General features: G+C 66.8%; 51 protein-coding genes and 1 tRNA gene (1 of these 52 cut by a window edge). 27 read left to right on the top strand and 25 right to left on the bottom strand.

Translation table 11 applies throughout. The features are described from left to right. Positions 1–314: 314 nt before the first annotated feature. The 3 genes from soxX (at position 315) to soxB (ending at position 3,748) form a co-directional block, all read left to right on the top strand. Positions 315–695: a sulfur oxidation c-type cytochrome SoxX gene (soxX, locus tag LV475_RS09420; protein ID WP_136867108.1), complete on the top strand. Its 381-nt coding sequence runs from the start codon at positions 315–317 to the stop codon at positions 693–695. Between the two features lie 58 nt (positions 696–753). Continuing rightward, positions 754–1,614, top strand: coding sequence for a sulfur oxidation c-type cytochrome SoxA (gene soxA / locus LV475_RS09425; protein WP_250106190.1), 861 nt, complete (start codon positions 754–756; stop codon positions 1,612–1,614). Between the two features lie 328 nt (positions 1,615–1,942). Then, a complete protein-coding gene (soxB, locus tag LV475_RS09430; protein WP_250106191.1) occupies positions 1,943–3,748 on the top strand; it encodes a thiosulfohydrolase SoxB in 1,806 nt (601 codons plus the stop codon). Between the two features lie 72 nt (positions 3,749–3,820). On the opposite strand, the gene LV475_RS09435 is transcribed toward soxB, so the two are convergent. Then, positions 3,821–4,387, bottom strand: a complete 567-nt coding sequence (locus tag LV475_RS09435; protein WP_136867111.1) for an asparaginase domain-containing protein — start codon at positions 4,385–4,387, stop codon at positions 3,821–3,823. 247 nt (positions 4,388–4,634) lie between these two features. On the opposite strand from LV475_RS09435, the gene LV475_RS09440 reads away from it, so the two are divergent. Genes LV475_RS09440 through moaB form a run of 4 tightly spaced genes read left to right on the top strand, consistent with a single transcriptional unit; the run spans position 4,635 to position 7,161 of the window. After that, positions 4,635–4,973, top strand: a complete 339-nt coding sequence (locus tag LV475_RS09440; RefSeq protein WP_136867112.1) for a DUF3579 domain-containing protein — start codon at positions 4,635–4,637, stop codon at positions 4,971–4,973. After that, the gene (gene rimO, locus LV475_RS09445) at positions 4,970–6,379 is read left to right on the top strand and encodes a 30S ribosomal protein S12 methylthiotransferase RimO (protein WP_136867113.1); all 1,410 of its coding nucleotides are present in this window, start codon (positions 4,970–4,972) and stop codon (positions 6,377–6,379) included. The genes LV475_RS09440 and rimO overlap by 4 nt, the downstream gene beginning before the upstream one ends. Further along, positions 6,358–6,606, top strand: coding sequence for a DUF3565 domain-containing protein (locus LV475_RS09450; protein WP_430886873.1), 249 nt, complete (start codon positions 6,358–6,360; stop codon positions 6,604–6,606). Before rimO ends, LV475_RS09450 begins: the two co-directional genes overlap by 22 nt. 33 nt (positions 6,607–6,639) lie before the next feature. After that, positions 6,640–7,161, top strand: a complete 522-nt coding sequence (moaB, locus tag LV475_RS09455; protein WP_136867114.1) for a molybdenum cofactor biosynthesis protein B — start codon at positions 6,640–6,642, stop codon at positions 7,159–7,161. On the opposite strand, the gene LV475_RS09460 is transcribed toward moaB, so the two are convergent. The 9 genes from LV475_RS09460 to glyA all read right to left on the bottom strand — a co-directional run bounded on the left by LV475_RS09460 (position 7,158) and on the right by glyA (position 14,553). Continuing rightward, the gene (locus tag LV475_RS09460; protein WP_136867115.1) at positions 7,158–7,694 is read right to left on the bottom strand and encodes a phosphatidylglycerophosphatase A family protein; all 537 of its coding nucleotides are present in this window, start codon (positions 7,692–7,694) and stop codon (positions 7,158–7,160) included. The two genes, moaB and LV475_RS09460, sit on opposite strands and share 4 nt — an antisense overlap. Next, entirely contained in the window at positions 7,691–8,656 is a 966-nt protein-coding gene (gene thiL, locus LV475_RS09465) for a thiamine-phosphate kinase (protein ID WP_136867116.1), read from the bottom strand. Before thiL ends, LV475_RS09460 begins: the two co-directional genes overlap by 4 nt. 44 nt (positions 8,657–8,700) lie before the next feature. Continuing rightward, positions 8,701–9,234, bottom strand: a complete 534-nt coding sequence (gene nusB, locus LV475_RS09470; protein WP_136867117.1) for a transcription antitermination factor NusB — start codon at positions 9,232–9,234, stop codon at positions 8,701–8,703. Positions 9,235–9,240: 6 nt separating this feature from the next. Further along, the gene (ribH, locus tag LV475_RS09475) at positions 9,241–9,723 is read right to left on the bottom strand and encodes a 6,7-dimethyl-8-ribityllumazine synthase (RefSeq protein ID WP_136867118.1); all 483 of its coding nucleotides are present in this window, start codon (positions 9,721–9,723) and stop codon (positions 9,241–9,243) included. Positions 9,724–9,747: 24 nt separating this feature from the next. Beyond that, positions 9,748–10,860 (bottom strand): 3,4-dihydroxy-2-butanone-4-phosphate synthase, encoded by a 1,113-nt coding sequence (ribB, locus tag LV475_RS09480; RefSeq protein ID WP_136867119.1) that lies wholly within the window; start codon positions 10,858–10,860, stop codon positions 9,748–9,750. Between the two features lie 94 nt (positions 10,861–10,954). Next, complete coding sequence (locus LV475_RS09485; RefSeq protein WP_136867120.1) at positions 10,955–11,593, bottom strand: riboflavin synthase; 639 nt, start codon at positions 11,591–11,593, stop codon at positions 10,955–10,957. A 39-nt stretch (positions 11,594–11,632) separates the two neighbouring features. Further along, the gene (gene ribD, locus LV475_RS09490; RefSeq protein WP_284047302.1) at positions 11,633–12,778 is read right to left on the bottom strand and encodes a bifunctional diaminohydroxyphosphoribosylaminopyrimidine deaminase/5-amino-6-(5-phosphoribosylamino)uracil reductase RibD; all 1,146 of its coding nucleotides are present in this window, start codon (positions 12,776–12,778) and stop codon (positions 11,633–11,635) included. After that, complete coding sequence (gene nrdR, locus LV475_RS09495) at positions 12,768–13,268, bottom strand: transcriptional regulator NrdR (protein WP_136867121.1); 501 nt, start codon at positions 13,266–13,268, stop codon at positions 12,768–12,770. The genes ribD and nrdR overlap by 11 nt, the downstream gene beginning before the upstream one ends. 22 nt (positions 13,269–13,290) lie before the next feature. Further along, positions 13,291–14,553 carry a serine hydroxymethyltransferase gene (glyA, locus tag LV475_RS09500; RefSeq protein ID WP_250106193.1) on the bottom strand — a complete coding sequence of 421 codons (1,263 nt, stop codon included), beginning with the start codon at positions 14,551–14,553 and terminating at the stop codon, positions 13,291–13,293. 297 nt (positions 14,554–14,850) lie between these two features. Between glyA and LV475_RS09505 the strand changes: the two genes are divergently transcribed. After that, entirely contained in the window at positions 14,851–15,339 is a 489-nt protein-coding gene (locus LV475_RS09505) for a Crp/Fnr family transcriptional regulator (RefSeq protein WP_125199575.1), read from the top strand. A gap of 295 nt (positions 15,340–15,634) precedes the next feature. On the opposite strand, the gene LV475_RS09510 is transcribed toward LV475_RS09505, so the two are convergent. From LV475_RS09510 to LV475_RS09550, 9 genes are all read right to left on the bottom strand, one after another. Then, on the bottom strand, positions 15,635–18,106 hold the full coding sequence (locus LV475_RS09510; protein ID WP_250106194.1) for a heavy metal translocating P-type ATPase: 2,472 nt from the start codon (positions 18,104–18,106) through the stop codon (positions 15,635–15,637). A 30-nt stretch (positions 18,107–18,136) separates the two neighbouring features. Next, entirely contained in the window at positions 18,137–18,937 is an 801-nt protein-coding gene (locus tag LV475_RS09515; RefSeq protein WP_136867933.1) for a FixH family protein, read from the bottom strand. Positions 18,938–19,008: 71 nt separating this feature from the next. Beyond that, complete coding sequence (ccoG, locus tag LV475_RS09520; RefSeq protein ID WP_136867932.1) at positions 19,009–20,433, bottom strand: cytochrome c oxidase accessory protein CcoG; 1,425 nt, start codon at positions 20,431–20,433, stop codon at positions 19,009–19,011. Positions 20,434–20,684: 251 nt separating this feature from the next. After that, on the bottom strand, positions 20,685–21,605 hold the full coding sequence (gene ccoP / locus LV475_RS09525; protein WP_125199571.1) for a cytochrome-c oxidase, cbb3-type subunit III: 921 nt from the start codon (positions 21,603–21,605) through the stop codon (positions 20,685–20,687). Then, the gene (locus tag LV475_RS09530) at positions 21,586–21,816 is read right to left on the bottom strand and encodes a cbb3-type cytochrome oxidase subunit 3 (RefSeq protein WP_240031476.1); all 231 of its coding nucleotides are present in this window, start codon (positions 21,814–21,816) and stop codon (positions 21,586–21,588) included. Before LV475_RS09530 ends, ccoP begins: the two co-directional genes overlap by 20 nt. A gap of 31 nt (positions 21,817–21,847) precedes the next feature. Further along, a complete protein-coding gene (ccoO, locus tag LV475_RS09535; RefSeq protein ID WP_250106195.1) occupies positions 21,848–22,582 on the bottom strand; it encodes a cytochrome-c oxidase, cbb3-type subunit II in 735 nt (244 codons plus the stop codon). 18 nt (positions 22,583–22,600) lie between these two features. Next, positions 22,601–24,058: a cytochrome-c oxidase, cbb3-type subunit I gene (gene ccoN, locus LV475_RS09540; RefSeq protein ID WP_136867928.1), complete on the bottom strand. Its 1,458-nt coding sequence runs from the start codon at positions 24,056–24,058 to the stop codon at positions 22,601–22,603. A gap of 249 nt (positions 24,059–24,307) precedes the next feature. Then, complete coding sequence (bioC, locus tag LV475_RS09545; protein ID WP_250106196.1) at positions 24,308–25,156, bottom strand: malonyl-ACP O-methyltransferase BioC; 849 nt, start codon at positions 25,154–25,156, stop codon at positions 24,308–24,310. A gap of 117 nt (positions 25,157–25,273) precedes the next feature. Further along, a complete protein-coding gene (locus LV475_RS09550) occupies positions 25,274–25,954 on the bottom strand; it encodes an alpha/beta hydrolase family protein (protein WP_250106197.1) in 681 nt (226 codons plus the stop codon). 86 nt (positions 25,955–26,040) lie between these two features. On the opposite strand from LV475_RS09550, the gene plsY reads away from it, so the two are divergent. Further along, positions 26,041–26,691 (top strand): glycerol-3-phosphate 1-O-acyltransferase PlsY, encoded by a 651-nt coding sequence (plsY, locus tag LV475_RS09555; protein WP_250106198.1) that lies wholly within the window; start codon positions 26,041–26,043, stop codon positions 26,689–26,691. A gap of 1 nt (position 26,692) precedes the next feature. Here the strand turns inward: plsY and tsaD are convergent, their stop codons facing one another. After that, the gene (tsaD, locus tag LV475_RS09560; protein ID WP_250106199.1) at positions 26,693–27,727 is read right to left on the bottom strand and encodes a tRNA (adenosine(37)-N6)-threonylcarbamoyltransferase complex transferase subunit TsaD; all 1,035 of its coding nucleotides are present in this window, start codon (positions 27,725–27,727) and stop codon (positions 26,693–26,695) included. Between the two features lie 192 nt (positions 27,728–27,919). Between tsaD and rpsU the strand changes: the two genes are divergently transcribed. From rpsU to hemE, 4 genes are all read left to right on the top strand, one after another. After that, a complete protein-coding gene (rpsU, locus tag LV475_RS09565) occupies positions 27,920–28,135 on the top strand; it encodes a 30S ribosomal protein S21 (protein WP_058575314.1) in 216 nt (71 codons plus the stop codon). A gap of 25 nt (positions 28,136–28,160) precedes the next feature. After that, the gene (locus LV475_RS09570) at positions 28,161–28,610 is read left to right on the top strand and encodes a GatB/YqeY domain-containing protein (RefSeq protein ID WP_136867608.1); all 450 of its coding nucleotides are present in this window, start codon (positions 28,161–28,163) and stop codon (positions 28,608–28,610) included. An 89-nt stretch (positions 28,611–28,699) separates the two neighbouring features. Then, complete coding sequence (locus tag LV475_RS09575) at positions 28,700–30,109, top strand: FAD-dependent oxidoreductase (protein ID WP_250106200.1); 1,410 nt, start codon at positions 28,700–28,702, stop codon at positions 30,107–30,109. Positions 30,110–30,114: 5 nt separating this feature from the next. Further along, positions 30,115–31,179 (top strand): uroporphyrinogen decarboxylase, encoded by a 1,065-nt coding sequence (hemE, locus tag LV475_RS09580; protein WP_250106201.1) that lies wholly within the window; start codon positions 30,115–30,117, stop codon positions 31,177–31,179. 96 nt (positions 31,180–31,275) lie between these two features. Here the strand turns inward: hemE and LV475_RS09585 are convergent, their stop codons facing one another. Together LV475_RS09585 and LV475_RS09590 are read right to left on the bottom strand one after the other, a co-directional pair. Then, a complete protein-coding gene (locus LV475_RS09585) occupies positions 31,276–31,878 on the bottom strand; it encodes a hypothetical protein (protein ID WP_250106202.1) in 603 nt (200 codons plus the stop codon). 83 nt (positions 31,879–31,961) lie between these two features. Further along, entirely contained in the window at positions 31,962–34,268 is a 2,307-nt protein-coding gene (locus tag LV475_RS09590; protein WP_250106203.1) for a penicillin-binding protein 1A, read from the bottom strand. Between the two features lie 218 nt (positions 34,269–34,486). On the opposite strand from LV475_RS09590, the gene pilM reads away from it, so the two are divergent. The 14 genes from pilM to LV475_RS09660 all read left to right on the top strand — a co-directional run bounded on the left by pilM (position 34,487) and on the right by LV475_RS09660 (position 54,548). Beyond that, complete coding sequence (gene pilM / locus LV475_RS09595) at positions 34,487–35,581, top strand: type IV pilus assembly protein PilM (protein WP_250106204.1); 1,095 nt, start codon at positions 34,487–34,489, stop codon at positions 35,579–35,581. Beyond that, positions 35,581–36,168, top strand: a complete 588-nt coding sequence (locus LV475_RS09600; RefSeq protein WP_136867603.1) for a PilN domain-containing protein — start codon at positions 35,581–35,583, stop codon at positions 36,166–36,168. Before pilM ends, LV475_RS09600 begins: the two co-directional genes overlap by 1 nt. A 3-nt stretch (positions 36,169–36,171) precedes the next feature. Beyond that, complete coding sequence (locus LV475_RS09605) at positions 36,172–36,792, top strand: type IV pilus inner membrane component PilO (RefSeq protein WP_156227805.1); 621 nt, start codon at positions 36,172–36,174, stop codon at positions 36,790–36,792. Between the two features lie 2 nt (positions 36,793–36,794). Beyond that, complete coding sequence (locus LV475_RS09610; RefSeq protein WP_197039189.1) at positions 36,795–37,352, top strand: pilus assembly protein PilP; 558 nt, start codon at positions 36,795–36,797, stop codon at positions 37,350–37,352. Positions 37,353–37,355: 3 nt separating this feature from the next. Then, positions 37,356–39,569: a type IV pilus secretin PilQ gene (locus LV475_RS09615; protein ID WP_250106205.1), complete on the top strand. Its 2,214-nt coding sequence runs from the start codon at positions 37,356–37,358 to the stop codon at positions 39,567–39,569. 76 nt (positions 39,570–39,645) lie between these two features. Beyond that, positions 39,646–40,185, top strand: a complete 540-nt coding sequence (gene aroK, locus LV475_RS09620) for a shikimate kinase AroK (protein WP_250106206.1) — start codon at positions 39,646–39,648, stop codon at positions 40,183–40,185. Positions 40,186–40,291: 106 nt separating this feature from the next. Continuing rightward, the gene (gene aroB, locus LV475_RS09625; protein WP_156227799.1) at positions 40,292–41,410 is read left to right on the top strand and encodes a 3-dehydroquinate synthase; all 1,119 of its coding nucleotides are present in this window, start codon (positions 40,292–40,294) and stop codon (positions 41,408–41,410) included. A 40-nt stretch (positions 41,411–41,450) separates the two neighbouring features. Continuing rightward, on the top strand, positions 41,451–42,923 hold the full coding sequence (locus LV475_RS09630; protein WP_250106207.1) for an SPOR domain-containing protein: 1,473 nt from the start codon (positions 41,451–41,453) through the stop codon (positions 42,921–42,923). A gap of 303 nt (positions 42,924–43,226) precedes the next feature. Next, a complete protein-coding gene (gene gltB / locus LV475_RS09635) occupies positions 43,227–47,690 on the top strand; it encodes a glutamate synthase large subunit (protein WP_250106208.1) in 4,464 nt (1,487 codons plus the stop codon). 147 nt (positions 47,691–47,837) lie between these two features. Beyond that, positions 47,838–49,457, top strand: coding sequence for a DNA primase (dnaG, locus tag LV475_RS09640; protein WP_250106209.1), 1,620 nt, complete (start codon positions 47,838–47,840; stop codon positions 49,455–49,457). A gap of 249 nt (positions 49,458–49,706) precedes the next feature. Then, a complete protein-coding gene (gene rpoD, locus LV475_RS09645) occupies positions 49,707–51,518 on the top strand; it encodes an RNA polymerase sigma factor RpoD (protein ID WP_250106210.1) in 1,812 nt (603 codons plus the stop codon). Between the two features lie 56 nt (positions 51,519–51,574). After that, positions 51,575–51,651 (top strand) — tRNA-Ile (locus tag LV475_RS09650). Positions 51,652–52,039: 388 nt separating this feature from the next. After that, positions 52,040–53,404, top strand: a complete 1,365-nt coding sequence (locus tag LV475_RS09655; RefSeq protein WP_250106211.1) for a GntP family permease — start codon at positions 52,040–52,042, stop codon at positions 53,402–53,404. A gap of 10 nt (positions 53,405–53,414) precedes the next feature. Next, on the top strand, positions 53,415–54,548 hold the full coding sequence (locus LV475_RS09660; RefSeq protein ID WP_282097234.1) for a glycerate kinase family protein: 1,134 nt from the start codon (positions 53,415–53,417) through the stop codon (positions 54,546–54,548). 108 nt (positions 54,549–54,656) lie between these two features. Here LV475_RS09660 and LV475_RS09665 read toward each other — a convergent pair whose 3' ends face one another. The 3 genes in view from LV475_RS09665 to LV475_RS09675 are tightly spaced (at most 1 nt apart) and all read right to left on the bottom strand, a layout consistent with a single transcriptional unit that may run on beyond the window. Continuing rightward, positions 54,657–55,700 (bottom strand): zinc-binding alcohol dehydrogenase family protein, encoded by a 1,044-nt coding sequence (locus LV475_RS09665; RefSeq protein WP_136867591.1) that lies wholly within the window; start codon positions 55,698–55,700, stop codon positions 54,657–54,659. Further along, complete coding sequence (locus LV475_RS09670; protein ID WP_136867590.1) at positions 55,697–56,377, bottom strand: class I SAM-dependent methyltransferase; 681 nt, start codon at positions 56,375–56,377, stop codon at positions 55,697–55,699. The genes LV475_RS09665 and LV475_RS09670 overlap by 4 nt, the downstream gene beginning before the upstream one ends. 1 nt (position 56,378) lies before the next feature. Then, positions 56,379–56,893, bottom strand: partial view of a calcium/sodium antiporter gene (locus tag LV475_RS09675; protein WP_136867589.1) — the 3' portion only. It continues 457 nt past the right edge of the window; only the last 515 of its 972 coding nucleotides appear in the window; the start codon falls outside the window, past its right edge; the stop codon is at positions 56,379–56,381.

Consider the following 56,893-nt stretch of genomic DNA (forward strand, 5'->3'; position numbering starts at 1 on the left):
TGGGAAAACCCAGCCTCGGACTTGACCATGGCGCGCCTCGAACGCTCAAGATCGCCCGACTAGTCAGCCAACACCCCCACTCGTCAAAAACCACCAGGATGTGGTAAAAACAATCGGGCGAACCGCTTCATGGCGGGCGCGGCGACCCGATGGAATTTCAACAAACGCTAATAATCACTCCATCATGTCGCCATAAATTATTTTTTATTGTCTCGACTGTTCAGGCCACTAAAGTGGTACACGTCGATTCGATGAATGAGACAACTCACCAAGGCATCTCGGCGCTGACACAGCGACCGCAGAGGAGGATAACAATGAAGAAGTTCACATCCGTGATCACCACGGCAGGCGCCGCCGCGCTGCTTGCGACCGGCATGGGTTTCTCTGGCGCCGCAATGGCGGAAGACGCCGGCCTGTCCGAGTCTGCCAAGAAGGGCAAGGAAATCGCCTTCGGCCGTGGCGCGGGCAACTGCCTGGCGTGCCACCAGATGAAGGGCGGCAACCTGGCCGGCAACATTGGCCCGGCCCTGATTGCCATGGAAGCTCGCTATCCGGAGCGTGAGGATCTCGTGGCAGTGCTCAAGGACCCGCGCGACAAGTTCGGCGACCAGACCATCATGCCGCCGTTCGGGGCCAACAAGATCCTGAGTGACGAGGAAATCAACAACATCGTTGACTACCTCTACACCCTGTAAGCACAGGCCCTCAGGACCGAGAACAAGACAAGACCCGAATCACGAGGAGATATCCATAATGAAACGCCTGTTTTCCAGCATGATCGCCGCCAGCGTTCTCGCTACCGGCGGCGCGATGGCCGAGCCGGCCAACCCGTCCGATCCGGAAGAGTTCCGCCAGATGATGGTCGAGTTCTACCAGGAGCGTTACCCGGACGTACCGTTCGAGGAGTACAACAACGGCGTCTACGCCATCGACGAAGATGCCCGCTCGCAGTGGGAAGGCATGATGGTGTTCCCGGAGACCGACCAGTACGTTGCGGCCGGTGAAGAGCTCTGGAACGAGTACCGCCTGCCGAACGGCAAGCCGCTGTCCTCCTGCCTGGGCGAGGCCAAGGGCCTGCGCGCCAAGTACCCGTACTTCAACGAGAAGGACGGCGAAGTGCACAGCCTGGGTCTGGACATCATCAACTGCCAGAAGAACGCCGGCGAAGAGGCTGAGAAGGTCTGGGATCCGAAGAACAACTACAAGAAGCTGGCCAACGTGCTCGCCTACCTCGCTAGCGAGTCGAACGGCATGACCAACAACGTGCAGATCGACAGCGAAGGCGCCAAGGCTGCCTACAACCGCGGCAAGGAAGCATGGTTCCGCCGCACCGGTCGCCTGGACAACTCCTGCGCCGACTGCCACCAGTACCACGGCGGCAAGTACGTCCGCGCCGAGCACCTGCACATGAACCTGGGTAACACCACCCACTTCCCGCTGTTCCGTTACAGCAAGGGCAGCATGTTCACCCTGCACAAGCGGATCTACGGCTGCTTCCGCGACACCGGCACGGTGCCGTTCGCGCAGTACTCCCCGTACTACCGCGACCTCGAGTTCTTCATGTCCTACAACGACAACGAGCTGGAGCTCAACGGTCCGGGCATCCGCAAGTAATCCATCGGATTACTCGGAACCAGAAAAGCAGGCTTCGGCCTGCTTTTTTTATGTCTGCCGTTCGGAAAACCTCGGACCAGGCCGGACGGGACCGGGCCGGCAGGCGTTGTCATGCCGGCGCTGGTCATGGTCCGGCATAAGTATTTTTTCTATCGTCGCCGTGGTCAGTATGGTTAAATGGCCCGGTTCAGTTTCCTGGCACTGCCCCCGAAGTGCCCACCGGGCTTGGGCCGGGTCAGGGAACCGCTAAAGATCCCAAGGATCCCGTCCCCTGCTCCATGCCGGGCCGGGAGCTGACCCAAACTGAAAACGTAAAGGGGAGTTTTCAATGAGTCTTTCTCGTCGCGAATTTCTGCAGATGCTCGCCGTGGCCTCGGCCGCCGGCATCAACCTCGAGACCGCCCAGGCCGGCACCGGCACCCAGCGCGTCGCCAGCTCGGTAAAGGCGAACAACGCCTCGAGCAACATGTACGAAGTGCCGCGCTTCGGCAACGTGTCGTTCCTGCACATGACCGACATGCACGCCCAGCTCAAGCCGGTCTACTTCCGCGAGCCGTCGATCAACCTCGGCGTCGGCTCCATGGAAGGCAACGCCCCCCACCTGGTCGGCGAGGCGTTCCTCAAGCACTTCGGCCTCGAGCCGAACACCCCGGCCGCCCACGCCTTCACCTGCCTGGACTTCAGCGAAGCCGCCAAGAAGTACGGCAAGGTCGGTGGCTTTGCGCACCTGCTCACCCTGATCAAGCACATGCGCGAGCAGCGCCCGGGCGCCTTCCTGCTGGACGGCGGTGACAACTGGCAGGGCAACGCCCTGGCCCTGTGGACCAACGCCCAGAGCCAGATCGACGCGATGAAGATCGCCCGTCCGGACTTCTTCACCTCGCACTGGGAAGCGACCTACACCGCCGACCGCATGGTCGAGGGTATCGCCGACCTCGAGGGCGCGACCGACTGCAACTTCGTCGCCCAGAACATCCGCGACTCCGACTTCATGGAGCGCGTCTTCAAGCCGTACGTCATCCGCGAGCAGAACGGCGTCAAGGTAGCGGTCGTCGGCCAGGCCTTCCCGTACACCCCGATCGCCAACCCGCGCTGGATGACCGAGGGCTGGACCTTCGGCATCCGTGACGACGAGATGCAGGACGTGGTCAACCAGGCCCGCGGCGAAGGCGCCGAAGTGGTCGTGGTCCTGTCGCACAACGGCATGGACGTCGACCTCAAGATGGCCAGCCGCGTTACTGGCATCGACGCCATCATGGGCGGTCACACCCACGACGCGGTCCCGACCCCGACCGTGGTCAAGAACCGCAACGGCCAGACCCTGGTCACCAACGCCGGCTCCAACGCCAAGTACCTGGGCGTGCTGGACTTCGACGTGCGCAACGGCAAGGTCCAGGACTACAAGTACCACCTGCTGCCGGTCTTCTCCGACTTCATCGAGCCGGACAAGGAGATGCAGGAGTACATCGACAAGCTGTACAGCCAGGAGATCACCTTCGAAGGCAAGACCTTCAACGTGGGCGAGCGCACCTCCGACGTACTGGCGACCAACGACGCCCTGCTCTACCGTCGCGGCAACTTCACCGGCACCTGGGATCAGCTGATCTGCGAGGCGCTGATCGACGTCAACGACGCGCAGATCTCGTTCTCGCCGGGCGTTCGCTGGGGCACCTCCCTGATCCCGGGCGAGCCGATCACCTACGACGACATGATGACCGAGGTCGCGCTGACCTACCCGAACGTCACGGTCAACGAGTTCACCGGCGAGCAGATCAAGGGCATCCTCGAGGACGTCTGCGACAACATCTTCAACACCGACCCCTACTACCAGCAGGGTGGCGACATGGTTCGCGTCGGTGGCCTGAAGTACGCCTGTGCGCCGAATGCCGAGAAGGGCAAGCGCATCATGGACATGGAGCTCAACGGCGAGCCGCTCGACCCGAACAAGTCCTACAAGGTCGCGGGCTGGGCCTCGGTCGCCGAGCCGGGCAACATCCCGGGCGACACCGGCGAGATGATCTGGGACCAGGTCGAGACCTGGCTGCGTGACCAGAAGCACATCAAGCCGGTCAAGCTCAACGAGCCGGTCCTCAAGGGTGTCGAAGGCAACCCGGGAATCACCGACAAGTGCTGATGCCAGCATCCCCCTCGGGGGATGCCCGAAACACGAAGGCCCCGCCAATTGGCGGGGCCTTTTTCGTGGTGACTAGCCGCCGGCCGGCGCGATAGGCCGAAAGCGGGCCGCGGCCCGATCCTTCTCCAATTCGCCAAGCCGACGCACCAACCCACTCATCGCCAGATACACGCCGGGAGCGGGCGCCCCCTGCACGAAGCCGAGCGCCAGCCCGAGGTTCAAGGCCGGCTCGACCGGATCGATCTCGTAGGGTCGCATGGCGCCGGTCAGGACCACGCAGTGCCCCGGAAAGGCCCGGGCGAGCACCTCCCCCGTGCGCGCCATGGTGTCGGTGCCATGCACGACCACGATCGGCGCATCGGGTCGACGCGCTACCGCCTCGCACAACGAGGCCACGATGGTCTCGCGATCGACGTCCGTCATCTCCAGGCTGTCCTTGCATACCGGCTGGAGCCAGTCGATGTCCAGGTTCCTTTCGGCCGAGCGCAGAATCTCCCGCGCGGCCTGCGCGCCCGGCTCGACGACCAGCGAGCCGTCCCGGGGGCGATAGCGCTTGTTGAAGGTGCCCCCGGTGTCCACCAGGATGACCGGTTGCTGTTCAGCCAGGCCGACCACCTGATCGGCTGTGCCTGTTCCCATGGCTCTCCCTCGACTGGTTTTGACTGACCGGATGCGTTTGCCGGCCAAGTGAAGTAAAATGGCCGATTGATTCTAAAGGAAGCGTCGAGCGCCCCGGTATTCCCCGCCTCGAAATCGCCGCCACGGCGATGGCCCCGGGGTGAGCCCCTCGAGGGCCACAGGGTAGCGCGATGGCGGCCAATCGGCCGCTCGACGTCTTCGACACGCCCCATCCACATTCGGTGCAGGCCGAGTAAGCCACGACTTCATGGACAACCAGCCGAAACGCTACATCGTCGAGTCAGTGACCAAGGCCGGCGCCCGATTCCGCCCGAGTGACTGGATCGATCGCATCTCGAGCTGGGATGCGACGTTCGCCCAGCACCGCCTGGTCTACTCGCAACGGCTGCACCCGGTGATGCTCAACGGGCAGAAGGTCCTCGCCATCGAACCGGGGCTGAAGACCGCCAACCGACAGATGTTCGACTCGGTGATGCAGTTCATCGAGCGCAACAACCTCAAGATGCACGTCCAGTACCCGGACGGCCATCTCGAGGAGTACACCGGCGACAACGCCCCCACGTCCCCGGACGCCGCGACCTCATGACCCACAATCCGCCGCGTGTCGGCTTCGTCAGCCTCGGCTGCCCCAAGGCCCTGGTGGACTCCGAGCGCATCCTCACCCAGCTGCGCGCCGAGGGCTACGCCCTGTCCGACAGCTACGAGGGCGCGGAGCTGGTGATCATCAACACCTGCGGGTTCATCGACTCGGCGGTGCAGGAATCGCTCGATACCATCGGCGAGGCACTCGACGAGAACGGCCGGGTGATCGTTACCGGTTGCCTGGGCGGGCGCGACGAGGGTGAGCTGGTCCGCGAGACGCACCCCAACGTGCTGGCCGTGACCGGACCGCAGGCCTACCAGGAGGTGATGGACGCAGTCCACCAGCACCTGCCGCCGCGGTTCGACCCGTTCGTCGACGTGATGCCCGAGCCGGGCAGCCAGGCCCGAGGCAAGACCTCGGCACCCGTCAGTGACGAGGCGCTCGATACCGACACGGTGTCGCTCGAGGACGCGGTCGGCGTCAAGCTCACCCCGCGACACTACGCCTACCTCAAGATTTCCGAGGGCTGCAATCACCGCTGCAGCTTCTGCATCATCCCGAGCCTGCGCGGCGATCTCGTCAGCCGGCCGATCGGCGAGGTGATGACCGAGGCGGAGAACCTGGTCAACGCCGGCGTGCGCGAACTGCTGGTCGTCTCCCAGGACACCAGCGCCTACGGCATCGACACCCGCTACAAGCTGGATTTCTGGGGCGGGCGCCCGCTCAAGACCCGCTTCCGCGAACTCGCCGCCGCGCTGGGCTCGCTCGATGCCTGGGTCCGCCTGCACTACGTCTACCCCTACCCGCATGTCGACGACGCCGTCGAACTGATGGCCGAAGGGCTGGTGCTGCCATACCTGGACATCCCGTTCCAGCACGCCAACCACCGCATCCTCAAGCTGATGAAGCGGCCGGCCTCGAGCGAGAACGTCCTCAAACGGATCGCGAAATGGCGCGAGATCTGCCCGGAAATCACCATCCGCTCGACCTTCATCGTCGGCTTCCCCGGCGAGACCGAGGAGGAGTTCCAGGAACTGCTCGACTTCCTCGACGAGGCACAGCTCGATCGCGTCGGCGCCTTCGCCTATTCACCCGTTGACGGGGCGACCGCCAACGAGTTGCCCGACCCGGTCCCCGAAGCGGTCAAGCAGGAACGACTGGCGCGCTTCATGGAAAAGCAGGCGGCCATCAGCGCGGCCAAGCTGGCACGGAAGGTCGGCCAGCGCATGCCGGTGCTGGTGGATGCCGTGGACGAATCGGGCGCGGTGGCCCGCAGCATGGCCGACGCGCCGGAGATCGATGGCGTGGTCTACCTGCCGGAGGTCACCGACGTCGCGCCGGGCGACTTCGTCGAGGTAGAGATCGTCGAGGCCGACGAACACGACCTGTGGGGCGTCCCCGTTCCCTGATGATCTCGGTCGAGGCACCGCCACGAGCCATCCGCTCGTTCCACCGCGATGCCGAAGGTCACTGGTTCGCGCGGCTCGAGTGCGGTCATAACCAGCACACCCGCCACGACCCGCCGTGGATCAATCGCCCGTGGGTGGAACAGAGCCTCGGGCGCATCGCGATGATCGGCACGCCGCTGGCGTGTCGTAAGTGCGCCGACGGCGCCGGACCCGACCCCAGCCCCTAACCGACCGCGTGACGTCCCGGAGGGAAACCGACCATGAGTGAAGACCGCGACTTCAAGCCGCTCAACATCGCCGTGCTGACCGTCTCCGACAGCCGCAGCCTGGCCGAGGACCATTCCGGCGACCTGCTGGTCGAGCGCCTCGAGGGCGTGGGGCACCACCTCTACGAGCGCGACCTGCTCCCCGACGACATCTACCAGATCCGCGCCGCGGTCTCCCGGTGGATCGCCGCGTCCGACTGCGACGTGGTGATCACCACCGGGGGCACCGGGCTGACCGGCCGCGACGGCACCCCCGAGGCGGTCTCGGTCCTCTTCGACAAGACCATCGACGGCTTCGGCGAGATGTTCCGGGCACTGTCCTTCCAGACCATCGGCAGCTCGACCCTGCAGTCGCGCGCGACCGCCGGCGTGGCCAACCGCACCTACCTGTTCGTCCTGCCCGGCTCGACCGGTGCCTGCAAGGATGCCTGGGACAACCTGATCGAATCGCAGCTCGATTACCGCAAGCGCCCCTGCAACCTGGTCGAGCTGATGCCGCGCCTGACCGAGCGCTAGCCCGCGAGCACCGCCGCGATACCCCACTGGCTGATCCAGACGGCCACCAGCGCATAGACGCCCGCCAGCAGGTCGTCGAGCATGATGCCCAGCCCGCCGTGCACCCGCCGATCCAGCCAGCCGATCGGCCACGGCTTGATCACGTCGAAGACCCGGAACCAGGCGAAGATCAGCAGCAGCTGCCACCAGGTCTCCGGCAACACCACGAACACCAACAAGACCCCGACGATCTCGTCGAAGACGATGCCGCCGTGGTCGTGAACGCCCAGGCGCCGGCTGGCCTCGCCGCAGAGATAGACCCCGACGAGAAACAGCACGGCCGTGGCCGCCAGCAGCAGCGCGATCACGGCCGCGTCGCCCAACGGGGCCGCCAGCGTCATCAACAGCCAACCGAGCAGGACACCGGGCAGGGTGCCGACGGTGCCCGGTGCGCGTGGCGCGAGGCCCGTGCCGCCGCCGAAGGCGAGCCACATCACCGGGCTCGCCCCCAACTCTCCCGCGCTGACGCGTCGCGAGGTCTTGCCCGCGCTCATGCGCCTTCCTCCCTGAAGTGGTTGTAACCGCGTCGTCCCGGCAGCGGGCGCCCGGCCCGTTCGCGGACCGTGCCCACCGGACCGGCCTCGTCGAGACGACCGATCACCGTCAGATCCCAGGCCGGTTCCAGTGCCAACCCGGGCGGCAGGGCGAGCAGCAACTCGTAGTCATCGCCACCGCCCAGCACGCGATCGATATCCGCGGGTCGGGCGTCGAGCCAGCGTCTGGCCGCCGGCGAGAGTGGAACGGCATCGAGATCGATCTCGGCCGACAGTCCGCTGGCATCGAGCAGGTGCCCGAGGTCCTGGAGCAGGCCATCGGAGATATCCAGACCGGCCGCCTGCCCGCACAGCGCCTGCCCGGCGGCCAGTCGCGGCTCCGGGCGGTCGAGGCGATCGAGGAGGTAGGCACGGTCGGCGTCATTCAGCCCGCTGGGCACCTGGTCCGGTTGCAGGGCCACGACCAGGCCCAGCGCGGCATCGCCGACGGTGCCGGTGACCGCCAGCCGGTCGCCGGCGCGCGCACCGTCACGCCGGATCGCCGTGCCGCGGGCAATCGAACCGAAGGCGGTGATCGACAGGGTCAGCTGCGGGGCCCGCACGGTGTCGCCGCCGACCAGATCGCAGCCCCAACGATCCGCGGCCGCACGCAGGCCGGTAGAGAAGCTTTCCAGCCAGGCGCTGTCGGTCTCGGGCAGGCCCAGCGACAGGGTGAAGCCCAGCGGGGTCGCGCCCATTGCGGCGAGATCGGAGAGATTCACCGCCAGGGCCTTGTGCGCGATGGCATCGGCGGCGGTGGCGTCGGGGAAATGCCGGCCGGCGACCAGCATGTCGGTGGCCACCACCAGTTGCTCGCCCGGCGGCGGCGTGAGGATGGCGGCATCGTCACCGACGGCCAGCGACACCGCGCGGTGCGTGGCGGGCCAGTCGAAGTACCGATGGATCAGGTCGAATTCCTGCATGTCGACCAGCGTCCTCCCGGACGACCCAGCTAATCCGGAGACCGTCAGTCCCGGCGGCGGGGTTCGGTGGGGCGGGCGCGATCGGCCAGGCGGTCGAGCACGCCGTTGACGTAACGATGCCCGTCGGTCGCACCGAAGCGCTTGGCCAGCTCGACGGCCTCGTTGATCACGATCGCGCGCGGGGTCTCGAGCATGTGCATCAACTCGAAGGCCCCCAGGCGCAGGATCGCGTGCTCGATCGGATCGAGCTCGTTCACCGGGCGGTCCAGGTGCGGCTCGATCGCCGAGTCGAGCTCCGCGGCGTGCTGCTCGACGCCGCGCAGGATCCGCCGGAACAGCTCGAGATCGATACGCAGCATGAAGGCATCCTCCATGAACTGCGCCTCGAGCTGATCGACCGGGATCGGGTTCATCAGCTGCTGATAGAGCCCCTGGGCGGCCCGTTCGCGCGCCCAGCGCCGCTGCTTGCGCGCCGGAGAGGACTTCGCGCCGCGGGCCGAGGGAGCCCCCTCGCCGCCGCGGGCATCCTCTGATCGATCGCCACCGGTGGGCTCGTCCTGGGGAAACTGCTTGATCATGGGTGCTTAGGCAATCTGGTCGATCTGATCGAGGAGGTTGACCATCTCGATGGCGGTGGCGGCGGCTTCCGCGCCCTTGTTGCCGGCCTTGCTGCCGGCGCGTTCCATCGCCTGGTCGACCGTGTCGGTGGTCAGTACGCCGAAGATCACCGGCATGTCGAAGTCGGTGGCCACCCCGGCGATGCCCTTGGCCGCCTCGCCCGCGACGTAGTCGAAGTGCGGCGTCGCGCCACGGATGACGGCACCCAGGCAGATGATCGCGTCGAACTTCTCGCTCGCGGCGACCCGCTGGGCCACCAGAGGCAGCTCGAAGGAGCCCGGCGCCATCACCACCGTGATCTGGGCCGGATCGATGCCGTGCCGACGCAGGGTGTCGATCGCCCCGTCGCGCAACCGGTCGACGACCTGCGCGTTCCAGCGCGTCGCCACGATGGCGTACCGTCCTGCGCGGGCCGTCAACCCGCCTTCGATCACCTGAACGTCATTCATGCTTGTTTGTCCCGTGAGCGGCGGTCATTCCGCCTCGTCGTGAATGTAGTCAACCACTTCCAGGCCGAAGCCGGCCAGGGCATGGAAGCGCTTGGGCGCGCTCATCACGCGCATCTGGCGGACGCCGAGATCCTTTAGGATCTGGGCACCCACCCCGTAATTTCGCAGTTCTTCGACCTCGCCACCGACCGGTTCGGCGGCCGGCTTTTCCCAGCCCTTTAGCTGGCGCAGCATCTCGTCCTCGTTGGGGGTCGAGCGCAGCACCACGGCCACGCCCGTCTTCATCTCACCCAGCCGGGCGAGCACGTCGGAGAACGGCCAGCCGCAGTCGCGCCCCTCGGGCTCGAACAGGTCACAGACCGCGTGGTGGACGTGTACACGCACCGGCGTGGGCGTCTCGGCGTCCGGCGTGCCGCGCACCGCGGCGAACTGCAGCTGCCCGCTGGTGAAATCCTTGTAGGCGTGCAGGGTAAAACGGCCGTGACGCGTGTCGATCTCGGTGGCGAACTGGTGCTCGACCGAGCGCTCGTGGCGCATCCGGTAACGGATCAGGTCCTCGATCGAACCGATCTTGATGTCGTGCTCGGCGGCGAAGCGCTCCAGGTCCGGGCGGCGCGCCATGGTGCCGTCCTCGTTGAGGATCTCGACGATCACCGCCGACGGCTCACGCGCCTCGGCCAGCCGCGCGAGGTCGACACCGGCTTCGGTGTGGCCGGCCCGTGCCAGTACGCCCCCGGGGCGGGCCATCAGCGGGAAGACGTGCCCCGGCTGGACCAGGTCGGACGGCTTGGCCTCGGGGGCCACCGCCGCGCGAATGGTGGTGGCGCGGTCGGCGGCCGAGATGCCGGTGGTCACGCCGCGCGCGGCCTCGATCGAGACGGTGAACGCCGTCTGGAAGGCCTCGCGGGTGCGGCTGACCATCAACGGCAGTTCCAATTGCTCGCAACGCGCCTGGCTGAGCGTCAGGCAGATCAGGCCGCGGCCGTAGCGCGCCATGAAGTTGATGTCCTCGGGGCGCACCTGCTCGGCGAGCATGACCAGATCGCCCTCGTTCTCGCGATCCTCGTCGTCGACAATGATGACCATGCGCCCGGCACGCAGGTCGTCGAGGATCTCGTCAATGGAACTAAAGCTCATAGGGTCTCTCAGCGCCGTCGAAGGCAATCGGGGATTGTATCATCGCGCGCCCCACTGTAGACCATCGCCCGGCCATGCTCGGGCGCGCCGGCCGTCAGGACAGGTCCTGGTAGGGGCTCTGGCCACCGCCGCCCACGCCGTCACCGGCCTGCAACAGGCGCTCGAGGTAACGGGCCATCAGGTCGACCTCCAGGTTGACCTGCCGCCCGGGGCGGTACTCGCCCATGATGGTCACCTCGAGCGTGTGCGGGATGATGGTCAGCCGGCAGCGCGTGCCGCTGACCTCGTTGACCGTCAGGCTGATCCCGTCGATGGCAACCGAGCCCTTCTTGGCGACGTAACGCGCCAGCTCCGGTGGCACCCGTAGCCAGAACTCGGTGGCCCGTGCCTCGGAGCGGCGGGCATCGATGATCGCCAGCCCGTCGACGTGCCCGCTGACCAGGTGCCCACCCAGCGGCGTGGCCAGGGTGAGCGCGGGCTCCAGGTTGACGCGCGAGCCGGGCGCCAGTTGCCCGATCGTGGTCAGGCGCAGGGTCTCGGCCGAGCAGTCGACCGAGAAGCGGTCGCCCTCGAGATCGGTCACCGTCAGGCAGACGCCGTTGACCGCGATGCTGTCGCCGATGGCGGTATTCGCCAGATCCAGCCCCGGGGCCTCGATGGTCAGGCGCGCGTCACCACCCGTGGGGGTCTGCTCGACCAGGGTGCCGACGGTCTGGATGATGCCGGTGAACATGCGTGTTTCTCCGCGGAATAAGGGCAATCGCCCGGCTGTTTAGCGGGCCGGCCGCAGGGTCAGGCGCAGGTCCTCGCCCAGCCGGGTCTCGTCGACCAGCGTCCAGCGAGTGGCGTCGGCCAGTGCGCTCGGCTCGGGCAGCGCCAGCGCCGGGCGGGCCTGGTGACCGAGTAGCATCGGCGCCTGGTAGACGACCAGCTCGTCGCATAGCCCGGCGGCGACGAACGCCCCGGCCAGCTTGGCGCCTGCCTCGACCAGCACCTCGTTGATTTCCCGCCGCGCCAGGTCGGCCAGGATGAAATCCAGGTCGAGGCCCAGCCCGGGGGCGGTCGGCGCCTCGATCAGGGTCGCCTCGCGCTTGAGCAGGGCATCATGATGCACCCCCTCGTTGGCGTCCCGGGTGTAGATCCACACCGCCCCCGGCGAGTCGAAGATCGCGGCGAACGGCGGCAGGCGCAGGCCGGAGTCGAGCACCACGCGCGCCGGCTGGCGCACCTCGCCCTCGATGCCGAGCTCGTCTGCCGACAGGCGCACGTTCAGCCGCGCGCTGTCGGTCAACACGGTATCGATGCCGCTCAGGACCGCGCACTGGCGCGCGCGCAGGAACTGCACGTCACGACGCGCGGCCTCACCGGTAATCCACTGGCTCTCGCCGCTGGCCAGCGCACTGCGCCCGTCGAGCGACTGGGCCACCTTGACCGTCACCCAGGGCCGGCCGCGCTCCATGCGCGAGACGAAGCCCGGGTTGAGCGCGCGGGCGGCCGCCGGGGCGATTGCCTCGCTCACCTCGACGCCGGCCTCACGCAGGATCGCGTGCCCGCGCCCTGCCACCTGCGGATTGGGGTCGTTCATGGCGGTGACCACGCGGGCCACCCCGGCCTCGACCAGTTGCGGCGCGCAGGCCGGGGTGCGGCCGACGTGGCTGCAGGGCTCGAGCGTCACGTAGGCCGTGGCCCCGCGCGCCCGTTCGCCGGCGGCCCGCAGGGCATGCACCTCGGCATGCGGACCGCCGGCGCGGGCGTGAAACCCCTCGCCGACGATCTCGCCGTCACGCACCAGCACGCAACCCACCCGCGGGTTGGGCGAGGTGGTGTAGCGCCCGCGCTCGGCCAGCCGGAGGGCATACGCCATCCAGTGCCGGTCTTCGCGAGGCGTGGGCCGGTCGGCGGGGGACTCAGTTGGCATCGCCGATCAGGGGCAGTTGGTGATCCGGGTCGCTGATCACGTCGTTGGCCAGCGATTCGATCGCGTCACGGAAGGCCTCGACGCTGTCGAAGCTCAAGTACACCGAGGCGAAGCGGATGTAGGCAACATGGTCGAGCCGGCGCAATTGCGCCATGACCATGTCGCCGATCTCGCGGGCGGCAATCTCGCGCTCGCCGCGACTCCTGAGCTGACGTTCGATCTGCTCGATCGCCTCCTCGATCCGGCGGGTGGGCACCGGTCGCTTCTCCAGCGCGCGCATCATGCCGTCACGCAGCTTGCGATCGTCGAAGTTCTGCCGCGCGCCGTTGGACTTGACCACCCGCGGCATCTGCCGGTCGGCCCGCTCGTAGGTGGTGAAGCGCTGCCCGCAGGCGGCACACTCGCGCCGGCGACGGATGCCCTCGCCGGCGTCGATCGCCCGCGAGTCGATCACGCGGGTGTCGTCGTTGCCGCAGATCGCGCAGCGCATGCCCTGCCCCAGTCAGGCCCGATCAGGCCTGGTTGGCTTCGTAGACCGGCAGGCGACGGCAGAGCGCGGTGACCTTCTCGCGCACCGCCTCGATCACCGACTCGTTCTCGAGGTCGTCGATGATGTCGCACATCCAGCCAGCCAGGTCGCGGGACTCGCCGACGCCGAAGCCGCGCGTGGTGATCGCCGCGGTGCCCACCCGGATGCCCGAGGTGACAAACGGCGACTGCGGGTCGTTGGGCACGGCGTTCTTGTTGACCGTGATGTGGGCCCGACCCAGCGCCTCGTCGACCGCCTTGCCGGTCAGGCCGCGCTTGACGAAGCTGACCAGGAACAGGTGGTTGTCGGTGCCGCCGGAGACCACGTCGATGCCGCGATCGACGAACACCTGCGCCATGGTCCGCGCGTTGTCGATTACCTGCTGCTGATAGGTCTTGAAGTCCGGCTCCAGGGCCTCCTTGAAGGCCACCGCCTTCCCGGCGATCGCGTGCATCAGCGGGCCGCCCTGGGTGCCCGGGAAGATGCGTGACTGGAATTTCTTCTCCAGATCCGGGTCGGCCTTCGCCACGATGATGCCGCCGCGCGGACCGCGCAGGGTCTTGTGGGTGGTCGAGGTGACCACGTGGGCGTGCGGCACCGGGTTCGGGTAGAGGCCGGCGGCGACCAGGCCCGAGACGTGGGCCATGTCGACCATCAGGTAGGCACCCACCGCATCGGCGATCTCGCGGAAGCGGGCCCAGTCCAGCACGCGCGAGTAGGCGGAGAAGCCGGCGATGATCATCTTCGGCTTGTGCTCCTTGGCCAGGCGCTCGACCTCGTCGTAGTCGACGTAGCCCTCGGCATCGATGCCGTACTGCACGGCGTGGTAGATGCGCCCGGAGAAGTTGGGCTTGGCGCCGTGGGTCAGGTGACCGCCGGCATCCAGGCTCATGCCCAGCACGGTATCGCCCGGCTCGACCAGTGCCTGGAAGACCGCGGCGTTGGCCTGCGAACCCGAATGCGGCTGGACGTTGGCGTAATCGGCGCCGAAGAGCTGCTTCGCCCGCTCGATCGCCAGTTGCTCGGCCACGTCGACGTACTCGCAGCCACCGTAGTAGCGCTTGCCCGGGTAGCCTTCGGCGTACTTGTTGGTCAGCACGGAGCCCTGGGCCTCCATGACGCGCGGGCTGGCGTAGTTCTCCGAGGCGATCAGCTCGACGTGATCTTCCTGGCGACGCACCTCGGCGTTGATCGCATCGGCAAGTTCCGGGTCGTAGCCCGCGATGGTCATGGACTTGGCAAACATGGAGTCGGCTCCTGGCAAAGGTGAAAATCAAATCCGGGGCGGCCTCGACGCCTCGAGGCCGCGAAACACAAGCGGCCGCCCCGAGGCGTACGCGGGCGACCGAACAATGCCGCGAATTCTAGCATGTTGCGCTCGGTCGCCTGCCCGGCGCATGGGAGCGATATGCAACAACGGCATGAATCCGCGTCATGACGGATCGTTACCGAGTGCGAGCATGCAAAGCATCGACAAAACCCCGCCCGCTCGCGACAATGAAAGCCATTAACGATTTGAAACCGGCATGGGAGCCTTCACGCGATGATGACCGACAACGACCGCGACGCCCTGGTCGACTTTCTCGCCCGCCACGTCGACACGCAGATCCTCACCCACGCCGAGGTCAGTGCGTTTCTCGACTTCTGCGACTTCGAGATCATCGAGCGCGGCCGGATCATCGCCGACATCGGCGAGGTGGGCGAGTCGCTCTACTTCCTGCTCGACGGCACGGCCGAGCTGATCGTCGGCCCGACCACCAACGAGGTGCCGGTCGGCCAGATCCACGCCGGCGAAATGCTCGGCGAGATGAGCTTCTTCGATCGCCAGCCGCGCAACGTGCGCATGCGGGCGCGCTCCTCAGTGCGATTGCTGCGCCTGCCGCGCGAGAAGTACAACCGCCTGCGCCTGGAACACCCCGTGTTCACCGTGCTGCTGCTCGAGTACGCGATCGTCAGCCTCGATCACCTCTATCGGCGCACCAGCACCGACGTTGCTCAGCTCAACCAATACATCCACAGCATGGGTGGCTAGGGAACTCAGCACGATTCGATGACGTCTCTGCGGGACCTCCAAGGGCCCAGATGCAAGGCGCAGTCCGCCGTGAAGGGCCGTCGCCCTTTACAAGGGCGGCAACGCCGCAGATGGGCCCTTGGAGGCCCGCCCGAATGGGGCTCGCGGGTTTGCCCGCACTCGGCGTTGCCGTCCCTCGACGGGCAACGAGCCCGTCTTCGGTCCGGCGCCTTGATTGCGGGCAAACCCGCGAGCCAGAGATGCCATCGAATCGTGCAGAGTTTCCCTAAGTCCCCACTCGGGTGGCTACTCCGCCCTAGCCTCGTCGCAGGCGCAGGGCGTTGCCGATCACGGCAATCGAACTGACCGACATGCCGATCGCCGCCAGCCAGGGCTGCACGAAGCCGAGCGCGGCAATCGGGATCGCGATGGCGTTGTACCAGACCGACCAGGTCAGGTTCTGGTGGATCACGCCCATGGTCCGCCGGGCATAACCCACCGCGAAGGCCGTCTCGGCCACCCGGTCGTTGAGCAGCACCATGTCGGCGCTGTGCTTGGCGACCGCGGTCCCGCCACCCATCGCCATCGAGACATCCGCGCAGGCGAGCACCGGCGCGTCGTTGACGCCGTCACCCACCATCAGCACCCGCCCCCCGTCGGCCTGTAGCGCGGCGACGCGTTCCATCTTGTCCTCGGGCAGGAGGCCGCCCTCGGCGTGGTCCACGCCCAGGTGCCGGCCGATCATCGCGGCCCGGTCGGGCTGGTCGCCGGACAGCAGCCACACCGAGACCCCCTGCCCCTTGAGCCGCTCCACCACCTCGGCGGCGTCGTCGCGCAAGCGATCGCTGAGCACGGCGCGGGCGATCGGCGTGGAGCCCCGCGCCACCCAGACCACCAGCTCGTCGACCGCCGCCTCGCGTTCGGGAAGGGCGATCCCCAGCTCATCCATCAGGCGGGCGTTGCCGACGGCAACGCGCTCACCATCGACGTACCCGCTCACGCCTCGCCCGCTGGCGCTCTCGACCTCCGTGACCGTCGGCGCCGCCCCGTGCGCGTGCTCGTTGCCCCAGGCGGCGAGCGCCCGACCGACCGGGTGGTCGGCGTACTGCTCGAGGGCCGCGACCATGTCCGCCAGGCGCGCGGAGTCCACATCGGCGAGGGGTTCCATGTCACGCACCATCAGCTCGCCGGTGGTCAGGGTGCCGGTCTTGTCGAACACCACGTGGGTGACCCGCGCCAGGCCTTCCAGGGCCCGCCCCCGGGTGACCAGCAAGCCCGAACGGGTCAGGCGCCCCACCGCCACGGCGATCGCCGCGGGCGTGGCCAGCGACAGCGAACAGGGGCAGGTGATCGCCAGGATCGCCACGGCGATCCAGAACGCGCGCGACGGGTCGATCACCAGCCAGGCGGCCGTCACCAGCGCGGTGGTGACCAGCAGGCCGATGACGAACTTGCGCGCGAAGCGGTCGGCCGTCTCGGCGATCCGCGGTTTTTGCGACTGGGCCCGGTCGATCAGTCGGACGATCGAGGACACCATCGTGTCCTGGCCGACCTTGTCGACCTCGACCACCAGCGGGCTTTCGGTGTTGACAGTACCCGCCGAGACGCGATCGCCGGCGCGCTTGAACTCCGGCAGGCTCTCGCCGGTCAGCATCGAGGCGTTGACGCCGCTCTCACCCTCGATCACCACCCCGTCGGCGGGCACCGGCCCGCCGGGCCGGACGAGGATGCGATCACCGGGGACCAGGTCGAATGCCGGGATCACCGCCACCGAGCCGTCGGACTCGAAGCGATTGGCGACCTGCGGCACCAGCTTGTTCAGTGATTCGGCCAGCTCGCCGGCCTTGTGGCGCGCACCCTGCTCCAGGAATCGCCCGGCGAGCAGCAGGAAGATGAACATGGTGACCGAGTCGAAATAGACCTCGCCGCTGTGCGTGAGCACCGCGTAGACGCTGCCGCCGTAGGCCAGCAGGATGCTGATCGACACGGGCAGATCCATGCTCACCCGTCGCTGCTTCAAGTCCCGCCAGGCTGGCCGGAAGAAGGCCTGCCCCGAATAGAGCACGATCGGGGTCGACAGCACCAGGCTGACCCACCAGAAGAAGTACCGGAGCTGGTCGGACAGATCCAGGAAGTCGCCGAAATACAGCGACAGCGAGATCATCATCACCTGCAGGTAGACCAGCCCGGCGACCGCCAGGCGACGCATCATGTCGTGGCGTTCGCGCCGGTAGACCCGGTCCTGGCGCTCCGGGTCGTAGGGATAGGCCCGGTAGCCGATCGCGGCGATGGCCCGCAGGATCTCGGAGAGCTGCACCCGGGTGTTGTCCCAGACCACCTGGGCGCGGTGGGTGGTGAAGTTCACCGAGAAGGATTCCACCCCGGGCAGCTGGCGCACGTGGCGCTCGGAGAGCCAGATGCAGGCCGCGCAGACGATGCCCTCGAGGATCAGCGATGCCTCGCGCCGTTCGCCGTCGCGGTTGGCGACGAACGATTTCTGCATCTCGGGGCGGTCGTAGATCGCCAGCTCCTCGAGCACGCGCTCGAGATCGTCGTCCGGGCGCGGCGAGGCCTCGGTGCGGTGGCGGTAGTAGTCCTCCATGTCGGCCTCGACGATCGCCTGGGCAACCGCCTGACAACCGGGGCAGCACATGTCGCGCTGCTCGCCGAGCACCAGCACGCGGTAGTCCGCGCCGGCGGGCACGGGGAGCCCGCAATGGAAGCAGGCCGCGTCGCCGCCCGGCGCCGCGGCCTCGGGGCGCGCCTCGGTCCTCGCTTCAGCCGTCATCGCTTGATCGCGTCAACCACTCGGCGACGATCAACGGGCAGCGACGTCGGTCGTGCCGCGCAGTTGGTGGCGGTCCTCGCCGCGGCGAATCTCGACGATCACCTCCCAGCGTCCGGGACGGGTCGGCGTCGCCGTGGCCTCGTATACGCCCGGCTCAACCTCGCTCATGCCCTTGACGAAATCCAGGTCCTGGCTCGACGGGCGCAGGAAATGGGTCTCGACCGACGCCCCCGTCACCGGCTCGCCATTGCGGTCGAGTACCTGGATACGAAACGGGGTGGCCTCGTCGACCACCGGCTCGCCCACCCAGCCACGGCGGATCTGCCAGCCCCGTTCGGACTGCTCTTCGCGGGCCGCGTCATAGGCCTCGAAGGCGCGCACCTTTTCCTGGTAGTCGTGGGCGACCGTGCCGGGGAAGTAAGAAGTGGCGACCGGACCACCCTGGGGCTCGGGCAGGATCTGACGCGCCACGTTCTCGCTCAGCCCGGTCGTGGCGATGGTGAGGAAGATCGAATCGAGCAGGATCAGCACGGCAAAGAAGGCAATGATCGTCGCCGGCCCACGATGGAATGCCATCTTTTGCGACTCGGCGTGCTTGGGCGGCGAGATGAAGCCGAGGATGAAGGCGGTCATCACCAGGATCGCGACCACCATCGCCACCACGTCCAGACCCGGCCAGTTGATGATGGCGTAGGGGGCGTAGGCAGCCAGGGCCAGCGCCCCCAGGATGAAGGCGATCTGCCGACCGGCCGTAGGGAAGCGCCAACGCAGCAGGAAGAACAGGATCGGGATGAGGGTCAGGCCGAGCGCGGCAGGAAGCAATACAGCCATGTCAGAAATCCGGTTGGGTAATGGCCCCGACCAACGGCCGCTGTCGGAACGGGGCGCGTGAAGGCGGACAATCAGCGGAACACGAAACTCGCGTCGTGCTCGAGAGGTTCGATACGTCCGTTTTCCTCGGTCAGGACGAATTGTATCTCGCGCCGCTCGACCTGCGCATCCCGAGGCGCACGCACATGCACCAGGTACTTGCGTGACCCGTCGGCGGGCACCTCGAGCGAGTCGAAATCGCCCACAACGCTCAACGTCGCCTCGGGCAGCCCGTCGATGGCCAGGTCGAACTCGAGCGGCTCCTGCAGCTTATTGTTGATCTTGACGTTGTAGTTGTTCTGGATGTCACCGCTGGCCAGGGTGGTGAACAGCGGCTGGCGCACCTGCTGGACCGAGAAATCGGCCGGCGCACGGGCAAAGATGCCGTACAGCAGCAGCACGGTGGCCGCGACGGTCGCGACACCATAACCGATCGTCCGGAACTTCAGCAGGTTCGGCTTCTCGCCGGTTTCCAGTTCCTGCTCGGAGGCGTACCGGATCAGGCCGGTGGGCCAGCCACGCTTGGTCATGATCTGGTCGCAGGCATCGATGCACAAGCCGCAGGAAATGCACTCGAGTTGCAGCCCGTCACGGATGTCGATGCCCGTCGGGCAGACCTGCACGCAGAGTTTGCAGTCGATGCAATCGCCCACGCCCTGGGCGTGGCGTTCCTCGAGTGTCATCAGCCCCTGCTTGAGCGGCTGGCGACCGGCCTCGCCCTCACCGCGCGCGGCATCGTAGGAGACCAGCAGGGTTTCCTTGTCGAACATCACGCTTTGAAAGCGCGCATAAGGGCACATGTAGATGCAGACCTGCTCGCGGGCGAAGCCGGCGGCGATCAGCGTCGTTGCCGTGAGGATGCCCGTGGTGATGTAGGCCGCGCTCACCGCGTCCAGGGTGAAGAAGCTCACGAACAGCTGCGGGGCGTCCGCCCAGTACGCGGTGAAGGTAAACCCGGTCCAGAAGGCGATCAGGGTCCAGATCGCGACGGTCAGCCCTTTCTTCGCGATCTTCTCGCCGTTCCAGGGCTGCTTTTCCAGGCGCATGCGCTTGTTGCGATCGCCCTGCACCAGCGCCTCGACCTTCATGAACACGTCCGTCCACAGGGTCTGGAAGCAGAAGTAGCCGCAGAAGGCCCGGCCCACCAGCCCGGTCACGAAGAACAACAGCCAGGCCGCCAGGATCAGGAACCCGGCCAGCAGGAACATGTCCTGCGGGTGGATGACCAGGTCGAAGAGATAGTAGCGACGCGAAGGAATGTCGAACATCACGGCCTGATCCGGCCCGACGCCGCGCTCCCAGCGCACCCACGGCAACAGGAAGAACACGCCGTAGGCCACCAGCAACACGATGTCCTTGAAGCGGCGGAACCGCCCGTGAATCGCCTTGGGATGAATCGGCTCGCGCGCCTGGTAGAGCGGTTCGGCCGGGTAGCTCGGATCGTCGTGATGGGCCATCTATCAGTCTCCGAATTGGTGCATCGGGAATATCTTATATCCCATAGGGTTTTTCTCTAAACCCAAGATGGTTACCCGGGATTGGCGACGATCCCCGTTGCTCGTTTGCACCGTTTTTTTCCGCCAACGAAAACAGTCAACGGCCGCCGCCAGCGCCAACGCCGACACAAAAAAACACCGACCAGACGGCCGGTGTTCTTCCTTGGCGTGAGCGGCGCGCGACGGCGCCGCTGGCGATCCATGTCTGCCGATCAGTTGCCGCCCATCTGACGAACGTAGATGGCGAGCATGCGCGCCTGGGTCTCGGTGAGGCGATCACCGAAGGCCGGCATTTCACGCTGGATGCCATTGTTGACCACGTGCTTGATCTCGTCGACCTTGCAGGCCACGTCATCGCCGCAGCCCGGCACGTCGGCCACGCCCCAGATGGCATCCGCGAGGTTGGGCGCGCCCATGGCCTCGTTGCCCTTGCCCTCGGCGCCGTGACAACCGGCACAGCTGGCGAACGCCTGCTTGCCGCGGCTGGCCGCCTCGCCACTGATCTCGGCTTCACCCGAGAGGCTCAGGACGTAGGTAGCCAGGTCGTCGATCTTGTCCTCGGCGACGTTCTGGGCCGGCATCATCCCCTGAATACCGTTGTTGATCTTGTTGACGATGGTCTCGTAGGAGTTGCCGTAGAGCCAGGCGTTGTCGGCGAGGTTCGGGAACAGGCCGATCTTGCCCTGGCCACCGGCACCGTGACATGCCGCGCAGTAATCACCGAAGGTGTAGTTGCCCATCGACATGGCGAACTGCAGGGTGTCCGGATCCTGCTCGATTTCCTCGAAGCTCATGTCCTTGACCTTGCCGACCCACTCTTCCTGGGCGAGTGCCGAGGGGCTGGACTGCATGTCGCGGGTGAACAGGGCACGGGTGTTCCAGTGCTCGCTGACGGTCTTCTCTTCGCCGTCTTCCCCTTCCACGGTGTACTCGACCGTGTTGATGCCCTTGGTGTAGCTGTCGCCGTAGGGCCACGCCGGGTAGAGGATCCAGTAAACCACCGAGAAGACGATGGTGACGTAGAACGCCCACAGCCACCAGCGCGGCAGGGGGTTGTTGTACTCGCGCAGATCGCCGTCCCAGACGTGCCCGGTGGTCTCGACCTGCCCCTGCTTATTTTCCGTTTGACTCATCTTTCTTCACCTGTTGTTTCTTTTCATGCGTCGGGTCGAGCTCGTCGTCGTCCATGAAGGGGATGTCCTTGTACGACTCGAGACGCTGCTTGCGCTTCTTGCCCGTGTAGACGTACAGGATGATGCCGACGAACGTGCTGAAGAACAGAATCAGCGCCAACGGCTTGCTGTTCTCCATGTCGCCCAACCACGCAAAAATATCGCCAATCAAGAGATCACCTCGACGGTGGCGGTTTCAAGTATCAACGGAACTGGTTGAAGTGGCCGTCTTCGTACTTGGAGAAGTCGACCATCGTGCCCAGCATCTGCAGGTAGGCCACGAGGGCGTCCATTTCGGTGATGCGGTTCGGATCGCCGTCCCAGTTCTGCGCACCGGCCTGGCTTTCCAGGACCTCGGTCGCGTTGCCGACGTGGAGCTTGTCGGCCATGTCGGCGCCGAACTGCTCGACGTTGGCGTCGTACTCTTCCTGGCTCTGCGAGTACGGCACGCCGACGCGCTTGAGCGCCACCATGCGGTCCTCGATCTGGCTGTAGTCCAGCTCGTTCTCCAGGAGCCACGGGTAACCCGGCATGATCGACTCCGGCACCAGCGACTGCGGGTCGACCAGGTGCTGCGTCTGCCACTCGTTGGAGTACTTGCCGCCCACGCGGGCCAGGTCCGGACCGGTGCGCTTGGAGCCCCACTGGAATGGGTGGTCGTACTGGGACTCGGCCGCCAGCGAGTAGTGGCCGTAACGCAGCTGCTCGTCACGGAACGGACGGATCATCTGCGAGTGACAGGTGTAGCACCCTTCCTTGACGTAGATGTCCCGACCTCGCAGCTCGAGCGGGGTGTAGGGACGGACACCGTCCACTTCCTCGACCGTTTCCTCGATGTGGAACAGCGGGACGATCTCGACCAGCCCCCCGATGCTGATGACCGCCAGGGTGAGGACGATCAGCAGGCCGGAGTTGATTTCAATGCTTTCGTGTTTCATTCACCTAACCTCAATCCTTTAGCGTGCGGCGGCAGCAACGGCGTCGCGGCCTTCATCGGATGCCGGCTGACGGGCACCCGAGATCGTCATGTAGATGTTGTAAGACATCAGCAGCATGCCCGAGAGGAAGAAGGCACCACCAATGGCACGCACCACGTACGGGATGTGCAGGAACGAGACGGTCTCGATGAAGGTGTAGGCGAGGTTGCCGTACTGGTCGAAGGCACGCAGCATCAGGCCCTGACCGATACCGGCGACCCACAGGGCGACGATGTAGAGCACGACGCCGATGGTGGCCAGCCAGAAGTGGACGAACACCAGCTTGGTCGAGTACAGCGTGGTACCCCAGAGACGCGGGATCAGGTGGTAGAACGAGCCGATGGTGATCATCGCGACCCAGCCCAGCGCGCCGGAGTGCACGTGGCCGACGGTCCAGTCGGTGTAGTGCGACAGGGCGTTAACCGACTTCAGCGACATCATCGGACCCTCGAAGGTCGACATACCGTAGAAGGCCAGCGCGGTGATCAGGAACAGCATGATCGGATCGGTACGCAGCTTCTCCCAGGCACCCGACAGGGTCATGATGCCGTTGATCATGCCGCCCCAGGAGGGCAGGAGCAGCAGGATGGAGAAGGTTGCCGCGAGGGTGGAGACCCAGTCCGGCAGCGCGGTCCAGTGCAGGTGGTGCGCGCCCACCCACATGTAGAGGAACGACAGCGCCCAGAAGTGCACGATCGACAGGCGGTAGGAGTAGATCGGGCGACCGGCCTGCTTGGGCACGAAGTAGTACATCATGCCGAGGAAGGCGGCAGTCAGGAAGAAGCCGACCGCATTGTGGCCGTACCACCACTGGGTCATCGCATCCTGCACGCCGGCGAACAGCGCGTAGGACTCGAGGCTGTTCCAGGCGACCGGCACCTGCAGGTTGTTGAAGATGTGCAACAGCGCGGTAGCCAGGATGAACGCCATGAAGAACCAGTTCGCCACGTAAATGTGCGGCTGGCTGCGCTTGACCAGGGTCATCGCGTAGACGGCGAAGTAGATCACCCAGACGACGGTGATCAGCAGGTCGATCGGCCAGACGAACTCGGCGTACTCACGACCCTGGGTGTAACCGGCCATGTAGGTGATGACACCCAGCACCAGGGCCAGCTGCCAACCCCAGAAGGTCAGTTCGGGCAGCAGCTTGCCACCCCAGAGGCGCGCCTGGCAGGTGCGCTGCACGATGTAGTAGGACGTTGCGAACAACGCACTGCCACCAAAACCGAAGATCACCAGGGTCGTGTGCACGGGGCGCAGACGACCGAAGGTGATCTCGGCGATGTTGAAGTTCAAAAACGGCCATGCCAGCTCACTGGCAATATACACACCGGCAAGCATCCCCAACACGCCCCAAATCATGGCCATGATGGCGAACTTCTTGACGATGCCGTAGTTGTACTGCTCGGTCGCTACCGAAGCTGTTGTGGTGGACATCGTGACCCCTCCAGACTTTTAGGTTCATCCCGGCCGCGTCGGCCAGACCCTTTTTCGCGGTCGGCAATCATAATCGAATCCCCTGCCGACAAAAACCTATGAATTTACTAATTTACTCGCGTGACACACGCCGCCACGACGGGCTTTCAACCAGTTAGCGGGCATTTCGCCCATGCATAAGCAAACCTGATTGATCCGCGCGCAAGTTTTATCTGTTGCGCGGCCGCCACAATGCCTCACCGCCCCGGCTCAGTCGGCCGCCACGACCCCATGGGAGGGCGCGGCCATCGGCGACACCCCCGTGCCCCAGGCCAGCCCGTAGACGATTTCATAGGTCAGGGGGATGCGCCCATCGACCGCCTGGCCGGCCAGCGCGTCACGGAACCGGCGCCAGACCCTCGGCCCGGTCATGCCCGCCGACCGCCCCGCCTGCGCATTGCCGACCCCAACCCCCCGGAGATCGGCCAGCAGCGCATCGACCGTCGGATAGGTGACCGTCAGGGTCTCGCGATCCATCACCGGGTCGGCAAGCATCGCCGAGACCAACGCATCCCCCAGATCGTGCATGTCGAGAAACTGGTGAACGTGGGGCGAGGGGTCGACCTCGGCCCAGGCGCGCCGTATTTCCTGCAGGCTGTCCGGTCCCAGCGTGGTGAACGCAAACGGGGCGCCCGAGGCGCATACCCGGGCGACCTCGCCGAAGAAGGCATCGGGCCGATCGCTCCACTGCACGGCGAAATTGGAGACCACCGCGTCCATGCTGCCGCCGGCGAACGGCAGCGCATGCATGTCGGCCGCCACGGCGGCGCGATGCGGCGACCACCAACGCCGCCGCGGCAGGCAGCGCAGCATGTTCTCGGCAAGATCCAGCCCCACCACGTCGGCCTGCGGGTAGCGCTGGCGCATGGCACGCACCATCTGACCGGTACCCGATCCGAGATCGAGGATGCGCGTCGGATCGAGCTTGAGCCAGCCAAACCGCTCATCCAGCCGTCGACCGATCTCGCGCTGGACCGCCGCGTGACGGTCGTACTCGCTCGCCGCGCGGTTGAATCGCTCGCGCACACGGCGCAGATCAAAGGGAGGTAAGGGAGACATACCGGGAAATAGAAACTCGCGAATGGTGGTGGGTGGCGGCCAGCGATTCGGTTCGATCGACGCCCGACGACGGGATGCTCCATTGTCGGGTGACCCGAGTGGCCAAGGCCTCGGCGCCTACCGAGGCGACGCGATCGCGCCCGCCAGCTCGGCGACGTGGTCGAGCCAGGCGGCGTGACCCGGTTGCGTGAAACGGTTCACCCGCAGGTGCGCGGGCAGATTCAGGTGGCTCGGCCAGTCGACCGGCACCAGTGGGTCCGCCGGCGCAAGCCAGACATCCACCGGCACCTCGATGCCGGCCAGAGCCTGCCGAAGGTCCAGCTCGGCGAGCCAGTCCAGCCCCTCGACCGCCGCCGACGCAGCATCCGCGGCAGGCTCGACCGGGAGACCGAATCGCCGCCGAAAGGCCGCCGCCGCTCGACGGGGGGCCCGGTCGGCCGCCCGCCGCAAGGACTGCCACTCGCCCCGGCTCACGCCCGGCCAGCCCTCGCCGGCGAGGAAACAGGGCGTAGCCTGCACGAGCACCAGCCGCGCTGGCCTGAGATTGCCACGACGCACGGCCTCCAGCAGGAGCGACCCACCAAGCGACCAACCCACCCAGACCGCTGGCTCGGCGGCAAACGCCGCCCCCTCGCCGTGACCCGGCTCGAGCCAGCCCGAGGCAAACGACGACCAGTCGAACGAAACGACCTCCGTGACGGCCAACTGTCGAACGAGCGGATCGAACACGCCCGCCGGGAATGACCAGCCGGCGACCAGCCCGACGCGCGCCGCCCGCGGTGCCGGGGCGTCGCTCATCGTCTCCCGCCCCGTCGCCCCGCCGGCAGACGACCGATCGCCCGGCCCGGCACCGCGGTTTGCGGGCAGGCGTGTCGACCGTGATAATGGCGACCCCACTCAAACCCCGGATTCAGCAATTGACTGCCCTCGACTGGCCCCTTCTACTCATCATCGCCGTCGCCGCCTACCTAGTGGGCTCGTTGTCCACCGGAGTGATCACGGCGCGCCTGCTGGGACTACCGGACCCGCGCTCGGCGGGGTCGGGCAACCCCGGCGCCACCAACGTCCTGCGCCTGGGCGGGAAAAAGGCGGCCATTGTCACGTTAGTGGGCGATCTCCTCAAGGGCCTGGCCCCGGTACTCGTCGCGGGCCTCGCCGTCGACAGCGCCTCGCAGCAGGCCGCTATGGGCACGGCCGGTCTGTTCGCCTTCCTTGGCCACCTGTTCCCGGTGTTCTTCGGCTTCAAGGGCGGCAAGGGGGTCGCGACGGCCGCCGGGGCGATCCTTGCGATGGCGCCGGTCATCGGCCTGGTCGCCATCGTGGGCTGGCTGAGCACGGCCTGGGCCACGCGCTACTCCTCGCTGTCCGCGTTGTTCGCCGCGGTGGTGGCCGCGACGGTGGCCACCTTTCTCGCGCCGCCCTTCATCGCGTTGGCCATCTCGCTGATGGCGCTGCTGCTGATCCTGCGCCACCACGGCAACATCCGCCGACTGGTCCGCGGCGAGGAACCGCGCATCGGCGAAAAGCCCGAATAAGTCAGGACACGGCCGCAGCGGCAGGACACCCCGGCACCCTGAGATCTGCCAGGGGCCATCGCGCCCGGACACGGAAGCCCGGCGCCGGGTCCCGCTCGCCGGCCACCAGCCGCCGGTAACCGGCCAGCGCGATCATTGCGGCGTTGTCGGTACAGAGCTCGATGGCCGGGAAATGCACCACCCCGCCCCGTTCGTCCATCATGCCGGCCAGCCGCCGGCGCAGCGGCCGGTTGGCCGCCACCCCGCCGGCGACTACCAGACGATTCAATCCGGTCTGCTCGAGCGCCCGCTTGAGCTTGATCTCGAGCGTGTCGATCACCGTGCGCTCGAAGGAGGCGGCGACGTCTTCAAAGGCACACCCGGCGGCGATGGCATTGGCCACCGCGGTCTTCAGCCCGCTGAAACTCAGGTCCAGACCGGGCCGGTTGACCATCGGCCGGGTAAAGGCCACCGCGCCTGGATCGCCCTGCTCGGCCAGTCGCGACAGGGCCGCGCCGCCGGGGTAGCCAAGCCCCATCAGCTTGGCCGACTTGTCGAAGGCTTCGCCGATCGCGTCATCGATGCTCTCGCCCAAGAGCCGGTAGTCGCCGACCTCGCGCACCTCGATCAACTGGCTGTGCCCGCCGGACACCAGCAGCGCCAGGAACGGGAACGACGGCGGATCCTCGCCCAAGAGCGGCGCCAGAATGTGTCCCTCGAGGTGATTCACACCCAGCGCCGGCAATCCACGGCTGGCGGCCAGACCCTTGGCGAACGCCGCCCCCGTCATCAAGGCGCCCGCTAGGCCCGGGCCGGCGGTGTACGCCACCGCATCGATGGCATCGAGGTCGAGACCGGCGTCGGCGAGCGTCGTGCGGGTCAACCCCGGCAGCCGGCGCATGTGATCGCGGGCGGCCAGTTCCGGCACCACCCCGCCGTAGTCGGCATGCACGTCGGTCTGGGAATGGACGCGATGGGCCAGCAACCGATCTCGGCCACCATCGAAGATGGCGACGGCGGTCTCGTCACAGGAACTCTCGATTGCCAGTACGCGCACGCGCGGGACTCCTTTAATTGTAGGTAAGCGGGTGATCGTCGTGGCTACAGGCCAATCCGGACGGGCGAGCGCCGCGGCATTTGCCTCTTGCACACCTCGGGCAACGCTTTATACTACAACACCTTTTATTTTGGGCCGCGTGGGTCCGAAGCCAAACATTTCTGTTTCAAATCAACGAGGTGGAACGCATTCATGCCTTCTGTACGTGTTCGGGAAAATGAGCCTTTCGAGGTAGCAGTTCGTCGTTTCAAGCGCTCCTGCGAGAAAGCCGGCATCATCAGCGAGATGCGCGAGCGCGAGTACTACGAAAAGCCGACGGCCGCCCGCAAGCGCAAGGCTGCGGCTGCCGTGAAGCGCAACCAGAAGCGCCTCGCGAAGGAACAAGCGCGTCGCGTTCGTCTGTACTGATCGAGCTTGTGACGGCGACTTCCGCATGAGCACGATCAAGGCGCGACTGACCGCCGACATGAAAACGGCCATGAAGAGCGGCGAGAAGTCGCGTCTGGCCACGATCCGCATGCTGATCGCCGCGATCAAGCAGCGGGAGATCGATGAACGCCGGGAGGTCTCGGAAGACGAGGCCATGGCGATCCTAACCAAGCAGGCCAAGCAGCGCCGCGAGTCGATCGCCCAGTACGAGTCCGCCGGCCGCGACGACCTCAAGGCCGTCGAGGAAGCGGAACTGGCGATCATCGAAACCTACCTACCTCAGCCGCTGTCCCCCGAGGAAATCGAGGCCGCGGTGGCCGAGATCATCGCCGCCGAGCAGGCCACCGACCTGAGCCAGATGGGGGCCGTGATGAAAACGGCCCGCGAACGCCTGGCCGGCCGTGCCGACATGGCCGCCGTCAGCCAGGCCGTCCGCTCCCGCCTCTCGGCCTGAGCCACGGGGATCGCCCCGGGCCGCGGTCCGCCCAGCCGGACCCCTCCCGGGCGCCGCGTTGATCCGAACCATCAATTCGAGAACGAGCCATGGGCGAGACTTTCCAGTTCCTGAACGTGCCGCGACGCGACCCGGAGACCACTCCTGCCGAGGAACGCGTCCAACAGTTCAACGAAATCTACGGGCAATTCACCCCGGATCACGCGGCTGAGCAGTCCGACCGCTGCCTCGAGTGCGGCAATCCGTACTGCGAGTGGAAGTGCCCGGTCCACAACTACATCCCCAACTGGCTCAAGCTGATCGCCGAGGGCAACCTGCTCGAGGCCGCGGAGATGGCCCACAAGACCAACTCCCTGCCCGAGGTCTGCGGCCGCGTCTGCCCGCAGGACCGCCTCTGCGAGGGCGCCTGCACCCTGAACGACGGCTTCGGCGCGGTCACCATCGGCTCGGTCGAGAAGTACATCGCCGACGAGGCCTTCAAGATGGGCTGGCGCCCGGACATGTCCGACGTGGTGCCCACCGACAAGCGCGTCGCCGTGATTGGCGCCGGGCCGGCCGGCCTGGGCTGCGCCGACATCCTGGCGCGCCACGGCGTCAAGGCGGTGGTCTTCGATCGCCACCCGCAGATCGGCGGCCTGATCACCTTCGGCATCCCGTCGTTCAAGCTCGAAAAACACGTGATGCAGACGCGTCGCGAGATCTTCGAGGGCATGGGGATCGAATTCCGGCTGAACACCGAGGTCGGCAAGGACATCACCATCGACGACATCCTCGAGGAGTTCGACGCGGTGTTCATGGGCATGGGCGCCTACAACGCCATGCAAGGCGGCTTCCCCGGCGAGGACCTCGAGGGCGTGCACGCCTCGCTGCCGTTCCTGATCGGCAACACCAACCACCTGCTCGACTTCGGCGGCGACTACCCCTACATCAGCGTCAAGGACAAGCGTGTGGTGGTCCTCGGCGGTGGCGACACGGCCATGGACTGCACCCGCACCTCGCTGCGCCAGGGCGCGGCCAAGGTGACCACGGTCTATCGCCGCGACGAAGACAACATGCCCGGCTCGCGCCGCGAGGTGAAGAACGCCCGCGAGGAAGGGGCGCACTTCATGTTCAACCTCCAGCCGGTCGAGATTCTCGGCGAGGGCGGCCAGGTCACCGGCGTGAAGTTCGTCGAGACCCGCCTGGGCGAGCCGGACGAGCGCGGTCGCCGTCGTCCGGTGGCCATCGAGGGCTCCGAGCAGGTAGTCGAGGCCGACGCGGTGTTGATCGCCTTCGGCTTCCGTCCCTCCCCGGCCGACTGGTTCGAGAACCAGAAGATCGAGCTCGACCCCAGCGGCCGCGTGATGGTTCACAAGGACCAGAACAAGCCGGAATTCCAGACCAGCAACCCCAAGATCTTTGCTGGCGGCGACATGGTGCGCGGCGCGGATCTCGTGGTCACCGCCGTCTTCGAGGGACGCAACGCGGCCTTCGGCATCCTCGACTACCTGGACGTATAAGCTTCATGACCGCTCCGCTGCAGAACGATCGCCTGTTACGCGCACTGGCGCGCCAACCCGTCGATCGCACCCCGATCTGGATCATGCGCCAGGCGGGTCGCTACCTGCCGGAATACCGCGCCACGCGTGAACGTGCCGGCAGCTTCATGGACCTGTGCCGCTCGGCCGATCTGGCCTGCGAGGTCACCCTCCAGCCGCTGGAGCGATACGACCTCGACGCGGCCATCCTGTTCTCGGACATCCTGACCATCCCGGACGCCATGGGCCTGGGATTGAAGTTCGTCGCCGGCGAAGGCCCCGTGTTCGAGCGCCCGGTGCGCAGCGCGGCGGACATCGCCCGCCTGCCCAAGCCGGACATGGGATCGGATCTGGGCTACGTCATGAACGCCGTCTCCACGATCCGCAAGGCGCTCAACGGCCGCGTCCCGCTGATCGGTTTTACCGGCAGCCCGTGGACACTGGCGACCTACATGGTCGAGGGTGGTGGCACCAAGGACTTCGCCAAGGTCAAGGGACTGGTCTATAGCGATCCGAAGGCGGCCCATGACCTGCTTGGCCGACTCGCCGACGCCGTGACCGACTACCTCAACGCCCAGATCGAGGCCGGCGCGCAGTCGCTGATGGTGTTCGACACCTGGGGGGGCGTGCTCGCACCACACGACTACCGCGATTTCTCGCTGCAATACATGCAGCGCATCGTCGACGGCCTGCAGCGCGAACGTCCGGACGGCAGCTACGTCCCGGTCACCCTGTTCACCAAGGGCGGCGGCCAGTGGGCGCACTGGATCGCGGACACCGGCGCCGACGGCATCGGCCTGGACTGGACGGTGACGCTGGACGCGATCCGCAACCGCGTCGGCGACCGCGTTGCCCTGCAGGGCAACCTCGACCCGAGCGTGCTCTACGCCCCGGACGAGGTGATCGAGCGCGAGGTGGCCCGCATCCTCGAGGAATTCGGCCCCCACCCCGGTCACGTCTTCAACCTCGGCCACGGCATTCATCAGCACGTGAATCCCGACAAGGTCAAGGTGCTGGTCGACGCGGTACATCGCCTCAGCGCCCGCGGCTGACGACGCGACCATCCGCGAGTGATCGAGAAAAGCCCCCGGCATCGCCGGGGGCTTTTGCGTTGAAGCATCCAGTCAGCCGGCCCCTGCCGGCCGAGCTCAGTGCGCCGCCATCGGCCCTTCCTGCATCAATGCCTCGAGTTGCTGGCGCGAGGCGCGGCGCAGCTTGCCGCCACCCGGGGCGAGCGGCGCCTCGCGCAACCCCGCCTCCGGGAAGACCTCGAGCACGACGTGATCGTCGCCCGCGCCGAAGGCAAACACCGACACTCGCTCGCTGCGCCCGTCCCGGTACTGGTAGCTCGTCTCGGATTCCTCGAACGGAATGTCGTGACCCAGCAAGCACTCGATGACCTGCTCGGGCGTGGCGGCGAACAGTTGCAGCACGATGGGTGAATAGGCGTCGGCCGTGCCGGTGAGCACCTCGCCCACCAGGCGCGGGCGAAACGCCGCGAAGAAGGTCATGGCCTCGAGTGCCGCCTGCCGCAGCGCGACGAGCTGGTCCTGCTGCTCGGGGCGGAACGTCGCCTGGTACTGGCTCAGCTCGAGCTCGAGGCGGTCCAGGTCGGCGGCACGAAAACGCGGATCCAGTGATTCGCCCAGCTCCTCGGCGGCGGCTCGCAATGACTCGCCGCGCGACTGCCCCGGCGCGTCGGCCGCATAGCGCGCGGCACGGCGCAGCAGTTCCAGTGATGCGGGCCCCATGTGCTCTCGCTCCCCTCGATGGCGGGGCGACGCGCCGCGCCGCCCGGGTGGCTGATCGGCATGACCGGTCGACGGCCCGACGATCAGAACAGGTTCTCGATTACCTCGCGCGAGGTGCCGGACGCGGCCGCCGCGTCCTCCTCGGGCAGACTCGCCTGTGGATTGGTGGCATCGAAATACTCGCGGATCGCACCGGGGTGCCCCTCGGGAACCCGCTTGCCCGTGTCGGGATCGATCCATGCCGTGACGATACCCTCTGGCGGCTCCTCGGGCTCTGCCGCCGGGGGCAGCACGTCGCCCATGAAATCGATCCACATCGGCAATGCCGCCTTGCCACCGGTCTCGCGCCGCCCCAGCTCGCTGTTGTCGGCAAACCCGACCCAGGCGACGGCCACCCAACCGGGCCCGAAGCCGGAGAACCAGGCATCGCGCTGGTCGTTGGTCGTACCGGTCTTGCCACCGATGTCCTCGCGTTGCAGCGCACGCCAGGCACGCACCGCCGTACCCTCGCGCACCACGCTTCTGAGTCCGGAACGCATCAGAAACGCGTTCTGCGCGGTGATCACCCGCGGTGCAAGGCTCGGGTCGGCCGTGTCGGCCGGGCAGTTGTCACACAGGCTGACCGCCGGGTGCGAGTAGATGACGCCGTCGTCCGGGTTATCCACCTCGGTGACGAGGAACGGGCTCACGCGATAGCCGCCATTGGCGAACACCGCGAAGCCGGCCACCTGGTCCAGCGGTGTCAGGGTGTAACTGCCCAGGGCCATCGACAGGGTCGGCTTCCACTCGTCCACCGGCAGGCCGAACCGCCCGGCGTAATCGAGCACCGCCGGCGTACCGACGGCCTGGGCCAGACGGATGGACACCAGGTTCACCGAACGCGTCAGCGCCTCGCGCATGCGCCGCATGCCACCGAAGCTGCGACCGTAATTGCTCGGGCGCCAGTCGATCCCCTCGCGCACCCCGTCTTCCACGACCACCGGCGAATCGTTGATCATGCTTGCCCAGGTGAACCCTTGGTCGAGGGCCGCGGAATAGAGGTAGGGCTTGAAGCCCGAGCCCGGCTGGCGCTCGGCGCGCGTGACGTTGTTGAATTCGCTGTCGTGGAAGAAATCGAACCCGCCGACCATGGCCCGAATGGCGCCGCTCGACGGGTCGAGCGCCGCGAATGCCCCGGTCACCTCCGGGATCTGCGCGAGCCGGTAGGCGGTGCCCTCCTCGGACTCGGTCGGCTCGACGCGGATCAGGGCGCCCCGCTCGAGGACGTCATCGACCGCCTTGGGCTTCGGCCCGCAGCGATCGACGTCCCGGTACTCGCAGGCCCAATCCATCGCCTCGAGCCCCAGGTTGATCTCGCCGGCATCACGCACCAGCACACGCGCCTCGTTCGCATCGACCGCCAGCACCACGGCCGGGAGCAGCCCGCCGACCCGATCGGTCTCGGCCAGTTGCTCCTCGAGCGCCTCGCGATCATCGAGCCACTCGCTCCAGTCGGCCTCGGGACCGCGGTAGCCGTGACGGCGGTCGTAGTCGATCAGGGCACGACGCAGGGCGCGGGTCGCCGACGCCTGGGCCTCGGGATCGATGCTGGTCTGCACGGCGATCCCCATTTCGTAGGCCTCGTCACCATACTCCTCCACCAGGTCGCGACGGGCCATTTCTGCCGCGTAGGGCGCGCGGGTCACCACCTCGGCCGAGGTGTACAGGCGCCCCGGCAGGGGTTCGTCGATCGAGCGGTCGAAGGTGGCCTGGTCGATCTGGCCCAGCTTGAGCATCCGCCCGAGCACGTAGGCGCGGCGTGCCAGGGCGCGTTCGGGATCACTGACGGGATTGGTGGTCGACGGCGCCTTGGGTAGCGCGGCGAGCATGGCGGCCTCGGCAACGGTCAGCTCCGGCAGGTCCTTGTCGAAATACACCTGGGCCGCCGCCTTGACCCCGTAGGCGCGATGCCCCATGAAGATCTTGTTGAGGTAGAGGGCCAGGATGTCTTCCTTGCTGAAGGCGCGATCGATCTTGATCGCCAGCAGGATCTCGTAGAGCTTGCGCGTGTAGGTCTTCTCGCGACCCAGATAGAAATTGCGCGCGACCTGCATGGTGATGGTCGAGCCACCCTGCGACTTCTCGCCCGTACGCACCAGCTCGATCGCCGCGCGGGCGAGGCCGAGGAAGTCCACCCCGACGTGCTCGAAGAAGCGATCGTCCTCCGCGGCAACGAAGGCATCCACCACCACTGGCGGTATCTCGTCGAAGGAGACTGGGAAGCGGCGCTGGTCGCCGAACTCCGCCATCAGGCCGCCTTCCCGATCGTGGATGCGCATCGGCATCTGGTAGCGCACCTCGCCCAGTTCATCGACACTCGGCAACTGAGTGTTGTAAATGTGATACAGCACGCCGACGCCGGCAAGTGCCAAAATCAGGCCCAAACCAACCAGATAGAAAATAATCTTGATAAGCTTCATTCGAATAGAGAGAAAAAGGCCCAGTGACCGTTGTTGCGAGCACGCCCCGGCGCCGTTGTCGACAAGCGCGACGGTTATGCCATAGGATGCATCTCTGGGAGACAAGGTGCGTGTGTGCGAAACCTTAACGCACGCTCAAAAGGAAGGGAATGACCGTGCCACTATTCAGCGCTAAACCCGCTCGCCTCGGGGTCGACATCAGTTCGACCGCCGTCAAGCTCATCCAACTGGAAAAACGCCGGGGTGGTTATCGCACCACGGCATTCGCCATCGAACCCCTCCCGCAGGGGGCCGTCCAGGGCAAGTCGATCACGGACACGGAGGCCGTCGCGGATGCGCTGACACGGGCCGTGCGCCGCGCCCGCGTCAAGGGCCGGCACCTGTGCATGGCGGTACCGACCTCCTCGGCCGTCAGCCGGGTGTTGCATATCGACAACCCCGGTGACGAATTCGAGCTCGAGGAACAGGTCCAGCTCGAGGCCGACCAGTACATCCCCTTCCCGATCGACGAGGTCAACTTCGACTTCGAGCCGGTCCAGACCGATATCCTCGGCAAGCAGAAGAAGCGCCGCTCCGGCGAGGCCGAGGGCGTCGACGTCCTGATGGCCGCCACGCGCACGGACAACGTCGACAGCCGGGTGGCGGTGGCCGAAGCGGCCGGGATGACGGTGGACGTGGTCGACATCGAATCCTTCGCTCTGCAGAACGCGTTTACCGAGATACTGGCTCCGACACTCGCCCCCGAGGAACGTTCCCAGCCGGTCGCGGTATTCGATCTCGGCGACACCACCACGACGCTGAGCATCTTCGTCGGCGACGACATCGTCTACACCCGCGAGCACGAGGGCGGCGGCCAGCAACTCACCAGCGAGATCGCCGCCCAGTACGGGTTGAGCCTCGAGGAGGCCGAGGAACGCAAGCGCGACGACAGCCTGCCCGAGGATTACCCGCGCAAGGTGCTCCAGCCCTACCTCGATTCGCTGGCAATGAACGTCGAGCGGTTCATCCAGTACTACTACTCCGAATCGAGCGGCAGCACCGTCAACCTGATCCTGCTCGGTGGCGGCGCGGCCAACACCGCCGGCGCCGTCGAGCGCATCAACAACGAGACCGGGGTACCGACCCGGCTGGCGAATCCGTTCGCCGCACTCGCCAAAGGACCTGGCGTGTCCGCCGAGCAAATGGCACGGCACGGCACCGCAATGCTGATCGCCTGCGGGCTTGCGTTAAGGAGCTTCGACTGATGAGACGGATCAACCTACTCCCCTGGCGCGAGGAACGGCGCCAGAAGCGGCAACGCGACTTTGTCGTCCACCTCGTGCTGGCCGCCCTGGTCGCCGTCGGCGTCGCCTTCGGCATCCACACCGTCATGCAGTCGCAGATCGAGAACCAGCAGGCCCGCAACGCCTACCTCGAGGACGTGATCAAGAAGCTCGACCGCCAGATCCAGACGATCAACGAGCTCAAGCAACGCAAGGCCGAGCTGACCGCGCGCATGCAGGTGATCGAGAAGCTTCAGTCCAGCCGGCCGACCATCGTGCACCTGGTGGAAAACTTCGTCACCACCCTGCCCGACGGCGTCCAGCTGACCGACATCACGGTGACCAACGACGAGAAGATCAGCTTGCAGGGCAAGGCCGACGCTCAGGCTCGCGTCGCGGCCTACCTGCGGCGACTCAACAGCGCCGACTACATCGGCAACGCGAGCCTGGTGGGCTCGGGCATCCTGGCCGAGGGATCGGACCAGACCACCGATGCCGGTCAGTACGTGTTCTCGATCGAAGCGAAGATCACGCCGCCCAAGGAAGACGACGCGGACCAGGAGAACTGAGCCATGGATCTCAACGAACTGAGAAATCTCGATTTCCAGACCATCGGTCTGACCTCGCTCGGCACGCGGCTGGTCATCTTCGCCTTCGTGTTCGTGCTGATCGTCGGCGCGGTAATCTACTTCGACACCCTGCCGCAGAAGGAACTGCTCGAGCGCGAACAGCGCGAGGAGCAATCCCTGCTGCAGACCGTCGACCAGAAGCAGCGCCTGGCGGCCAACCTCGAGGCCTACCAGGCGCAGATCAAGGAAATGGAAACCCGCTTCGGCGAGTTGCTGCGCCAGCTGCCGAACAAGCGCGAAGCGGAGAACCTGATCGACAACGTCGCCCAGACGTCGCTATCCAACGGCCTCAAGAACGAGCAGATCCGTCCGGGAAGCGAGGTCAAGCACGACTTCTACGCCGAGATGACCTACCACCTCTCGTTGCGCGGCACCTATCGTGAGCTGACCCAGTTCGTCAGCGACACGGCCAACCTGCCTCGCATCGTGACCCTGCACAACCCGGCGATGAAGCCGCGGGACGCGAACGCCATGGACGACGATGCCGAGCGCGAACTGACCATGGGCATCCAGGCGAAGACCTACCGTTACCTCGAAAGCGGTGAGCAAGGAGGCGGTCAATGAACATGGACCACAATCAAGGCGGCCGGACCCGACTCGACCTCGCTCGACTCGGGCTGATCGGTGCCGGGCTGCTCCTGGTCGGCGGCCTCGGTGGCTGCGCCCAGGACATGAGCGACCTCAAGCAGCAGGTCGCCGAACTGGAAGCCCGGCCGGGCGGCAAGATCGAGCCGATCCCGGAAATGAAGCCCCTGCCGAAATACGCCTACAGCGTGCCGGAGGAGGCCCGGACGCCGTTCATGCCGCCCAAGGAAGACGACGTCGACGACGGCGACGGCCTCAAGCCGGACGTCGATCGCCCGAAGGAACCGCTGGAGCAGTTCCCGCTCGACGCGCTCGCCATGCGCGGCATCATCAATCGCCAGGGCAACACCTACGCCCTGATCCGCGACGGCAACGGCGTCATCCACGAAGTGATGCTGGGCGACCACATGGGCCGCAACTACGGCGAAGTGATGGAGATCGGCGAGACCAGCGTCACGCTGGAGGAAATCGTGCCCGATGGACAGGGTGGCTGGAGAAAACAGACAACGGTCGTCAAGTCTCAGAGCGGCCGGAGCTAAATGATGGGAAGCAGCGATATGGACAACCTCAAGAAACCTTCACGCCTGAGCACGGGACTGCGTCGAGGGCTTGGCCTCCCAGCCATCACCATGGCAGCCGCGCTCGCGCCTGCCCTGGCCCTGGCCGGCGATCTCAACGAGATCTCCTACGACCGCAGCAGCGATGGCACGGTTCAGGTGCATTTCAACCTCTCCGAGCCGCTGGCCGGCGAGGCAGGCAGCTTCAAGATCGACAACCCGGCCCGGGTGGCAATCGACCTGCCGGACGTGGACAACCAGACCGGCAGTCGCCAGACCGAAATCGGTCTGGGGGCAGTGAAATCCGTCATGCTTGCCGAGGCCAATGGCAAGACCCGCGCGGTCTTCAACCTCGACCAGTCGGTGCCGTACTCCATCGACCAGAACGGCAACCGGGTCACGATCTCCTTTGACCAGGCGCGCCAGGCGACGACCACCGCGAGCGGATTGGCCGTCACCGACCGCGGCAGCTCCGAGGCCACGGCCATGGATGCCGGCCAGCCGATCGACTTCCGCCGCGCCTCGAGTGGTGCCGGCCGCCTGCTGCTGGACGTGGGCAGCACCGACGCGCCCATGGACATCAAGCGCCAGGGCAGCCAGATCGTCGTGCGCCTGCCCGGCACCCGGATCGAGGAAGGTGGCTATAACGTCAACGACTTCGCCACCCCGGTCGAGCGCGTCGACGTGCGTCGCGAGGGCAACGGCAGCCGCGTCACCCTCAAGACCAAGGATGCCGGCGAGCACCTGGCCTACCAGACCGGCAACCGCCTGGTGGTCGAGGTCCAGCCGATCCCCGAGGAAGAGCAACGCACCTCACTGGGCAAGAAGGAATACACCGGCGAGCGCCTGACCCTGAAGTTCCAGGACATTCAGGTCCGCCCGTTGCTGCAGCTGATCGCCGATTTCACCGGCAACAACATCGTGGTCAGTGACACCGTCCAGGGCTCGATCAGCCTGCGACTGGAAAACGTGCCCTGGGACCAGGCCCTCGACCTGATCATGACCACCAAGGGCCTGTCCTCGCGCGAGAACGGCAACGTGATCTACGTCGCGCCCACCGACGAGATCGCCGCCCGCGACAAGGCCGAGCTGGCCGCCCGCGAGCAGGCCCAGCAGCTGGCACCGCTGATCACCGACATCGTCCAGATCAACTACGCCAAGGCCGGCGACATCGCCACCCTGGTCCGCCAGAGTTCCGGGCTCGGCGAGGGCGCCGGTGACAAGAAGAGCGACGGCAACTTCCTCAGCCGGCGCGGCTCGATCACGGTCGACTCGCGCACCAACAACCTGATCGTGACCGACACCGCCGAGGCCCTTGATCGCGTTCGCGGCCTGATCGAGCAGGTAGACCGTCCGGTCAAGCAGGTCTTGATCGAAACCCGCATCGTGATCGCCACCGACAACTTCTCGCGCGAGCTGGGTGTGCGCTGGGGCCTGCAAGGCGGTTTTGACCGCGGCGGACAGCGCGTTGGCTTTGGTGGCGGCGCATACGACGGCAGCGACGGCCCGGCCTTCCCGATCGACCAACGAAACCCATCAACTCTCAATGGCACCTATTTCGAGGGCCAGGACAGCTGGATGGTCAACACCCCGATCAGCGGCGATCCGACCGGCTCGCTGGGGCTGGCGATCCTCGGCTCGAACGTGCTTCTGAACCTCGAACTGCAGGCCATGCAGAGCGAGGGCACGGGCAAGATCGTCTCCAACCCGAAGGTGATCACCACCAATGGTCACAAGGCGACCATCTCGCAGGGCGTGGAGATTCCCTATCAGTCCCAGACGGCCTCGGGCGGGGGCGCCATCGCGAACATCGAGTTCAAGGAGGCCCTGCTCAAGACGGAAGTCACGCCCCAGATCACGCCCAACGACATGGTGATCATGGACATCCTGGTGATGAAGGAAGAGCCGGACTACACCCGCGCGATCAATGGCGAGCCGCCGATCAACACCCGCGAGGTGCAGACCAAGGTACAGGTGCAGAACGGCCAGACCGTGGTGCTGGGCGGCATCTACGAGTTCGAGAACGTCACCCAGCTGGAGAAAGTGCCGTTCTTTGGCGACCTGCCGGGCATCGGCAACCTGTTCAAGAACCGGCTGCGCGACGACTCGCGGTTCGAGTTGCTGATCTTCGTCACGCCGAAGATCGTCGACCGCGACAACCTCGCGAACCACAACCGGGGCGTGCTGATCAACAACTGATCACGCCGTTCGCCCCCAATGACCAACCCCGCCTCGGCGGGGTTTTTCGTTTGCCCTGTCGGTATAATCGGGTCACATGCGCAATATCATCCTGATCGGCCCGATGGGGGCCGGAAAAACGACCATCGGTCGAATACTGGCCAACCGCCTCGGCTGGCAATTTCACGACTCCGATCGCGAGATCGAAAAACGTACCGGGGCGAGTATTCCGCTGATCTTCGACATCGAGGGCGAGGCCGGTTTTCGTGACCGGGAACACGACATGCTCGCCGACCTCACTGCGGGCCAAGGCATGGTGCTCGCCACGGGTGGCGGGGCCGTGCTGCGCGAGGACAACCGCAAGCTCTTGCGGGAAAACGGCCTGGTGGTCTATCTCTTCACCTCGGTGGAACGCCAGTTCGAACGCACCCAGCACGACACCCAGCGCCCCCTGCTGCAGAACGGCGACCGCCGCGCGACCCTGCAGCGCCTGATGGACGAGCGCGACCCGCTCTACCGCGGGACCGCCCACGTGGTGCTGGAGACCGGCGGGCAGACGCCGCGAGCGATGGCCGATCGCATCCTGGCGGCAAGCCGTCAGAACGGGCTCGAGACCGACGACAACCCACGCGGTTGATGTAGACTTCGCACAGGTCGCCCCGGGATGAATCGCCCCCGGGGCCACACGCCCCCCTTCGACGGGGAGCGCCATCTGACGAACCGCAGCCGACAGGGCACCGATCATGACCGATCCCGCCTCCTCCATCTCGCAACCCACCACCGTCAACGTGGACCTGGGCGAGCGCAGCTACCCGATCTTTATCGGTGCCGGGCTGATCGATGGCGACGAGCTTGTACCGTTCATCCCCTCGTCCCGTGCGGTGATCGTCAGTAACACCACCGTCGCGCCGCTCTACGCCGAGCGTCTGACTCAGGCCCTCGAGGCCGCCGGCAAACGCGTTGATCTGATCGCCCTGCCCGACGGCGAGCAGTACAAGAACCTCGAGACGCTCGAGCGCATCTACGATTTCCTGATGGAAAAGCAGGCCGATCGCAAGACCACGCTGATCGCCCTCGGCGGCGGCGTGATCGGCGACATCACCGGGTTTGCCGCGGCAAGCTTCCAGCGCGGCGTGCCCTTCATCCAGGTCCCCACGACGCTGCTCGCCCAGGTCGACAGCTCGGTCGGCGGCAAGACCGGCGTCAATCACCCGCGCGGCAAGAACATGATCGGCGCGTTCTACCAGCCGCGCTGCGTGCTGGCCGACACCGCCAGCCTCGACACCCTCCCCGACCGAGAGCTTTCCGCCGGACTGGCCGAGGTGATCAAGTACGGCCTGCTCTGGGACGAGGATTTCCTCGACTGGATCGAGGCCAACGTCGACGCGTTGCGCCAGCGCGACCGCGGCGCACTGACCGAAGCCATCCGTCAATCCTGCCTGATCAAGGCCGAGATCGTCCGTCAGGACGAGCGCGAAGGCGGCATCCGCGCCCTGCTCAACCTGGGCCATACGTTCGGCCACGCCATCGAGGCCGGCATGGGATACGGGCGCTGGCTGCACGGCGAGGCAGTCGGTGCGGGCATGTGCATGGCCGCCGATCTCTCCCATCGCCTCGAGCTGATCGACGCGGCGACCGTCAAGCGCATCGAAACCTTGATCGCCTCGGCCGGTCTACCCACGCGGGCACCGGCCGAGCTGTCGACCGAGCGACTGCGCGAGCTGATGGACAGCGACAAGAAGGTCGAGGACGGTCGCCTGCGACTGGTGCTGCTGGGCCGACTCGGCCAGGCACGCCTGGTCGATCGAGTCGACGACGAGGCCATCCGCGCCACCATCGAGGCGACGCGCGCGACCGCCTGACCACCCCCATTCCCCGATTCAAGCAACGAAGGATGCTGCCATGACCGAAGCGACGGAACACGCCCTGGAACAGGCCGAACGAATCGTCCAGTACGCCAAGTACTCCGACCGGTTCATGGTGGTGGAGGGGGACTCGGCCGCCGAGCGGCGCGCCTTCGTCAAGCTGATCGGCCAGAAGCTGCCCCGCCAGGTCCGCCCGGTGGTGTTGCGTGCCGACAGCGGCAACGGCTCGGCCGCCCTGATCGACCAACTGAGCACCCTGCTGCAACTGTCCGCGGGCATCGAGACGATCGACCAACTGATCACTGCGGCCACGGCCGCGCTCGAGGGGCAGGATCGACTCCTGATCGTGGTCGAGAACGCCGATCACTGGCTGGCATCGAGTGCCGCCGACGCCCTGTTCGACCTGATCACGCAGTCGCACGAGCTGGCCCGCGAACGCATCCTGTTCCTGCTGGTCGGCGCTGCCGGCCTTTGCGAGCAGACCGAAACGGCTCAGCCACTCGCCGGACTGGTCGCCGACCTGCACTGCGTCCAGCTGCTCGGCACCACCCAATCGGGTGCCGCAACCAGCGCGGCCACCGCGGCAGGCACGAGTGCCGCAGCCGACGCGCCCAGCGAGTCTCCCCGCGTCGAATCCGCCTCGGCGGCGGGACGTGGTCACGACGGCCCGCGACCAACCCCGGCCAATCGCCCGATCTGGACCAGCCCGACCCTGCTGATCGCCGCGGTCATCAGCATCGCCGTCGTCGCCATTGGCGTGTTCGCCCTGCTCGGCCGGTCGGATGATCCCACCCAGTCGAGCAGCGAGCGCGCGATCGCGCTGGACGAGTCGACAGAGCAGACCGGTCAAGCCGCGCCGGCCGACACGGAGAAAACCGAGCGGGAAACGACTGACGAGCCGACCGACAGCGGGAGCGCAAGCGGTGCGGACAGCCAGACCGAGGAGGCGCCCGCCAGCGAAACCGACACCGCCGCGCTGCCCGATCACGGCCTGCCGCCGCACGTGCCGTTCCCGGACGAAAGCACAGACGAGGCCGAGGCATCCGGCACCGCCGAGGTCACCTCGAGCGACACCGCGGCCACCGAACCGACCGATGGCGGCGACTCCACCGAGGCGGGCGAACGGGCCGCCGATGCGACCACGACCCCGGTAACGGAGGACGCCCAAGGCACCGCCGCGTCCACGCCGCCGACCGACGTGGACAACGCCTGGTTCCGTGATCAGCCGCGCGCCCGGGCGGCGATCCAGCTGGCTGCCTTCGGCAAGCTCGAGGGGGCCGAGTCGATGATCGAGCGCTTCGCGACCGACGAGCAGCCGCGCGAGCAATGGCGCATCTACACCCAGGCGGTCAACGGCAAGGTCCTCTACACCGTGACCTTCGGCGATTTCGCCTCGGCCGAGCGCGCCGCGCACGCCATCGACGCCCTGCCGACCGCCCTGCGCGAGCTCAAGCCCTACCCACGCTCCGTCGGGGCGATCCAGGACCGACTCACCGACCCCGCAAGCTGAGGGGCCTCGCGGCACGGCCGCCAGGCAAGCCGCGCCACGCCGTCTCCGGCACGTCACCTGCCTGCCCCGCGGCGGTGACGTGCCGGCGCCCCGATTTGCCTGATTCCTGCCGGGCCGGTAAAATTCCGGCCCATTTTGCCCAAATCCCCCGGATACGGGCGCCCATCGAACCACGGTCGGCACCTGGGCTGTTGGCGCATGCATGACACTGCGCGCCGGCGGCACGGCCGGGCCACCAAGCCGAGGGCGGGATGAGCGTCGCTCGCCCGGCAAGCCGGAAGAATCCAAGAGGTTGCGCAACTCATGAGCCAAGCCCCCACCCAAGGTCTGTACCACCCGAGTTTCGAGAAAGAGAACTGCGGCTTCGGCCTGATCGCCCACATGGACGACCAGGCCAGCCACGGCCTGGTATCGACCGCGATCGGTGCGCTGGCTCGCATGACCCACCGCGGCGGCATTTCCGCCGACGGCAAGTCGGGCGACGGCTGCGGCCTGCTGCTGAAAAAGCCGGACGGCTTCTTCCGCAAGGCGGCAAGCGCTCAGGGCATCGACCTGCCCGAGATCTACGCCGTCGGCGTGGTGTTCTTCTCCCGTGACGAGGCCAAGCGCGAGCGCGCCCGCGAGGCGCTGATCGGCGCGATCGCCGAGCAAGAGCTCAACCTCGCCGGCTGGCGCACCGTGCCGACCGACCCGTCGGTACTGGGCGAGATGTCGGCCGAGAAGCGTCCGGAGATCGAGCACCTGTTCATCACCCCGACCGAGGGCATGAGCGAGGCCCAGTTCAACGCGGCCCTGTTCGTCGCGCGCCGGGATGCCGAGAACCTGATCCAGGACGACCCGGACTTCTACATCCCGTCGCTCGCGAGCCAGGTGATCTCCTACAAGGGCCTCCTGATGCCCGAGGACCTGCCGCGCTTCTACAAGGACCTCAACGATCCGGAGCTGGAATCGTCACAGGCGGTCTTCCACCAGCGCTTCTCGACCAACACCTTCCCCGAGTGGAAGCTGGCCCAGCCGTTCCGCTATCTCGCCCACAACGGCGAAATCAACACCATCCGCGGCAACCGCAACTGGGCCCTGGCGCGCGCGGCCAAGTTCTCCTCGCCGCTGATCCCGGACATGAACCGCATCCAGCCGCTGGTGAACACCACCGGCTCGGATTCCTCGTCCATGGACAACATGCTCGAGGTGCTGATCACCGGCGGTCTGGACATGATCCACGCCATGCGCCTGATCGTGCCGCCGGCCTGGCAGAACGTCGAGCACATGGACGCCGACCTGCGCGCCTTCTACGAATTCAATTCCCTGCACATGGAGCCCTGGGACGGCCCGGCCGGCATCGTCATGACCGACGGCCGCTTCGTCGCCTGCGCCATGGACCGCAACGGCCTGCGCCCGGCGCGCTGGGTGATCACCAAGGATCGCCACATCACGCTCGCCTCCGAGATCGGCGTCTGGGACTACGCGCCCGACGACGTGGTCAAGAAGGGCCGCGTGCGCCCGGGCCAGATGGTCGCCGTCGACACCGCCGAAGGCGAACTGATGCTGCCGCCGGAAATCGATGGCCGCCTCAAGGGCCGCAAGCCCTACCGCCAGTGGCTGCGCGAGCAGTCCGTGCGCCTCAAGCACTCGGTCGCCGACGAGGAAGTGCTCTCGCTCGAGCCGATGGACGCCGACACCGTGCGCACCTACGAGAAGGCCTTCCTGCTCTCGTTCGAGGAGCGCGACCAGGTGATCCGCGTGCTGGCCGAGAACGGCCAGGAGGCGATCGGCTCGATGGGCGACGACACGCCGATGGCCGTGCTCTCGCAGACCCAGCGCTCACTGTTCGACTACTTCCGCCAGCAGTTCGCCCAGGTCACCAACCCGCCGATCGACCCGCTGCGCGAGGCGGTGGTCATGTCGCTAGAGACCCTGATCGGTCGCGAGCGCAACGTCTTCGAGGAGACCCCGGAGCACGCGCATCGCGTGCAGCTCGAAAGCCCGATCCTCAGCCCGGCGCGCTTCGAGGCACTGACGAAGCTTGCCGACAAGGAATTCTCCTCGCAGCGCATCGAGCTCAACTACGCGCCCGAGGAAGGCCTCGAGGCGGCCATCCGTCGCATCACCGACGAGGCGGTCGCCGCGATCAAGGGCGAGCACACCGTGCTGGTCCTCTCCGACCGCCACATTGCCGCCGACCGCCTGCCGATCCACGCCCTGCTGGCCACCGGCGCGGTCCACCACCGCCTGATCCGCGAGGGCCTGCGCACCGACGCGAACATCGTGGTCGAGACCGGCACCGCGCGTGACTCGCATCACAACGCCGTGCTGATCGGCTACGGCGCGACCGCCGTGTTCCCGTATCTCGCCTTCGAGTCGATCAACGACATGCGTCGTCGCAACCAGATCGACGTCAAGCAGGCCGACAAGCTCGCCAGCAACTACGTCAAGGGCATCAACAAGGGCCTGAAGAAGATCCTGTCGAAGATGGGCATCTCCTCGATCGCGAGCTACCGCGGCGCCCAGCTGTTCGAGATCATCGGTCTGGCCGACGACGTGGTCGATCTCTGCTTCAAGGACACCACCAGCCGCGTCGCCGGCGCGCGCTTCGTCGATCTCGAGGCCGACCAGAAGATCCTGATCAAGGAGGCCTTCACCAAGCGGAAGCTGCCGCGCCAGGGCGGCCTGTTGAAGTACATCGACGGCGGCGAGTACCACGCCTACAACCCAGACGTGGTCCAGACGCTGCAGAAGGCGGTCAAGGAAGACGACTACACGGCGTGGGAGGAATACGCCGCCCACGTCAACGAACGTCCGGTGGCCGCCTTCCGCGACCTGTTCCGCCTCAAGGAAAACGTCAATCCGATCCCGCTGGACGAGGTCGAGTCGATCGAGTCGATCGTCTCGCGCTTCGACTCAGCCGGCATGAGCCTGGGCGCGCTCTCCCCGGAGGCGCACGAGACCATCGCCGAGGCGATGAACCGCCTGGGCGCCCGCTCGAACTCCGGTGAGGGTGGCGAGGACCCGGCGCGCTTCAACACGCCGAAGATGAGCAAGATCAAGCAGATCGCCTCGGGCCGCTTCGGCGTCACGCCGCATTACCTGGTCAACGCCGAGGTACTGCAGATCAAGATCGCCCAGGGCGCCAAGCCCGGCGAAGGCGGGCAGCTGCCGGGCCACAAGGTCGACGAGTTCATCGGCAAGCTGCGTTACGCCCGCCCGGGCGTGGCGCTGATCTCGCCGCCGCCGCACCACGACATCTACTCGATCGAGGATCTCGCCCAGCTGATCTTCGACCTCAAGCAGACCAACCCGCAGGCGCTGGTCTCGGTCAAGCTGGTCTCCGAGCCGGGCGTGGGCACCGTCGCCGCCGGCGTGGCCAAGGCCTACGCCGACTTGATCACCATCTCCGGCTACGACGGCGGCACCGGCGCGAGCCCGCTGACGTCGGTCAAGTACGCCGGCTCACCCTGGGAGCTCGGCCTGACCGAGGCGCACCAGACCCTGCGCGCGAACGACCTGCGCGACAAGGTCCGACTGCAGACCGATGGCGGTCTCAAGACCGGTCTGGACGTGGTCAAGGCGGCCATCCTCGGCGCCGAGAGCTTCGGCTTCGGCACCGGCCCGATGATCGCGATCGGCTGCAAGTTCCTGCGCATCTGCCACCTGAACAACTGCGCCACCGGTGTCGCCACGCAGAACAAGGTGCTGCGCCTGGAGCACTTCAAGGGCGAGGTCGACAAGCTGGTCAACTACTTCCGCTTTATCGCCGAGGAGGCGCGTCACCTGATGGCAAGCGTCGGCGTGCGCTCGATCGAGGAGCTGATCGGCCGCACCGACCTGTTCGAGCTGCGCGAGGCGGCCACCGACAAGCAGCGCCACCTGGATCTCTCCAAGATCCTGTCCGACGCGGGCATGGTCTCGGACGCGCCCAACTGCTGTGTCGCGCCGCACAACGACCCGCACGACAAGGGGCTGCTGGCCGAGAAGATCGTCAAGGAGGTCATGCCGGCGATCGAGGGCAAGACCGGCGGCGAGTACAGCTACCCGATCCGCAACACCGACCGCTCGATCGGTGCGCGGGTCTCGGGCGAGATCGCCCGTCGTCACGGCAACCAGGGCATGAACGATCACCCGATCAAGCTCCGGTTCACCGGCATCGCCGGTCAGAGCTTCGGCGTGTTCAACGCCGGTGGCCTGCACCTGGAGCTCGAGGGCGATGCCAACGACTACGTCGGCAAGGGCATGGCCGGCGGCGAGATCGTGATCTACCCGCCCAAGGGCAGTAGCTTCGCCACGGCCGACACGCCGATCATCGGCAACACCTGCCTGTACGGCGCGACCAACGGCAAGCTCTACGCGGCCGGTCAGGCCGGTGAACGCTTCGGCGTGCGCAACTCGGGTGCCCAGGCGGTCATCGAGGGCTGCGGCGACCACGGCTGCGAGTACATGACCGGCGGTGTCGTCACCATCCTCGGCTCGACCGGCATCAACTTCGGTGCCGGCATGACCGGCGGGTTTGCTTACGTCCTCGACGAGGCGAAGGATTTCGTCGATCGCTACAACCACGAGCTGGTCGACATCCACCGCCTGCAGGCCGCCGAGCTCGAGCCGCATCGCCAGCACCTGCGTTCGATCATCGAGGAGCACGCCCGCCGCACCGACAGCGCGCGCGCCCACGAGATCCTCGCGGACTTCGACGCCTACCTGCAGAAATTCTGGCTGGTCAAGCCGAAGGCGATGGAAATCGGCGACCTGCTCGACCTGCTCGACAACGCGGCGTAAGGCCATGCACGGATCGGGCATTGCTCGAACCGTCGCCAAACCGGGACCGGTCACCCTCCCCGGGGTGACCGGTCTCGTCGTGTTCGCGTGCCGCAAAAACTACGACCACGCGCCCGCCCGCTCGAGCCGCGCTACCCGGAGGCCCCGATGAGCCGGATCCCCGAGGCGTTCGTCGAGGAGGTGGTGGGCCGCTCGGACATCGTCGAGGTGATCGGCGCGCGCGTGCCGTTGAAGAAGAAGGGCAAGGAGTTCGCCGCCTGCTGCCCCTTCCACCAGGAAAAGACGCCGTCGTTCTACGTCACCCCGGACAAGCAGTTCTATCACTGCTTCGGCTGCGGGGCGCACGGCAACGTGGTGGGCTTTCTGATGGAATTCGACCACCTCGACTTCCCCACCGCGATCGAGCATCTCGCCGGCCGGCTGGGCCTCGAGATCCCGCGCGAGAAGGGCGACCAGGAGAAGCTCGACCGGATCGGGCGACTGCGCCAGGTCACCGCCGCGGCCACCGACTGGTTCCGCGGCAACCTCAAGCGCTCGCCCGAGGCGATCGACTTTCTCAAGCAGCGCGGCCTGACCGGCGAGACGGCCGCCCGGTTCGCGCTGGGCTTCGCCCCGGCGGGCAACCACATCGAGGCGGCCATGGGCGGCTGGGCGCGTCCCGAGGAGCTGGTCGCGACGGGGCTGCTCATCCAGCGCGACAATGGCGACCGCTACGATCGCTTCCGCGCCCGGGTGATCTTCCCGATCCGCGATCCGCGCGGCCACGTGATCGGTTTCGGTGGCCGGGTGATCGGCCCAGGCGAGCCCAAGTACCTCAACTCGCCCGAGACCGAGCTGTTCCACAAGGGCTATGGCGTCTACGGGCTGTACGAATCGCGCCAGGTCGACCAGCGCCCCGGCCAGCTGATCGTGGTCGAGGGCTACATGGACGTGATCCTGCTGGCGCAGAACGGCATCCCGCACGTGGTCGCGACCCTGGGCACGGCCACCACCGCCGAGCAGATCGACCTGCTCTACCGGCAGACCGAACGGCTGGTGTTCTGCTTCGACGGCGATGCCGCCGGGCGGCGCGCGGCGGTCAAGGCCCTCTCGGTCGCCCTGCCCCTGATGCAGGACGGCCGCGACCTGCGCTTTGCCTTCCTGCCCGATGGCGAGGACCCGGACAGCTTCGTGCGCGCCCACGGCCAGGCCGGGTTCGAGCGATTCGTCGAGCAGGAAGCGCTGGGTTTCGATCGCTTCATGACCCTCCACCTCGACGAGAGCATCCCGGGCGATGACACCGCGGCGCGGGCACGCAAGAACAAGCAGGCGCACCAGCTGATCGAGCGCATGCCGCCGGGCAGCCTCAAGCGGCTGACCGCGCGCCAGGTCGACCGCCACCACGGCCTGTTCGGGCGCCCGTTCCGCGAGGAGAACCAGCCGACCGGTCCGACCGCGGCCAAGCGCCCCCCGCCGTCACGTTCGGAGGAGCACGCCATCCTGCGCCTGGCTTTGACCCACTCTCGTCTGATCGCGCGGCTGCGCCCCGCCGAGGTCTGGCACGGCGGCCAGCCACCGGCCGTGATCCAGCGACTGCTCGACGGCACGTTGACGGCCGAGGATCGCCAGATCGCCGAGGCCCAGAACCTGGTCGGCATTGAAAACGCGGAAATCGCCGCCACCATGCTGGGAGACATCCTGGAGAAGCGGCGCCAGCGCGAGGCACTGGCCGAAAGGAAACGGCAGCAGTGCGCCAATCTGGCGGGCGGACGCCCGCCGACCGACTGACCGCGACATGGACGAAATGCCCGAAAAGCGGTATAATTTCGTGTTCCCCAACGGGAACGCCCGAATCATCAGCTAGTCCGATTGACCGGCTCGTCGGGCCACCCCGCGCGAGGCCCGAACGTCTCCTCGCGCCGCCACAATCCACTGACGTGGCCCGCCCGGGACCGGGCGGGCCACGTTCGGCGCCTGCACTCCCGCGGCGCGACTTTCAGACGTTTTCACCGAATTGCCGGAGCAGGTTCCACGCCGATGCAGCAAGACCAACAAACCAGCATCAAGCAGTTGATCGCCCTGGGCAACGAGCAGGGTTACCTGACGTACGCCGAGATCAACGACCATCTGCCCGAGTCGCTGGTCGATGCCGAACAGATCGAAGTGATCATCGGCATGATCCAGGACATGGGCATCCACGTGGCGGAAACGCCGCCGGACAAGGATGACCTGGGCCTGTCGGACGAGCAGCGCGTATCCAACGACGACGCGGCCACCGAGGAGGCCGTGGCCGTGCTCGCCTCCCAGGTGGACGCGGAATTTGGCCGCACCACCGACCCGGTGCGCATGTACATGCGCGAGATGGGCACGGTCGACTTGCTCAACCGCGAAGGCGAGATCGAGATCGCCAAGCGCATCGAGGAAGGCCTGCGCGAGGTCACCATCGCGATGGCCGCCTTCCCGCCGACCCTGGACACCCTGCTCGCCCAGTACGCCCGCGTCGAGGCCGAGGAAGTCAAGCTCGCCGACGTGGTGGTGGGCTTCCACGTGCTCACCGACGACATTCCGACGCCCGGCGGCAACAAGAACGACGACTCGGACGACGAGGAAGAGGAAAAGGACACCGGCATCGACGTCGAGGCCGTGCGCGCGGTGATCATGGACCTCAAGGACCTGCACGAGCAGCGTCACGCGGTCGCCACCAAGAGCCGCAAGGCCAAGACCGACGCGGCCAAGATCAAGGCACTCACCGACCAGATCGCCGACCAGCTGATCACCCTGAAGCTCAACCCGAACTTCAACGAGAAGCTGGTCAAGCAGGTGCGTGACGCGATCGCCCGCGTGCGCCTGCTGGAAAAGCAAATCATGCAGCAGGCCGTCGAAAAGGGCGGCATCAAGCGCGAGACCTTCATCCACGCCTTCCGCGGCCACGAGACCAGCAACGAGTGGATCGCCGAGGTCACCAAGGGCAAGCCGACGGCCAAGTTCGCCGCCGTGCAGCCGGAGATCGAGCGACTGGCCAAGCGCCTGGCCACCGTCGAGCGCGACAGCCAGCTGCCGGTCAGCGGCATCCGCGAGGTCAACCGCCAGGTGACCCTGGGCGAGGCCAAGGCCCGCCGGGCGAAGAAGGAGATGATCGAGGCCAACCTGCGTCTGGTCATCTCGATCGCCAAGAAGTACACCAACCGCGGCCTGCAGTTCCTCGACCTGATCCAGGAAGGCAACATCGGCCTGATGAAGGCGGTCGACAAGTTCGAATACCGCCGCGGCTACAAGTTCTCGACCTACGCCACCTGGTGGATCCGCCAGGCGATCACCCGCTCGATCGCCGACCAGGCGCGCACCATCCGCATCCCGGTGCACATGATCGAGACGATCAACAAGCTCAACCGCATTTCCCGGCAGATGCTCCAGGAGATGGGCCGCGAGGCCACCCCGGAAGAGCTGGCCGAGCGGATGGACCTGCCCGAGGACAAGGTCCGCCGGGTGATGAAGATCTCCAAGGAGCCGATCTCCATGGAGACGCCGATCGGCGAGGACGACGATTCGAGCCTGGGCGACTTCATCGAGGACCAGGGCGCGGTCTCGCCGCTGGACTCGGCCACCAACGCCTCGCTCTCCGAGATCGTGCGCGAGATCCTCTCGACGCTGACCCCGCGCGAGGCCAAGGTGCTGATGATGCGCTTCGGCATCGGCATGAACACCGACCACACCCTCGAGGAGGTCGGCAAGCAGTTCGACGTCACCCGCGAGCGCATCCGCCAGATCGAGGCCAAGGCCCTGCGCAAGCTGCGTCACCCGTCCCGCTCGGAAAAGCTGCGCAGCTTCATCGACGCGAAGATGGAATAATCCCCTCTCCGGGTCGGCTCGTCGTCGGCCCCGGCGGCCTCCGCCGCCCCCTGCACGGGCCCATAGCTCAGTTGGTTAGAGCAGGCGACTCATAATCGCTTGGTCGCAGGTTCGAGCCCTGCTGGGCCCACCAAATCCAGGCAAGCGGTCGACCGGCAAGACATGTCCGACCACGCCCCTTCCTGACGACACCCGAAGGCCGCCCGGCATCCCGGCGCGGCCTTTTTCTCGTCCGGGCCGACCGTTTTTGCACCAAAAAACGCGGCTCGCATTGATCCCCCGACCAGGTCATGCCCCGGCATCAAGCCGCCTTCATGTTTTGTCGATCACATTATTAGCCAGCAAACTCAGTTGATCCCCGCCAGGAAATTCTTTATCGCAGCGCCCTGGCATGGGGTCTACACTGCGCCTGTCATGCGCGGTCAACCGGAAGCGGCCCGTCGCTTCCCGTCCGACGCCTGACCATGACAAGAATCGAAAACGACAAGAACCACAATCCCCATTCAAGGAGATAGAGCGCCATGCTTATCGCAAGCCTGATCATCGTGGTGATCGCGCTGGTGTTCGCGACAGCGAAACTGCGCATGCACCCCTTCCTGGCCCTGTTGCTGGCCGCCTTCGCCATGGCCCTCGCCGGCGGTATCGCGCCGAAGGAGGCCATCAGCATCATCAACGACGGCTTCGGCGGCACGCTGGGCTACATCGGTATCGTCATCGCGCTGGGCACGATCATCGGCGTGATCCTCGAGCGCACCGGCGCGGCCATCGTGATGGCCGAGGCGATCATCCGCCTGCTTTCCGACCGCTTCCCCAACTTCACCGTCTCCCTGATCGGCTACATCGTGTCGATCCCGGTGTTCTGCGACTCGGGCTACGTGATCCTCAACTCGCTCAAGAACGCCATGGCGAAGAAGACCGGCATCTCGGTGGTCGCCATGAGCGTGGCGCTGGCCACCGGCCTGTTCGCCACCCACAACTTCGTGCCGCCCACGCCGGGCCCGATCGCCGCGGCCGCCAACCTGGGCATTGCCGATTCGCTCGGCCTGGTCATCCTGATGGGCCTGCTGGTCGCCGCCGTGACCGCGATCGTCGGCGCGCTGTGGGCCAGCCGCTACTCCGACCCCGCCAATGAGGCCGAGCTGCTCGAGCCGGACCCGATCAGCGAAGCGGTCGGCGAGGAGATCGAGGAGCCGGAACCGGACATGGCCCATCGGCCGTCGACCCTGGCCTCGTTCATGCCGATCATCGCCCCGATCGCGCTGATCTGCCTGGGCTCGATCGCGAGCCTCGCCACGCGTGACGCCGAACCCGGCTTTGTCGCTGACTTCTTCATCTTCTTCGGCCAGCCGGTCGTTGCACTCGCCATCGGCGTGATCTTCGCGCTGACCCTGGTCAAGGGCGGCGACAAGAAGGATCGCTTCCACCAGATGACCGTCGACGGCATCCTGCTGTCCGCGCCGATCATCCTGATCACCGGCGCCGGTGGCGCATTCGGCAACGTGCTGCGCTCCACCCCGCTGGGCGACCAGCTCGGTGCGATGCTGACCGGCCTCGGTCTGGGGCTGTTCGTGCCGTTCATCATCGCCGCGGCGCTCAAGTCCGCCCAGGGCTCGTCGACCGTGGCGCTGGTCACCGCCTCCACCCTGGTCGCCCCGCTGCTGCCGGACCTCGGCTTGGATTCGGACATGGGCATGGTCCTGGCCGTGATGGCCGTCGGCGCCGGCGCGATGACCGTCTCGCACGCCAACGACAGCTTCTTCTGGGTGGTCTCGCAGTTCAGCCGCATGAAGGTTTCCACGGCCTACAAGACCTTCACCACGGCGACCCTGCTGCAAGGCATCAGCGCCATGATCACGATCTACATCCTGGGGCTGATCCTTGTCTGACGACTTGCATGTGGTCCTCTGCCCGGACAGCTTCAAGGGCAGCCTGGAAGCCGACGCCGTGGCAGCCGCCATGGCGCGCGGCGTTCACGCGGCCCGCCCTAAGGCGCAGATCCGCGCCCTGCCCATGGCCGACGGCGGCGAAGGCACCGCGGATCTGATCACGCACACGCTGGGCTGGGAGTGGCACCTGTCCGACGTCCATGGCCCGTTCGGCACGCACCTGACCGCCGGCTGGGGTTTCGATCCCGCCAACCGGCGGGCGGTGATCGACGTGGCCTCGGCCTGCGGGCTCGACCTGGTTCCCGCGGATCGTCGCGATCCGTGGCAGCTCGACAGCCGTGGCGTGGGTGAACTGATGCGCTCGGCGATGGATGCCGGCGCGCGTCACCTGCTGATCGGCCTGGGCGGCAGTGGCACGGTCGACGGCGGCGCGGGCATGCTCGCCGCCCTGGGTGTGCGCTTTCTCGATGCCGACGGACAGGCACTGGATGCGCACCCCTTGGCGCTGCGTGCCCTGGCACGGGTCGATTTCTCCGCGCTGGACGCGCGCCTGGCGGAGGTCGAGATCACGGTGCTCAACGATGTCGACAACCCGCTGACCGGCCCGCACGGGGCCAGCCCCGTGTTCGGTCCGCAGAAGGGTCTGGCCGAGTCGGAGATCGAGGCGATGGACCGTCACCTCGAGCGGCTCGCCGGCTGCATCGAGACCGCCGGTCACCTCGAGCGCCCGGTGGACACCCCGGGCGCCGGGGCCGCCGGCGGGCTCGGCTTCGCGCTGGACTGCGTGCTGGGGGGCACGGCACGGATGGGTGCGGCCTACATCGCCGAGCTGATCGGCCTGGACGCGGCCATCACCGAGTCCAACCTGGTCATCACCGGCGAGGGCCAGATCGACGGCCAGACCTCGCGCGGCAAGGTGGTCGCCGAGGTGGTGCGCCGTGCCGGACGACTGGAGGTGCCCGTGATGGCGATCGCCGGCAGCATCGCCTGCAGCGAGGCGGAACTGACCGCCTTCGGCCTGGCCGACGCTCGGGCACTCTGCGACGGCTCGACCTCGCTGGAGCAGGCCATGGCCGAACCGGCCCGCCTGATCACCGCCCGCACGCAGGCCCTGATGCAGGATTACCTCGCGCGCACCGGGTAAGCGGCGCAAGCGCCGGTCAAGAGGACAACCCAGACGACAAATCCCCCGGCCAGCCGGGGGATTGTTTTGTGCGTCACGATCGACCGGGAGCGCCCCGGCCGCGACACGCTAGCCGTCGAACCCGGCCAGGGTGAGCTTGCCGATCACGTGTCTACCCTCCAGCGCCCGGTGCGCGGCACGCAGGTTGTCGACGTTGATCGCTCCCAACACCTCGTGCCGCGTGGTCCGCAGGCGTCCCTCGTCGAGCAGGCGCGCCACCGTGTCGAGGATCTCGCCCTGCCGCCCCTTGTCCGGGGTGTCGAACCGCGGGCGGGTGAACATGTACTCCCAGAAGAACCCGACGCTCTTGTCGCGCAGTTCGTGGAACGGCAGCGGCGTCTTGTTGCCGATGATGCTGGCCAGCCGGCCCTGCGGGGCGACCAGTTTCGCCATCGCGGGGTAATGTCGGTCGAGGTCGTTGAAGCAGGCGATCGCCGGGATCGACTCGATGCCCCGCTCGGCCAGCTGCGCCGGGAGATCGCCGAAATGGTCGACCACCTCGTCGGCGCCCAGATCGAGGCACCACTGGCGCGACTCGGGCCGCGAGGCGGTGGCGATCACCTTGAGCCCGGCGACGTGGGCCAGCTGGATCGCCATCGAGCCCACCCCGCCTGCACCGTTGATCAGCAGCACCGGGGTGCCGGCATCCTCGCCGTCGGGCGACAACCCGAGCCGGTCGAACAGGGTTTCCCAGGCGGTGAGTGCGGTCAGCGGCAGGGCCACGGCGTCGGCCGGCTCGGTGCCACGCGGGGCGTGACCGACGATCGCCTCGTCGACCAGCTGGAATTCGGCGTTGCTGCCCGGCCGGCCGATATCGCCGGCGTAGAACACCACGTCGCCGGGACGAAAGCGCGTGACCTTGGCACCCACCGCATCGACCACGCCGCAGGCATCGAAACCCAGCACGCGCGGGGCCGGATCGGCCCGGTTGTCGGGATGATCCGGATCGGGGTGACGCGGTGCGCGCACCTTGGTGTCCACCGGGTTGACCGACACGGCCTCGACCGCCACCCGCAGGTCCGTCGGTCCCGGCTCGGGCACGGCCAGCTCGTAGGCCTCGAACGCCTGCTCGTGGTCGATGGGCAAGTGACGGTTGAATCCGATCGCTTTCATGCGATTTCCTCCTTTTCCGGTATCTCGAACACCGCCACCGGTGCGGCGACCTCCACCACCCGCCAGCCGTGGAGGGCCGCCAGCCACTCGAAGGTCCGGGCGCGAAAGAAGATCACGTGGGTGGGGTCGCGCCAGTAGTGCCAGTTCGAAAAGCGCGCGGCCTCCGGGGCAAACCCCGTTTGCACGATCAAGCAACCGCCCGGTCGCAGCAAACGGGCAATCCGGTCGAATACCGCCCGTGGCCGATGCAGGTGCTCGACCGTTTCGGTACAGGTGACCAGATCGTAGGCCGACGCGCGCAGCGGGGTCTCGTCCGGGGCGAACAAGGGATCGTAGCCCACCATCGCCGCGCCCGCCTCCCGAGCCACCGCAACCAGGGCCGAATCCGGGCCGCAGCCGAAATCCAGCGCCGCCACGCCCGGGCCAAGCCGGGCGGTCATCCGGTCGATGCTCGGCGCCAGGAAGCGCCGGTAGCCCGGGTCATCGGCGCGATTCTCGTGCAGCTGGTAATGCGCCTGCTCGGCCGCCCGATCCGGCCAGGCACTCGGGTCACGTACCACCAGCTCGCAGCATGGGCACTCGAGGAAGGCCAGTGGCCGCCCGCCCTCCTTCCTGCCGGCCCTCACGGTCGCGAAGGGCGACAGCCGGGCCTCGCAAAGCGGACAGGCCTCGCGCATGTCAGGCGGCGAAGGTCGTGCTCAGCAGGTAGGCGGTATAGGCGACGAAGGCGACCAGCAACACGCTGCCCTCCAGCCGGTTGATCCGGCCCGGGCCGCGAAAGCCGTAGGCGAAGAGGAACAGCGCCAGAGTGAGCGCGCCCATCACCAGCATGTCGCGCGTGAATACCTCCGGTTCGGCGACCATCGGGTGGATCACGCCGGCCAGGCCGACCACGCCCAGGGTGTTGAACAGGTTCGAGCCGATCACGTTGCCCAGTGCGAGATCGTGCTCGTTCTTGCGGATCGCGGCGATCGAGGAGGCCAGCTCCGGCAGCGAGGTGCCGATCGCCACCACCGTCAGGCCGATGACCAGGTCCGAGACGCCAAAGAACTGCGCGATATCCACCGCGCCCCACACCAGCAACCGGGAACTGGCCACCAGCAGCAACAGGCCGATCGCCACCCAGATCAGGGCCTTTTTCAGCGGCATGGGGTGGGCGACCAGCTCCTGCTCGACCTCGCCACCCAGGGCGT

The organism is Guyparkeria hydrothermalis (assembly GCF_023555375.1).
GTDB lineage: Bacteria > Pseudomonadota > Gammaproteobacteria > Halothiobacillales > Halothiobacillaceae > Guyparkeria > Guyparkeria hydrothermalis.

What these genes read in the sequence shown, in the direction of transcription:
- LV475_RS09505 (WP_125199575.1), top strand. Translation starts at nt 14,851, where the DNA reads ATGATGACCGACAACGACCGCGACGCCCTGGTCGACTTTCTCGCCCGC.
- LV475_RS09570 (WP_136867608.1), top strand. Translation starts at nt 28,161, where the DNA reads ATGAGCACGATCAAGGCGCGACTGACCGCCGACATGAAAACGGCCATG.
- LV475_RS09630 (WP_250106207.1), top strand. Translation starts at nt 41,451, where the DNA reads ATGACCGAAGCGACGGAACACGCCCTGGAACAGGCCGAACGAATCGTC.
- bioC (WP_250106196.1), bottom strand. Translation starts at nt 25,156, where the DNA reads ATGTCTCCCTTACCTCCCTTTGATCTGCGCCGTGTGCGCGAGCGATTC.
- ccoN (WP_136867928.1), bottom strand. Translation starts at nt 24,058, where the DNA reads ATGTCCACCACAACAGCTTCGGTAGCGACCGAGCAGTACAACTACGGC.
- LV475_RS09435 (WP_136867111.1), bottom strand. Translation starts at nt 4,387, where the DNA reads ATGGGAACAGGCACAGCCGATCAGGTGGTCGGCCTGGCTGAACAGCAA.
- soxX (WP_136867108.1), top strand. Translation starts at nt 315, where the DNA reads ATGAAGAAGTTCACATCCGTGATCACCACGGCAGGCGCCGCCGCGCTG.
- aroK (WP_250106206.1), top strand. Translation starts at nt 39,646, where the DNA reads ATGCGCAATATCATCCTGATCGGCCCGATGGGGGCCGGAAAAACGACC.
- LV475_RS09575 (WP_250106200.1), top strand. Translation starts at nt 28,700, where the DNA reads ATGGGCGAGACTTTCCAGTTCCTGAACGTGCCGCGACGCGACCCGGAG.
- LV475_RS09510 (WP_250106194.1), bottom strand. Translation starts at nt 18,106, where the DNA reads ATGACGGCTGAAGCGAGGACCGAGGCGCGCCCCGAGGCCGCGGCGCCG.
- nrdR (WP_136867121.1), bottom strand. Translation starts at nt 13,268, where the DNA reads ATGCGCTGCGCGATCTGCGGCAACGACGACACCCGCGTGATCGACTCG.
- aroB (WP_156227799.1), top strand. Translation starts at nt 40,292, where the DNA reads ATGACCGATCCCGCCTCCTCCATCTCGCAACCCACCACCGTCAACGTG.
- LV475_RS09605 (WP_156227805.1), top strand. Translation starts at nt 36,172, where the DNA reads ATGGATCTCAACGAACTGAGAAATCTCGATTTCCAGACCATCGGTCTG.
- soxB (WP_250106191.1), top strand. Translation starts at nt 1,943, where the DNA reads ATGAGTCTTTCTCGTCGCGAATTTCTGCAGATGCTCGCCGTGGCCTCG.
- gltB (WP_250106208.1), top strand. Translation starts at nt 43,227, where the DNA reads ATGAGCCAAGCCCCCACCCAAGGTCTGTACCACCCGAGTTTCGAGAAA.
- LV475_RS09655 (WP_250106211.1), top strand. Translation starts at nt 52,040, where the DNA reads ATGCTTATCGCAAGCCTGATCATCGTGGTGATCGCGCTGGTGTTCGCG.
- glyA (WP_250106193.1), bottom strand. Translation starts at nt 14,553, where the DNA reads ATGTTTGCCAAGTCCATGACCATCGCGGGCTACGACCCGGAACTTGCC.
- pilM (WP_250106204.1), top strand. Translation starts at nt 34,487, where the DNA reads ATGACCGTGCCACTATTCAGCGCTAAACCCGCTCGCCTCGGGGTCGAC.
- LV475_RS09515 (WP_136867933.1), bottom strand. Translation starts at nt 18,937, where the DNA reads ATGGCTGTATTGCTTCCTGCCGCGCTCGGCCTGACCCTCATCCCGATC.
- LV475_RS09585 (WP_250106202.1), bottom strand. Translation starts at nt 31,878, where the DNA reads ATGGGGCCCGCATCACTGGAACTGCTGCGCCGTGCCGCGCGCTATGCG.
- ccoG (WP_136867932.1), bottom strand. Translation starts at nt 20,433, where the DNA reads ATGGCCCATCACGACGATCCGAGCTACCCGGCCGAACCGCTCTACCAG.
- hemE (WP_250106201.1), top strand. Translation starts at nt 30,115, where the DNA reads ATGACCGCTCCGCTGCAGAACGATCGCCTGTTACGCGCACTGGCGCGC.
- plsY (WP_250106198.1), top strand. Translation starts at nt 26,041, where the DNA reads ATGGCGACCCCACTCAAACCCCGGATTCAGCAATTGACTGCCCTCGAC.
- rpsU (WP_058575314.1), top strand. Translation starts at nt 27,920, where the DNA reads ATGCCTTCTGTACGTGTTCGGGAAAATGAGCCTTTCGAGGTAGCAGTT.
- rimO (WP_136867113.1), top strand. Translation starts at nt 4,970, where the DNA reads ATGACCCACAATCCGCCGCGTGTCGGCTTCGTCAGCCTCGGCTGCCCC.
- LV475_RS09485 (WP_136867120.1), bottom strand. Translation starts at nt 11,593, where the DNA reads ATGTTCACCGGCATCATCCAGACCGTCGGCACCCTGGTCGAGCAGACC.
- ccoP (WP_125199571.1), bottom strand. Translation starts at nt 21,605, where the DNA reads ATGAGTCAAACGGAAAATAAGCAGGGGCAGGTCGAGACCACCGGGCAC.
- LV475_RS09440 (WP_136867112.1), top strand. Translation starts at nt 4,635, where the DNA reads ATGGACAACCAGCCGAAACGCTACATCGTCGAGTCAGTGACCAAGGCC.
- LV475_RS09550 (WP_250106197.1), bottom strand. Translation starts at nt 25,954, where the DNA reads ATGAGCGACGCCCCGGCACCGCGGGCGGCGCGCGTCGGGCTGGTCGCC.
- ribD (WP_284047302.1), bottom strand. Translation starts at nt 12,778, where the DNA reads ATGCCAACTGAGTCCCCCGCCGACCGGCCCACGCCTCGCGAAGACCGG.
- LV475_RS09610 (WP_197039189.1), top strand. Translation starts at nt 36,795, where the DNA reads ATGGACCACAATCAAGGCGGCCGGACCCGACTCGACCTCGCTCGACTC.
- rpoD (WP_250106210.1), top strand. Translation starts at nt 49,707, where the DNA reads ATGCAGCAAGACCAACAAACCAGCATCAAGCAGTTGATCGCCCTGGGC.
- LV475_RS09665 (WP_136867591.1), bottom strand. Translation starts at nt 55,700, where the DNA reads ATGAAAGCGATCGGATTCAACCGTCACTTGCCCATCGACCACGAGCAG.
- ribH (WP_136867118.1), bottom strand. Translation starts at nt 9,723, where the DNA reads ATGAATGACGTTCAGGTGATCGAAGGCGGGTTGACGGCCCGCGCAGGA.
- thiL (WP_136867116.1), bottom strand. Translation starts at nt 8,656, where the DNA reads ATGCAGGAATTCGACCTGATCCATCGGTACTTCGACTGGCCCGCCACG.
- LV475_RS09670 (WP_136867590.1), bottom strand. Translation starts at nt 56,377, where the DNA reads ATGCGCGAGGCCTGTCCGCTTTGCGAGGCCCGGCTGTCGCCCTTCGCG.
- LV475_RS09615 (WP_250106205.1), top strand. Translation starts at nt 37,356, where the DNA reads ATGGGAAGCAGCGATATGGACAACCTCAAGAAACCTTCACGCCTGAGC.
- ccoO (WP_250106195.1), bottom strand. Translation starts at nt 22,582, where the DNA reads ATGAAACACGAAAGCATTGAAATCAACTCCGGCCTGCTGATCGTCCTC.
- LV475_RS09460 (WP_136867115.1), bottom strand. Translation starts at nt 7,694, where the DNA reads ATGAGCGCGGGCAAGACCTCGCGACGCGTCAGCGCGGGAGAGTTGGGG.
- LV475_RS09600 (WP_136867603.1), top strand. Translation starts at nt 35,581, where the DNA reads ATGAGACGGATCAACCTACTCCCCTGGCGCGAGGAACGGCGCCAGAAG.
- dnaG (WP_250106209.1), top strand. Translation starts at nt 47,838, where the DNA reads ATGAGCCGGATCCCCGAGGCGTTCGTCGAGGAGGTGGTGGGCCGCTCG.
- soxA (WP_250106190.1), top strand. Translation starts at nt 754, where the DNA reads ATGAAACGCCTGTTTTCCAGCATGATCGCCGCCAGCGTTCTCGCTACC.
- ribB (WP_136867119.1), bottom strand. Translation starts at nt 10,860, where the DNA reads ATGAGCTTTAGTTCCATTGACGAGATCCTCGACGACCTGCGTGCCGGG.
- moaB (WP_136867114.1), top strand. Translation starts at nt 6,640, where the DNA reads ATGAGTGAAGACCGCGACTTCAAGCCGCTCAACATCGCCGTGCTGACC.
- nusB (WP_136867117.1), bottom strand. Translation starts at nt 9,234, where the DNA reads ATGATCAAGCAGTTTCCCCAGGACGAGCCCACCGGTGGCGATCGATCA.